The organism is Nocardia alni (genome assembly GCF_019038435.1).
Lineage (GTDB): Bacteria > Actinomycetota > Actinomycetes > Mycobacteriales > Mycobacteriaceae > Nocardia > Nocardia alni.
On record NZ_JAGPOX010000017.1, the window covers coordinates 1 to 57671 of the forward strand.

Here is a 57671-nt window from a genome sequence, read left to right on the forward strand (position 1 = left end):
GCCCCCACACACTCACCCCGATCCGCCCCCGCGCATCCGCCCGCGCCAACCGCGCCCGCACCTGATCCCGATCCACGATCAAACACCCGAACGCCGCCAGCACGAACAACGCCTGAAAAATATCCAGCATCCCGATCCGCGAGGCCACGAACGTGGTCCCATCACAAATCAACAACAACCCCGCGACCCCACCCAACATCGTCGAACGAGTCATCCGCCGGGTAATCCGAACCACCAGCAACACCAGGAGACAGCCGAATACGGCCGCGGAGATCCGCCAGCCGATCGGCGTATACCCGAAGATCGCCTCGCCCAGCGCGATCATCTGCTTGCCCACCGGCGGGTGCACCACCAACCCGTAGGCGGCGTTGTCCTCGATGCCGCCGCCGGTGACCATCTGCCAGGCCTGCGGCGTGTAATGCTTCTCGTCGAAGACCGGCGTCCCCGCATCGGTCGGATAGTTCAGCATGGTGAACCGGGTGATCGCGGCGAGCGCGGTGAGGATCGCGGTGACCGCCCATCCGCGCCCGCGATCGGTGGGGCCGAAGTCGGAGGTGGGACGCAAGGGCGCCGGACTGGATAGGCCCGCGCCGATCGCCGCCCGTACGTCGGTCAATTGGGTCACGCCGATGCCTCGCTGGTACTCGACCTCGGCGCGTCCCAAGGGTGCTGCGTCCGTTGGCTCGCCTGCAAGCTCGCTCTCGCCGTCTGCTCGCCGTCGCTCGGCCTTGCCGCGTCCGAAGGGTGCTGTGCCTGCCGGTTCGCTCGCGAGTTCGCTCTCGCCGTCTGCTCGCCGTCGCTCGGCCTTGCCGCGTCCGAAGGGTGCTGTGCCTGCTGGTTCGCCCGCAAACTCACTCTGGTCGACGCCTCGCTGGCGCTCGACCTCGGCGTGCCCCAAGGGTGCTGTGCCTGCTGGTTCGCCCGCAAACTCACTCTGGTCGACGCCTCGCTGGCGCTCGACCTCGGCGCGCCCCAAGGATGTTGTGCCCGTTGGTTCGCTCGCAAACTTGCTCTGGCCGACCTCTTGCCGGTGTCCGGTCTGGGCGCCCCCCAAGGACGCCGCATCCGTTGGTTCGCTCGCAAGCTGCCCGCCGAGACCCTCGGTCTCGACGTGCCCCCAGGGCGCTGTGTCACGGGTTTGCTCGCAAGCTGGCTCACGCCGCCCGAGTCTAGGTGGTTCCGTTCTTGCTGGCTCTGCCGCAGACCGGCGGGCATCGCGTCACGACGGTCGCCCGCGGGGGCTTATTTCTCCTCGGTGGACTGATCGCTCGTCGACCGGGACGTGCTGTCGCTCTTGTCTTGGTTGCTCGGTTGATCGCATTTCGAGGCGCCGCCGTGCTGATGGCAGTTCGTACCCTTGGCATGGGGGTCGCGGGTGCCGGACGACCGATCGTGATCGCGGTCGTTTCTGCCGGGCTGATCAGCGATCCGCTGGGCGATCGTGCCGACCAACTGGGCCATGCTCTTGAACGCCTCGTCGGCGTCGTCGTAGAGGTCGTCGTTGCTGGTGGCGGTCTGGGCGAGGACCGTGCCGGTGGCCTGCCGCTGGCCGCCCATGGTGTCGCCGAGCGTGCCTGCGCCTGCCGTCGCGGGCGGGACGAACAATGCCGATACCAGCGCCGTACCGCCGACGAGCCCGGCCAGTGGTCCTGAAATGTGCACATGGCCTCCAGATGTTCGGTAGTCGGGCATTGACGCAAGAAAGAACTCTCCAGTCGGATTTTTCCTCGAGGATCACCCGGGCCCGGGGACCTTCGACTCGACACGCCTCGGAAAAACCCCACGACCTAGGGTGGTCGGCGTGGATACGGTGGCGCGGACGGGTCGGTTGGTGCTGGCGGCAACGCCGATGGGGGAGGTGGGCGACGCTTCGCAGCGGTTGCGCGAGGCGCTCGGATCCGCCGAGGTGGTCGCCGCGGAGGACACCCGCCGCACCCGGGCGCTGGCCAAGGCGCTCGGGGTGGAGATCAGCGGGCGGGTGGTGAGCTTCTACGACCATGTCGAGACGGCCCGGATCCCGATGCTGCTGGAGGAGATCGCGGGCGGGCATACGGTGCTGCTGGTCACCGACGCGGGGATGCCGTCGGTGAGCGATCCCGGATATCGCATGGTCGCCGCGTGCGTCGAGCGGGAGTTGCCGGTGACGTGCCTGCCCGGCCCGTCCGCGGTGACCACGGCGCTGGCCCTGTCCGGCCTGCCGATGGAACGGTTCTGCTTCGACGGTTTCGCCCCGCGCAAGGGCGGCCAGCGCAAGCAGTGGTTCGCCACTCTCGTGGCCGAACCCCGCGCGATCGTCTTCTTCGAGGCCCCGCACCGCCTGGCCGACTGTCTCGCCGACGCCGTCGAGGTGCTCGGCCCTGCCCGGCGCGCCGCGGTGTGCCGCGAGCTGACCAAGACCTACGAGCAGGTCGTGCGCGGCACTCTGGGCGAACTCGCCGAGTGGGCCGTCGAGGGCGCCCGCGGCGAGATCACCGTAGTCCTCGAGGGTGCACAACCGGTCTCGGCCGAACCCGCCGACCTGGTCGACCGAGTAGAAGACCTGGTAACCAAGGGTTTACGTCTCAAGGACGCCTGCGCGGAGGTCGCGTCTTCGACCGGAGTATCCCGGCGCGAGCTGTACGACGCCGTCCTTGCCGCCCGCACCGACTGACATTTCCGCAGACCTGCCCGGCCTGGAGCTACATTCTTCGCGTCGAACCGTCCGCTTTCCGACCGATCGTGTCGAAAAATGTAGCGGTAGGCCGGTTGTCCTGCGCGTGGTGGCGTGCAATCGGCTCATAGACGCAGTGTGGTCGCGGCCGTGCACTTGACCGGATCATGGGCGCGGTATCGGGTTGGCGTGGAAGAACCGGCCTCCCGCTACATTTTTCGGGCGTGATCGTCCGAAACCGGAGTCTCGAGGCCGAAAAATGTAGCGGTAGGCCGGGATCCACGCTCAGTTCTTGGGCTCGATGTACTTCGGGAACACCACGGTCGGTTCGGGCAGGGCCAGGCCCGGCTCGATCGGGGTGGGGATATCGGCGAAGGTGCGGTCGGTCTGACCCAGCAGGTCCAGGATCCGGCCCGAGGAGCCGGGGATGATCGGCTGGACCAGGATCGAGACGATGCGCAGCACCTCCAGCGTGACGTACAGCACCGTCGCCTCGCGGGCCAGGTCCTCCGGAGTTCCCGACTTGGCCAGCGCCCACGGCTGCTGGGCGGAGAAGTACTTGTTCGTCTCGCCCAGGGTCAGCCAGATCGCTTCCAGCGCAAGGTGAATCTGCTGCTGGCCGAATTCGGCGCGGCACTTCTCCAGCAGACCGTTCGCGCGGCTCAGCAGTTCGCGATCGGCATCGGTGAACTCACCGGGCGTCGGCACGGTCGAATTGCAGTCGCGGGCAACCATTTTCAGGCTGCGCTGGACGAGGTTGCCGTATTCGTTGGCCAGGTCGGCGTTGATCCGCCCGACGATCGCCTCATGACTGTACGAGCCGTCCTGCCCGTAGGAGATCTCGCGCAGCAGGAAGAAGCGAACCGCGTCCAACCCGTAGGTGTCGACCAAGGCGAGCGGGTCGACCACATTGCCGACCGACTTGGACATCTTCTCGCCCTTGTTGTACAGAAACCCGTGCACGAACACGCGCTTCGGCAGATCCAGTCCGGCGGACAGCAGGAACGCGGGCCAGTACACGGTGTGGAACCGCGTGATGTCCTTGCCGATGATGTGCAGATCGGCGGGCCAGAACTTGCGGAACGACGCGGACTCGGTGTCCGGGAATCCGGCGCCGGTCAGGTAGTTGGTCAGCGCGTCCACCCACACGTACATCACATGCGCCGGATCGCCCGGCACCGGCACACCCCAGTCGAAGGTGGTGCGCGAGATGGACAGATCCTTCAGCCCGGCCTTGACGTAGCTGACGATCTCGTTGCGCCGGGTGGAGGGCGCGATGAATTCCGGATGCTGCTCGTAGTGCGCGAGCAGCTTGTCCTGGTAGTTGGACAGCCGGAAGAAGTAGTTCGACTCCTCGGTCCACTCCACGGGCGTGCGGGTCTCGGTGGACACGCGGACGCCGTCCTCGCCGACCGTCGTCTCCTCGTCGGTGTAGAACGCCTCGTCCCGCACCGAATACCAGCCGGAGTAGGTGTCGAGGTAGATGTCGCCCGCGGCCCGCATCCGCTCCCAGATCGCGATCGAGGACGCCTGATGGTCCTCGTCGGTGGTGCGGATGAAGCGGTCGAACGATACGTCGAGGGCCTTGTCCAGGCGCTCGAACACATCGGAGTTGCGCGAGGCGTACTCCTGTACCGGGACGCCCGCGGCGCGCGCGGCCTGCTGCACCTTCTGACCGTGTTCATCGGTTCCGGTCATGAAGTACACCTCGACATCGTCGAGGCGCTCGAACCGTGCCAGCGCGTCAGCGGAGATGTACTCGTAGGCATGCCCGATGTGCGGCGCACCGTTCGGGTAGGCGATGGCCGTGGTGATGTAGAAGGCGGGGCGTTCGCGTTCACTCATGGTGGTTCTACTGTAATCAGTGTCCCCTGACCGCTCGCGCGAATATCCCCTCGTGCAAGGTGGTACCGCGAGAAGGCCCATGCGAGCCGGCTCCGCGAGTTCCGCCGGCTCACCGTCCCCCGAAGGTATCGATGCCCGCCAAACGTCCCGCCCCCGAACTGCCGGAGCCGCTGTCCCCGCTCGTCGACGCGCACACCCATCTGGACGCGTGCGGCGCGTCCGATGCGGAATCGGTTGCGGCGATAGTGGATCGGGCCGCCGCGGTGGGCGTCGGGCGGGTGGTGACGGTCGCCGACGATCTGGACGCCGCCCGGTTCGCGGTGCGTGCCGCGCACTGGGACGAGCGCGTGTACGCAGCCGTCGCGCTGCATCCGACCCGGGCCAACGTCCTGGACGACGCGACCAAGACCGAATTGGAGAAGCTCGCCGCCGATCCCCGCGTGGTCGCGGTCGGCGAGACCGGCCTGGACTACTACTGGCCCGGCAAACTCGACGGCTGCGCCGGGATCGAGGATCAGGTCGAGGGCTTCCGCTGGCATATCGACCTGGCCAAGCGCCTGGGCAAACCGCTGATGATCCACAACCGGGAGGCGGATCACGACCTGCTGACGGTGCTGCTGGACGAGGGCGCACCCGATACCGTGATCTTCCACTGCTTCTCCTCCGACGCCGCGATGGCGCAGGCCTGTGTGGAGGAGGGGTATGTGCTGTCCTTCTCCGGCACCGTCAGCTTCAAGAACGCACACGAGTTGCGCGAGGCCGCGACGCTCGTGCCCGATCACCAGATCCTGGTCGAGACCGACGCCCCCTTCCTGACCCCGCACCCCTTCCGCGGAGCGCCGAACGAGCCGTACTGCCTGCCGTACACCGTGCGTGCGCTGGCGCAGGCGCGTGGGCAGGACCCGGTTCGACTCGCTGAACTCACCACTGCTAATGCTCAGCGCCTGTATCGGCTCTGATTCTCGCCGTGTCGCACATCCGTGCCGCGAGTGGTGATTTTGCAGGATTGTACTCCGGTAAACATACCAAAAATAGTGGCGTACATCACACCGGGCCCGTTCGAGATGCGATCTCGCTCTCATACTCACTACGATGACGGCGGTCGTTATGAAGTTGCGTCGCTGATACTGCTTCGTGATGTGGAAAATGCCTGCTCCAACTGCGGTGGTTGCCGGGCCCTGACCCCCTCGTTATCGTACTGTGACAATGCCGGAGTCTTCGATGTCCGCATTCGCGCGGATCAATTCGTCGCGATCGTCGATGTTGTACACGGCGATCGCCGCGTTGCTGATCACGTTGATCGCGGGTGCCGGGCTGGCCATCATCGACCGCAAGATCATCACTGTCGTCGTCGACGGCCAGCCGACCACGGTGTCGACCATGGCCGTGCATGTGCGTGGCGCCTTGAAATCCGCCGGCTACTCGGTCACCGACCGCGACGCGGTCTCACCCGGGGGCGATAAGGACGTGGTGAACGGGGCCACCATCACCCTGCATCGGGCCCGTCCGATCTCGCTGGTCATGGACGGCACGCCGCAGCAGGTGTGGACCACCGCCGACAATGTCGCCGACGCGTTGGCGCAGCTGAAGATCCCCGGCGATGTCTTCGTCTCGCCGTCCCGGCCGACGCCGCTGCCGCTGGCGGGCGCCTCTCTCGATATCACCAGCCCGCACGTCGTCCTGCTGGCCGACAACGGCCACAGGGCGCAATACGTGCGCCTGGCCGCGCCGACCGTCGGGCAGCTGCTCCAGGTGCAGGGTGTGCCGCTGGCCAATCAGGATTCGGTGGTGCCGTCCGCCGACACCCCGCTGACCGACGGCATGACCATCACTGTCACGCGCAGGCGGGTGGTGAACCGGACCGAGCGGGTGCCGCTGGATCCGCCGCCGAACGTCATCAAGGACGCGACCATGAATATGGATCGCAGCGTCCTGGTGAATCCGGGTAAGTCCGGTGTGCAGGACGTGACGTACGCGGTGTCGATCGTCAACGGCGTCGTGGCGGACAAGAAGCCGATCTCCAGCACCGTCATCGTGCCCGGTCAGGCCAGGACGGTGCGGCAGGGCGCCAAACCGGGTACCGAGGTGCCGCCGATCAAGAACGGACCGATCTGGGATCTGCTGGCCAAGTGTGAATCCGGCGGCAAGTGGTCGGACAATACGGGCAACGGGTTCTACGGTGGGGTTCAATTCGACCAGAACACCTGGGCGCGTCAGGGCGGGCTGCGATACGCCCCGCGTCCGGATCTGGCCACCCGCGAGGAACAGATTACGATCGCGACGGTGACCCAGGAGCGCCAGGGCTGGCATGCGTGGCCGGCCTGCACCGCGCACCTGGGTATCGGTCAGTGATTCACATCAGCGCGCCGCCGTCGACCCGGATCTCGGTGCCGGTCATATAGCGGCCCTCCTTGGAGGCGACCATCGCGACCACGCCCGCGATATCCTTCGGGTCGCCCAGCGCGCCGCCGTTGATCCAGCCGGTCAGCCGCGCCATCAGGCTCCAGTCCGCGTCGGGGGGCAGGTTCAGGCCCGAGGTGATGCCGGTGTTGATGCCGCCGGGCACGATATTCACCGCGCGCAGGCCCTGTTTCACGTATTCCAGCGCCAGCGAGTGGGTCAGCGCGTTCACCCCGCCCTTGGAGGCCGAGTACGCGGCCATATAGGGATTCGAGCCGAAGGCGGCGGTCGAGGAGAAGTTCACGATCACCGGATGGTCGTTCGCGATCAGCGTCGGGAGCGCCGCGCGGCACATCAGGAAGGTGCCGGACAGGTTCACCCCGATGACCTGGTTCCACTCCTCGAACGCCATCTCGTGGGTGTGCGCGCAGCGCATGATGCCCGCGGCGTTCACCAGGACGTTCAGGCTGCCGAGGAACTCCAGGGCCGCAGCCCAGCCCTCGCTCACCGAGTCCGGATCCGAGACGTCGATGCGCACGGTGTGCAGGCGTTCGCGGTCGGCTTCCGCCGCGGCCTCGACGGTCTGCTTCAGCCCCGTTTCGGCGACATCCGCCGCGACCAGGGTGGCGCCCTCGGCGAGCAGGCGCAGGGCCACGCCCTGTCCGATACCTGAGCCGGCGCCCGTCACGAGCACCCGTCGTCCCTCGAACCTGCGCTCCATTGCCAACCTCTCGACTGTGCGGGTGAGATCCGGTGAGTCGTCTCTCACCCCGAAACTAGAACGTGTATCAGTGTGCGTCAATGTCGGGGACGTACCGCGGTATTCGGCGAGACTCGTCTGTGCTGTGCTGTGCTGTGCTGTGCTGTGCTGTGCTGTGCTGTGCTGTGCTGTGCGGTGCGGTGCGGTGCGGTGCGGTGCGGTGCGGTGCGGTGCGGTGCGGTGCGGTGGCCTCATCCGGTTCTCTCGTGAAAAATCGCTACGGTTCGGTCCGATAATCGGCCGATGAGACGGTGAGGTGTTCGCATGCGATTGCTGGGCCAGTGGGGGCGGGTGATCATCGCCGGAGCGGTCGCGGCGGGGGCGGTGCTGGCGGTGTCCGTGGCGCCCGCCGCCGCCGATCCGCCCGGCACCGCGATCGACGTCGTTCCGCAACCCGCCGGATGGCACGGCGTGGCGGGTAGCTCGATCATCGACTATTGGACGAGCGAATCGAACGGCACGCCGCAGCGGGCCAGCGGTGCGCTGTTCGTCCCGCCAGGTCCCGCGCCCGCCGGCGGCTGGCCGATCATGGCCTACGACCACGGCACCTCCGGGCTGGGACCCAATTGCGGCGGCGTGTCCGATCCGGCCACGCGAGTTCTGACGTGGGGGGCCGAGGATCAGGTGCTGCGGTATTTCGTGTCCCGGGGATTCGCCGTCGTCGCACCCGATTACCTCGGGCTCGGCCGGTTCGACACCGGGCCACATCCCTATCTGGAGCTGAAGTCCGAGGCCACCGCGACGATCGACCTGGTCCGGGCGGCGCGCGCGACCCACCCCGCCCTGTCGCGGACGTGGGCGGTCATGGGCGAGTCGCAGGGCGGGCAGGCGGCACTGGGAACCGCCCACCTACAGCGCACCTACGCCCCCGACCTGGACTTCCGAGGCGTCATCACGCTGGATCCCGCGTCCGACCTCGAGGATGTGCTGCCCGCGGCCGGTCCGTGGGTGCCGAATATTCCGGGAAGCGGCGGGAACGACGCCACCGGCTACATTGCGATGATCCTGGTCGGACTGCGAGAGACGCATCCGGAGGTGAACGTTGACAGCTATCTGAGCCCCCGGGGCCGCGAGCTGGTCGACGGCATCGGCGGACTGTGCTTGCGCGACATCGTGTCCCGGGCGCACGGGGCCTCGATCGGTGATCTGCTCTCGCGCCAGCTGACCACGCCCGCGTTCCACACCGCCCTCGCCTCGTATATGGCCGTGCCGACCAGCGGTTACAACGCCCCGATCCTGCTGCTGACCAACGCCACCGACACCCAGGTGCCGTCCCCCCTACACGCGGCCCTGGCCGCCCAGTTCGCGGCGAACGGTGTGGACTTCCGGACGGTCGTCGGCACCGGCCAGCACTGCGATATAAGCCCACAGATGTGGTCGGCCATCGCCGCGTTCGACACCCGCATCCTGTCCACTCCGACGAAGCCCTAGCGAATCAGCAGAACACCCCCTCGCCGCCCGCATCTCGGCTAGACCGACGAGGCCGTAGTTTTCGACCTTGCCGGTCGGTCCTGGGGCGTCTTACGGTGGTCGGCATGACCCGAATCGACATCGAGGATCTGCCTGCGGCCACCGTCGATGTACTGCGGCGCAGAGCACAGGCCGGGGGCAGATCGACCGTCGCGCAGATACGTTCGGAGTTGATCGAACTCGCCCGCCGACCCGTGGCGATCGATGCGGTGGTGGACTTCCTGGAATCCGAGCGCCCGGTGAATCTGGAGGTCGACACCGATGCCGTGGCCCTGATCCGGGTCTACGGCCTGCCGATGGAGGCAGTGAGCGTGCTCGTCCGCCGGGCCGGAGCGTCCGGCGTGCCGATCGCGGACTACGTACGGACAGAACTGATCACACTGGCTCGCCGCGGGTCGGAGCGAGACGCACTGCTGGAGTTCGAGGAGGCGACCCGGCAGAACCCGAACCTCGACCTGAACATGGACGCTATCGCCGCCTCAGTCCGATACGCCCGCGCCATCTGATCGACAGGCGATGGCTGCCGAGGACGATCGATGACCATGGCTGCGGGAACAGACGGCCCGTACTCGTCGCGGGCCGATTCGGGACGTGTTTGTGGGTAGGTCGGTCGCCGACTGTGTTGGTGGGCGCTGGCCATTCGCGCTCCTGGGCGGATTGCTGGGGTTCGAATAGCCTGCGGGTGGCTGGATCGGTGGATTCGGACGGTCAGGGCGGTGGATTCGGACGGCATTGCCTCGATAGCCCTTTCGCATCAACGAATTCGGACGGCACGTCCAGCGCCGCTGACGATGTCGCATCGGTGCGGGTCGCAACCAGATCGACAGGTCGAGCGCGGCTATTACCTTGCTCGATGCCGTCGGAATTCGCCGTCCTAGCCACTGCGGGGCAGGCCCGCGTCGGTTTGATACGGCCGTGCAGTATGAGTGGCGGAAGACGCGTGGTGGTTGGGTAGGTCGGTTGTCGACTGTGTTGGTGGGCATTGATCACCTGTGCTCGGGGCGGGCTGCCGGCATTCGAGGGGACTGCGGGCGGCGGCCGTGTCGAGCTGTTGTGCCTGTGTTGTGCGGTCGGTCCCGGTCTCGTCCGTTTGGTCGGTCCGGTCGGGGTGTTCGGCTTGCGCCGACGCTGAGCTGGGTGGTTTCGGTGTATGTCGAGGTGCGGCGGGGTTTTCTGAGAACCGGTGCGGTGGTCGGCGTGGGGTGCTGGGGTTGATAGGTTTGCGGGCATGCCCGAATCCGTCGTTGCTGCCCGTGGTCAGGCCGAATTGCTCGGGCCGGCCGAGGTGCGTGTGCTGGCGGAGCGGTTCGGGGTGCGCCCTACCAAGCAGTTGGGGCAGAACTTCGTGCACGATGCGAATACCGTGCGGCGGATCGTGGCGGCGGCTGGAGTCGGGCGCGAGGATGTGGTGCTCGAGGTCGGGCCGGGGCTGGGGTCGCTGACGCTGGCGCTGCTGGACGTGGTGGATCGGGTCGTTGCGGTCGAGCTGGATCCTGTTCTGGCGCGGCATCTTCCCGAAACGGTGGCCGATCGTGCGCCCGAGCTGGCGCAGCGGCTGGCAGTTGTGCCCGGTGATGCGTTGCGGGTGCGCGCGGACGAACTGCCCGCCGCGCCGACCGCGCTGGTCGCGAACCTGCCCTATAACGTCGCGGTGCCGGTGCTGCTGCATCTGATGGCCGAATTGCCCAGTATCACAACGGCCCTGGTGATGGTGCAGGCCGAGGTCGCGGACCGGCTGTCGGCCGAACCCGGGTCGCGGATCTACGGCGTGCCGAGCGTCAAGGCCGGATTCTTCGGCACCGTCCGCCGGGCGGGATCCGTCGGACGGCAGGTGTTCTGGCCGGTTCCCCAGGTCGAGTCCGGGCTGGTGCGGATCGACCGCTACGCCGAGGCGCCCTGGTCGTTGGACGAGGTACACCGCCGCCGTGTGTTCGCGGTCGTCGACGCAGCCTTTGCCCAGCGTCGCAAGACATTACGCGCGGCTCTGGGAGGTTGGGCAGGTTCGCCAGCCGAGGCCGAGAAGCGCCTGGTCGCCGCGGGAATCGAGCCCACCGCGCGAGGGGAGACCCTCGACACCGCAGCGTTCGTCCGGCTCGCTGCCCAAAGCTGACGCGCATGCCATTCGTTCAGTGTCGCAAGATATTACGTGCGGCTCTGCGGGGTGGGCAGGTCGTCTGCTGAGGCCCAGAAGCACTTGGTCGCCGCGGGAATCGAGCTGACCGCGCGGGGGGAGACTCTCGACATCGCGGCGTTCGTCCGGCTTGCTGCGCAAGGGTTTACGCGCCTACTACGTGCGCGTTCGGGCAGCGCACGCGAGATGCCGAGCACCGGCCTCCTGCTACATTTTGCCCTCGAAATTGTCCGGAACCGGACTTCTGAGCCTACAAAATGTAGCAAGAGGCCGGGTTTCAGAAGACGGATATCCCATGGCGGCTTTCGATGATGACTGTTGATACGCCCAATTGGTCGAGCGGGCCATCGCTTTGGCATGCTGACGTCCGCCGATTTTCGTAGTTCAGGCGGAAGGCATGTGAGATGCAGAGAACCGGCCTCCCGCTGCATTTTTCCGGTGGAATCGTCGGAAACCAGAGTTTTGGGTCCACAAAATGCAGCGAAAGGCCGGGCTTTGGGTCTTTTCCAGCTGGACAGGAAAACCTACGGTGACGGCATACCGAGCTGCTGAGGCGAGGTCGCATGCTGTCGACCGGAGTCTTTGGCTGTGGATTTATTGTGAGGCTGGGGAATTCAGTCGTGGAAGCGGCGTAGGCGCAGGCTGTTGCTGACCACGAAGACGCTGGACAGGGCCATTGCTGCGCCTGCGAGCATGGGATTGAGCAGGCCGGCGGCGGCCAATGGGATGGCCGCGACGTTGTAGCCGAAGGCCCAGAACAGGTTGCCCTTGATGGTGCGCAGGGTGGTGCGTGAGAGGCGGATGGCGCTGGCGACGGTGCGCAGGTCGCCGCGTACCAGGGTGATGTCACCGGCCTCGATCGCCACGTCGGTGCCGGTGCCCATCGCCAGGCCCAGGTCGGCCTGGGCCAGGGCGGCCGCGTCGTTGACGCCGTCGCCGACCATCGCGACCACCTTCCCCTCGTCTTGCAGCCGCTTGACGACGTCGAGCTTGTCACTGGGCAGCACCTCGGCGATCACCTCATCGATGCCGACCCGGTCGGCGACCGACCGCGCGGCGGCGGCGTTGTCGCCGGTCAGCAGCACAGGGGTCAGGCCGAGGGCGCGCATCTGAACGACGGCGTCGGCGCTGGTCGGTTTGATCGCGTCGGCGATCACCAGCACACCTCGGGCCACGCCGTCCCAGGCGACCACGATCGCCGTACGTCCGGCGGCTTCGGCGTCGGATTTGGCCCGCGCCAACGTATCCGGCAGCACGATCGACCAATCCTCCAGCAGGGCAGTGCGTCCGATGACGACCGCGCGCTCACCCACCAGACCCTGCACGCCCTTACCCCCGTGATTCACGAACTGCCGCACCGGATCCGGTGTCAGCCCGCGTGCGGCGGCCCCGGTGACCACGGCCCGTGCGAGGGGATGTTCCGAGCCGTGCTCCACCGACGCGGCCACCGCCAGCAACTCGCCGGGATCGGTTCCACCGTCCGGGACGACCTGCGCGAGGCTCATGGTCCCAGTGGTCACCGTGCCGGTCTTGTCCAGCACGACGGTGTCGATCCGGCGGGTCGACTCGAGTACCTGCGGCCCCTTGATCAGGATGCCCAGCTGCGCGCCGCGGCCGGTGCCGACCAGGAGCGCGGTGGGCGTGGCCAGGCCCAGCGCGCACGGACAGGCGATGATCAGCACCGCGACCGCCGCACCGAACGCGGTCGCCACCGACGCACCCGAGACCAGCCAGCCGATCAGCGTGACCGCGGTGATCGCGAGCACGATCGGCACGAACACTCCGGCGACCCGATCGGCCAGCCGCTGCACGGGAGCCTTGCCGTTCTGGGCCTGCTCGACGAGGGTGGCCATCTGCGCGAGCTGGGTGTCCGCGCCGACGCGAGTGGCACGCACGGTCAGCATGCCCCCGGCGTTGACCGTCGCGCCGACCACCGCATCGCCGGGCGCGACCTCCACCGGCATCGACTCTCCGGTCAGCAGGCTCATATCGATGGCCGAGCTGCCCTCGGCGACAACACCGTCGGTGGCGACCTTCTCGCCCGGACGCACCAGGAACAGTTCCCCGGAACGCAATTCGGCGATCGGCACCCGGACCTCGCGGTTGTCCCGTAGTACCGCGACGTCTTTCGCGCCCATCTCCAGCAGAGCCCGCAGTGCGGACCCGGCCCGCTCCTTGGAGCGGGTCTCGAAATACCGTCCGGCCAGGATGAATACGATCACCCCGGTCGCGACCTCGAAGTAGATGTTGGAGGCCGCGCTGGTGCGTTCGACCGCGAGGCTGAAACCGTGTTTCATGCCCGGCATTCCGGCATCGCCGAAGAACAGCGCGTAGACCGACCAGGCGAACGCGGCCAACGTGCCCAGGGAGATCAGCGTGTCCATGGTGGCCGCGCCGTGCCGCGCATTGGACCAAGCGGCGCGATGGAATCCCGCGCCGCCCCAGAACACCACGGGCGCGGCCAACGTCAGCGAAAGCCATTGCCAATTGCGGAATTGCAGCGCCGGGATCATCGCCATCGCGACGACGGGCAGCGCCATCGCGAGCGTCAGCAGCAATCGGTTGCGCAGCGCAGTGGCGGGCGAGAGAGCCGAATCCTGGTGTATCGCAGGAGGTTCAGCGGGCGCGTGCACCTCGGCGGTGTATCCGGTATCCACCACGCGCTCGATGAGCTGCTGCGGGGTCACCGAGTCGGGGTAGCTGACCTTCGCCTTCTCCGTGGCGTAGTTCACGGACGCGGTGACGCCCTCGAGCCGGTTGAGCCGCTTCTCGATCCGGGCAGCGCAGGAGGCGCAAGTCATCCCGCCGATCGCCAGTTCGATCGACTGCTCGGACACCGGCGCGCTCATAACCTCTCTACCCTTTCTCGACTGCATTTCGACCTCCAGCGGGTTTTCGGCGCGGAGGCCTACCATTCCCGCCGCCACCGCAAGCTCCGCCGACTCACCTTCCCCGGATGGTTCGATCCACCCGGCAAGCTCCGCCGACGGTGTTCTCACAGGGTTCGTCAGCCGGGCACTGCTCCTTTGTCACCTACACAGCGGCACTCAACCGATCAGCCGCACCGACAACTCCACTGCTATCGGATCCACCCGGTGGGTTCCAACACACGGAGAGCTCCGCGGGGCATGTGACCGGTGATCAGCTGGCGAGTTCGTAACCCGCCTCGTCGACGGCGGCGGCGATCGCGGCGTCCGAGACGGGAGCCTCGGCGGAGACCTCTACGCGTCCGGTGGGCAGGTCCACCTGAACCCCGGTGACACCTGTGATCTTGCCGATCTCCTTCTGTACTGCGGATACGCAGTGACCGCAGGTCATCCCGGTGACGGTGTAGGTGCTGGTCGCCATGATCGGCTCCTTCGTACGTTATACGGTGAGGGGGTACCCTCGGACGCTTCCGAAGGTACCCCCCATGGGTACCCGGTGCAAGTGGGCTCCATCACGGCGCCGGGGCGCGCGAGCAACCGTCGCGGCGACATATGTGCGCAACGCCCATTACGCTTGGGGCTCGTGCTTTCAGTTGTCCCCAGCCCCGTGGTCGTCCGGGCACCCTCGAAGGTGAACCTGCACCTCGGTGTGGACGACCTGCGCGCCGACGGGTATCACGAACTCACCACCGTGTTCCAGGCGCTGTCGCTCAGCGACGATGTCGAACTCACCCCGGCCGCATCGCTGTCGGTGCGGGTCACCGGCGAGGGCGCCACCGAGGTGCCGACCGACCGGACGAATCTGGTGTGGAAGGCCGCGGTGCTGCTGGCCCACCGGGCCGGGCGCGCACCGCTGGTGGAGATCGCGATCCGCAAGGGTATCCCGGTGGCAGGCGGAATGGCCGGGGGCAGTGCGGATGCCGCGGCCGCCCTGGTCGGTTTGAACGAACTCTGGAATGTGGGCCTGACGCGCGACGAATTGTCCGTGCTCGCCGCCGAATTGGGCAGCGATGTGCCCTTCGCGCTCTACGGCGGTACGGCGCTGGGACGCGGACGCGGGGAGAAATTACTCCCGGTGTTGTCGCGCAGCACCTTTCACTGGGTGCTCGCATTGTCCCGGGACGGCCTGTCCACGCCCTCGGTATTCCACGAGCTCGACCGGCTGCGGGTGCACGGCGATCCGCCGCGCCTGGGTGGACCGCAGGAACTCTTGCAGGCGTTGGCCTCCGGCGATCCGGCGCAACTGGCCCCGCTGCTCGGCAACGATCTGCAGGCCCCCGCGCTGTCGCTGCGCCCGGACCTGCGCCGCACTCTGCGGGCAGGCACCACCGCCGGGGCACTGGCCGGATTGGTCTCCGGCTCCGGACCCACCTGTGCGTTCCTGTGCGCGAGCGAGGAGAACGCCATCGCGGTGGCCGCCGAACTGTCGGGCGCGGGCGTGTGCCGCAGCGTCCGCACGGCCAGCGGCCCGGTCCCCGGGGCCCGCGTCATCGGCGAGAAATGACCGCGTAAAACGGCTGGTGTACTGGCGATTCGGCGTATCCGACACGGTAGTGTAGGGTAGTAATTACGACGCGGGATGGAGCAGCTCGGTAGCTCGCTGGGCTCATAACCCAGAGGTCGCAGGTTCAAATCCTGTTCCCGCTACTGGTGAGAAACGCCTTCGGAACTATGGTTCCGGGGGCGTTTTTCTATTCGAAGGGCGTTGACATCATCGCACGGTGTAATGCGTCACGCCAGTGCGGTAGCGGCTGCAGTCCGTGATCGATCCATGATGCGTCCGACAGCACGGCATTTCGCGGGCGGTCCGCGGCGGATCGGAAGTCCGTTGTCCGGCACGGACGCAGAAGATCGATATCGAAGCCGGCTTCTTCGACGATCGCACGGGCGAATTCGAATTTCGACGCCGCGCCCGACGAGGTCGCATGCGTCAGCAAGGGCGGATCGGGATGTGTGACGAGTTCGGACAATGCGGACACGAGGTCGTCGGTATAGGTCGGGGAGGCGATCTGATCGGAAACGACCGCAACGGATTCGCCGCGCGCGCATTTCGAGACGAGCGCGGCCGGGAATCCCTTGGCCGCCCCCGAATGCAGCCACATCGTGCGGACGATGAGCGCATCGGGGAATTCCTCGCGTACGGCGTGTTCGCCGGCCAGTTTGGATCTGCCGTACGCGTTGATCGGCGCGCTGGGCGACGAGGTCTCGTATGGTCCGGGGGCGGCGCCGTCGAAGACGTAGGCGGTGGAGATGTGTACCAATCGCGCTCGTTTCCTGGCACAGGTTCGGGCCAGCAGTCCGGCGCCGAAGGCGTTGATCGCGTATGCCCGATCGATATCGGTCTCGGCGGCATCGACGGCGCCGTATGCCGCGCAGTTGATCACCACGTCGCCGGTGACGATGGTTTCCTTCAGCGCACCGGCATCGGTGATGTCGAGTTCTTTCGAGCCGAGTCCGACGACCGTCCGGGTGGCATTGCGGAAAGGGCTGTCGGGACTTGTTATCCGGGCACCGAGCAGGCCGTTCGCGCCGGTGACGAGGACCCTGATCACCGTGTCTCCCCGAGCGAGGAGACCGGGGATCGCTGGTAGCCCGCGACGAACTCCCGGATGGAAGCGACCATGTAATCGATCATCTCGTCGGTGATCCCGGGATATACGCCGACCCAGAAGGTGCGGTCGGCCACCTGATCACTGACGGTCAGATCTCCGGAAATGCGATGCGAAATGCCGGAGTAGGCCGGATGGCGCAGGAGGTTCCCGGCGAACAGACCGCGGGTCGCGATCCGGCGGCTCTCCAGGAAATTGACGATGCCGACACGATCGAAGGGGGCGTCCGATGTGACGGTCATCGCGAACCCGAACCAGCTCGGGTTGCTGTAGGGCGTCGGTTCCGGCAGGCGCAGGTGGTCGATTCCGTCGAGTTGCTCGCGCAGCCTGGCCCAGTTGTGTCGTCTGGCAGCGCAGAAATCATCCAGTTTCGCCAGTTGGGACAGGCCCAGAGCCGCTTGCAGATCCGTCGCCTTCAGGTTGTACCCGATGTGCGAATAGATGTATTTGTGGTCGTATCCGTAGGGCAGGCCGCCCAGTTCGAAGCCGAATCGCCTTCCGCACCTGTTGCTTTCGCCCGGCTCACACCAGCAGTCGCGTCCCCAGTCCCGCAGGGACTTCACCACCCGGGCCAGGACCAGATTGTCGGTCAGCACGCAGCCGCCCTCGCCCGTGGTCACGTGGTGGGCCGGATAGAAACTGACGGTCGACAGGTCGCCGAATGTGCCGGTCGGCCGCGACCGATATGTCGATCCGACCGCGTCACAGTTGTCCTCGATCAGGAACATGTCGTGTTTGCTGCACAATTCGGCGATTTCCGCGATCGGAAAGGGGTTGCCGAGCGTATGAGCCAGCGCCACCGCCCGGGTTCGCGGACCGATGGCCGCTTCGATCGCCTCCGGTGTCACGTTGTACGTGCGCTCATCGATGTCCACGAACACCGGTTCGAGGCCGTTCTGCACGATCGGGTTGACCGTTGTCGGAAATCCCGCCGCGGCGGTGATCACCTCGTCTCCCGGGCGCAGCCGCGCATCGCCCAATTCCGGTGCGGTCAGCGCGGTGATCGCCAGCAGGTTCGCCGACGATCCGGAATTGGTCAGCCGCGCCTTGCGCGTGCCGATCCTCCTGGCGAACGAGGTCTCGAATTTGTGTGCCAGGGCGCCCGCGGCGATCCGCATGTCCACCGCGGCCGCGGCGAGTGCTGTCTTGTCATCGGCGTCCAGACATGCGCCCGATGATTGGATTTCGGTGACACCGGGCACGAAAGGAGGCTGCGCCTGCTGCTCGTGGAACTCTCGAATGGTCCTGAGCAGATCGTCTCTGTCGATCATTCGACGTCAGCTCCCCCGATGAGGCGCCGCAGGTCGCCGGCGAATGCGGTCTGCCGGGGCAGCGCCCGCATATGTCGCTGGAGTTCTCTGGTGGCCTGTCGGTAGGAGGTGTCGGCCAGTATCTGTTCGCATGCGGTCTGCACGTCCGGCTGGGTGACCGTGTCCGGATCGATTCGAATGCCGGTCCCGAGCTTTTCGCACCGCAGGGCGTTCCCGGGGTGGTCGGCGAAGAAGGGCAGCAATACCTGCGGCACTCCGCACGTGATCGTGTCGCGAATCGAATTCAAGCCGCCGTGGGTGATGAACAGGTCCACCTTCTCCAGCACCAGTGACTGGGGAACACGCGACATCGTGTGTATATGCGGCGGCAACGAGCGGAATATGTCCTGATACTGCGTCGGCAGCGCGGCCAGAACCGAGCACTCCAGCTGGCTCAGCGCGGCGAATATCTCCCCGTAGATTTCGGTCGAGCGCAGCATGAATCGCGTGGAACGCGGCCCGATCGAACCCATCGAGAGGTAGACGATCGGCCTGTCCTCGGGCAGTTGGGTGAAAATGCTGGGCAACCGCTCGTCATGGCGTGCGGGAAGTTCGTGCCCGTAGCGAACGAGCGGTGCGTCGAAGTCCGCGTGATTGAACTCTGCCGGGGTCAGCGAAACCGTGAGATGACGCAGGATTCCGGGTGTCGGCGGCTCCGGTCCGAGCCCGAGCCGCGACCGCAGCGCGGTCAGCCCGGGGCGGACGACCTCCTGGTGGAGGCGTTGCACGACCGCTTCCAGCGGGCCGATGTCGACGACGACGTGCGGTATTCCGAGCGCCTCCGCGGCCAGATATCCGCCGAATTCGGTGCATTCGTGCACTATCACGTCCGGCCGCCAGCGCTCGGACAGCTCCAGCACCTTGTCGGCGACGTATCCGGCGACGCGCGCGGAGGTGAATTCCGTCATGAGTGCCCGGTCGAAGGCCGCCGCACCCCCTTCGAGCAGGGCGCCGAAGACGACGGTGTCGAACTCGGGGTCGAGCCACGAGGGGCCGATATCCACGGTCCGCACGCCGTACTTGTCGTGCAGCCACGTGGCCCACTTGTCCGGCACCACGACCCGTACATCGTGGCCGAGTCCGCTCAGCGCCTCGACGAGCGTGACCAGCCCGCGGAAATGTGATTCGATCGGATTGATGGTGACCAGCACCCGCATGCGGTCGTCAGCGTCAATGGTCATCGAGGTACCGCCCATCATGAGTCCTGAAATGCCAGGTACAAGCGCCGCCCTCGGGGTGGCCGTAGGAGCATTTTGGCAGGATAAGCCGGAGCCTGAAGCCCTTTGGTGAATCAAGGAGAGGGGCTCTTGTGTGAATGATGTCCAAATCCATTGCAGGGCAAGATCATCGAGAGCAGCGCCGCCAATATTCCGCTACCGCAGCATATTCGGGACATTTTCCTCTACCCGCCGACAGTCGGCTCCGAGTTCGCTCGAATCCGCCCTGCCCGGAGTCTATGTGATACGCGGTCCGATCCGCTGGATGCCGCTACCGAGTACGAGTCCGGGATCGCCGGCGGCCTTACGGCAAACTGCCACTGCGACAGTCGTTCCGCGACAGGAAAGCGGCGTGATCTCGCTCACGATCCGAGCGTGCTCGCGGTATCGCCGCGAATCGATGGCATCGGCTTGGGGCGGAAACACCTTGTCCAGCAGGACGCTGTCGATCACGCGCAGTGTCGAGAGCGCCACGCCCACAGGCCGGTCGCCGGCTTCGCCGTGACGGGCGGGTAGGCGGCTGCCGAAACCGTGTGGTAGGCGGGCGTGGTCGACGGCAGGTGGCCACATAGCTGGAATCAAGATCGCCGCACATATGCAAAGCCCAGCTTATCAGTCTAGGCTGAGGTTTTTAGAGGCGGAACGTATGGCACGTCGCATACCCGTCTCAGGGGCGGATTCGGGGGCCGGTCCGGGCGTGAGAGCATGGGTGGCTTGTGCGAACGGCGCGATTCGCCGTGTGTACGGGCCGGAGTTGTGGAGAGGCGGAGGAGCCCAGTGGCTAACCTGATCAACCTGGAGCAGGTCGGCAAGAGTTTCGGAATCACGCCCCTGCTGGACGACGTGTCCCTCGGCGTGCAGGAGGGGGAGCGGATCGGGGTCGTCGGCCTCAACGGCGGCGGTAAGACGACGCTACTGGAGGTGCTGACCGGGATCGAGGCGCCCGACAGCGGGCGGGTGAGCAGGGTGAACGGGCTGCGGATCGCGGTGGTCACGCAGCGCGGGGTGCTTCCCGACGGTGCGACGGTCGGCGATGTGGTGCTGGCGGGGTTGGCCGACGATCAGCTGACCGACGGCGTCGCCGAACACGAGTGGGCGGCCAATTCGCGCATCCGCACTGTCATCGAGGGGATCGGCATCGCCGGGCTCGGCATGGACACCCAGGTCAACGGGCTGTCCGGCGGTGAGCGCCGCCGAGTCGCGCTGGCCGCCGCCCTGGTTCGTGAGCTGGATCTGCTGGTGCTGGACGAGCCGACCAACCACCTGGACGTCGAGGGCGTGCAGTGGCTGGCCGCGCATCTGCTGGCTCGCCGCAGCGCGCTGGTGGTGGTCACCCACGATCGCTGGTTCCTGGACACCGTCGCCACCCGCACCTGGGAGGTCGTGGGCGGCAAGGTGGAAAGCTACGAGGGCGGCTACAACGACTGGATCTTCGCCCGCGCCGAACGCGCGCGCCAGGCCGACGCCACCGAGGCTCGCCGCCGCAATCTCGCGCGCAAGGAACTGGCCTGGCTGCGTCGCGGCCCGCAGGCTCGCACCTCCAAGCCGCGCTATCGGATCGACGCCGCCGAGGCGCTGATCGCCGATGTGCCGGCCCCGCGCGATACCGTCGAACTGGCCGCGTTCGCGCGAAAGCGCCTGGGGCGCGTGGTGGTCGAACTCGAGGACGTCACACTCTCGACCCCGGACGGCCGGGAATTGGTGCGCGATCTGACCTGGCGTCTGGCCCCCGGCGAGCGGGTCGGTCTGGTCGGGGTGAACGGGTCAGGCAAGACCACGCTGCTGCGCGCGCTGGCCGGTGATTCGGATCTCGCGGCGGGCAAGCGGATCCAGGGCCAGACCATTCGGATCGGTTGGCTGCGGCAGGAACTCGACGACTTGCCCACGAATATGCGTGTGCTGGAGGCTATCTCCGATATTGCCGAGCGAATCACGCTGGGCGACAGGGAGGTCAGCGCCGGGCAGATGGCCGAGCGGCTCGGATTCTCGCCCGCCAAGCAGCGCACCCCTGTACGCGACCTGTCCGGTGGCGAACGCCGCCGGTTGCAGCTCACCCGCATCCTGATGGCCGAGCCGAACGTCCTGCTGCTCGACGAGCCCACCAACGACCTGGACATCGACACCCTGCAACAGCTCGAGGACCTGCTCGACGGCTGGGCGGGCACCCTGGTGGTGATCAGCCACGACCGCTATCTGATCGAGCGCATCTGCGACTCCACCTGGGCGCTGTTCGGCGACGGCAAACTCACCAACCTCCCCGGCGGTATCGAGGAATACCTGCGCCGTCGCGCGGCCCTCACGACCCAGACCGCCGCAGGACCGGCGAATTCCCCTGCCCCCGCGACGGATTCGGCCGCCTACCGCGCATCCCGCAAGGAATTCTCCCGCCTCGAACGATCTCTGGAGAAACTCACCGAACGCGAGGAGAAACTGCACACGGCGCTGGCCGAGGCCGCGACCGACCCGGACCGTCTGGTCACCCTCGGCACGGAACTCAAACAGGTGCAAGCTGAGAAGAATTCGACCGAGGAGCGCTGGCTGGAACTCGCCGAGGAGGTCGGCTAGTACGGGAGTGGTTCCGATACCGCGTCATCCACGGTGTAGTTGGAGAGCGGACTCGACCCCGAAACGTTTCAGCAGACGCTGCGTCTTCGGCGGGAAGTAGCTGTTCGCCACGTCCATGGGAAGTACTTCGGGCTTGTCGACCGCGTAGGAACTACCACCGATGACGAGCGTAGCCGAACCCTGGGCAAGGACGTTTCGCAGCCAGTCGGTGCGTTCACCGTAGGGCAATGCGATCACGAAGCTGCTGTCACGCTCGACGACCGTGACAGGTGTCTGATAAGCCTGACCCGACCGGCGCCCGACATGATGGATCACCGAGGTGCCGGACCCCTGTTTCCCGGCCGACCGCAGTGCCAGCGACCGTGGAAGTTTGGTGAACCGGCGCATCGCATTCTGGAACGAACCTTTCATGCACCCAGGGTGTACCGCCGACTGGGAATCAGGAAGAGCCGAAGTGCTCCCCAACGACCCCGACCCTTCGCGATCGTCGGACGGACGATCCGGGTTCTCGGAGCCCTTCGAGGGACTACCCGATCCGGGCGAGGCGAGCGGCCGACGGGCGGTGGCATGTCTCGTGGCTACAACCAGTGGGTGGCCAGGGCAGTGCCGAAGATCAGCAGGTGTGCGTAGCCGGCGATCAGACCCAGCACGCCGCCGTGCACGAACAGCAACCATTCGTCCTGTTTGATCGCCGCGCGGAGCATGTCGACGAAGCTCGGCGGGGGCAGGGCCGCCATCTGCTTGGCGATGTAGCGGCTGACCTGGGCGCTCTGCTGGGCGTTGAAGGCCGGGTCGGCGAAGGCGGCCGGGGCCAGGCTCTTGGCGCGGTCGGCGAAGCTGTCCTGGAGTATCTCGTAGTCGCGGTCGCCGATCACGAACTTCACCGGTCCGCGTGCGGGGCCGAGAGCGCGATCGGTGGCCGGTCGCAGGGTTTCCTCCAGCACCTGCATGGTGCGATCCGAGCGTGGGCCGTTCAGCAGTTCGTCGCCGACATTGGCGACCGTCATGATCTGGGTGGCCACCAATTCCGCGTAGCCCTCGGTGATTTCGAGCTGCCGTTTGACCAGCAGACCCTGGCGCCACGGGCACCACCATTTCGGGTAGGCCGGGGAGAAGATCATGTTCAGGCCGATCCAGTTCACCACCCAGCCGATCACCACCCCGCCGATCGGCAGCACCGCCAGCGCCGACCAGTGCGTCAGATGCAGGATGCCGACCAGCACCACACCCATCGGCGCGCCGAAGTAGAAACCGAAGTTCTGCATGAACCGCAATTCCTTGGCGCCCAATACCTGGAACACCGTATTCAAAAGCTGTGGGCGGGTTCGGAAATAACGGATCACCATCTGCTTGACGTCCAGCAGCTGTTCGATATTGCTACCAAGTTCGGTGGTCAGGTGATGCAGTACCTCCGGCAGTTGCTGGCGCACCCGCTCGTGCACCATGTCCCGCAGGCCCGCGGGCAGGTTGTACCAGAGCTGGGGGTGCTCGCGGATCGCGATCTCCTCGACGATGTCGTGGATCTGCTCCTCGGCGATGCTCGTGAGATGTTCGGCGAGCGCGTCGGGTTCGAGCTCGCGATAGAAGTCGCTGACGCTACCCAGCTTGGACAGCCCCTTGTCCACGGCGATGGACGCCATCTTGTCCGCGCGGGAGGGCACGATGCCCTGCCAGCCCATCTGCCCGTCGTAACGCAGCAGCGGCAGCACCTGAATTCTCGTGGGCAGGAATGGAAACAGCGTCGCCAGGCCCGGTACCCGGACGCCGTGGAAGGTCAGCGGCTTGAACAGCATCAATATGCCGGTCCAGTTGGTGATGTAGCCGATGATGCCGGTGAACAGCGGGATGGTGATCAGTTCCAGCAGTATGGATGGTGCGATATGAAAGTAGCTGACCAGCACGACATCCTCCTGCCGAACCCCATCACCGATGGCAGTCCCTCGCCGGTCCACCAACGTTCTCTGTCGGCACGCTGGACCCTAACGCGAAATTGTGAGATAGGTCCACTTCGGCGCGCGGTTTGATCCGGGGTGTCCGGAGGTGGGAGACTTCGGTCACACGGGCGCGTCCGTGAGGCCGCGTCGGACACGGCGTACGGAAGAATGGCCGTCGCGACGGCCCGCGAGTCGCGCTGGACATCGAGCGAGTCGATATCGCCGAGTATTCGCCCCGGGTCGGTGGAGCAGACCGGCCGAATCCGCGCGTGCGAGGACACAGGAGATCAGGACGTGGCAGACGACAGGACCGGACGGGACGTGGTCCGTCCCGGGCCCCGTTCCGTGGAACGCAGCTCGGATGCGGAGGAGCGCCAGATCAGCAACGAGGCGCGGTTGATCCGCGGTGTCTTCCGCGTCGCCGGACTGGCCGCCGGGACGGCGGTGCGCACGGGGGAATGGGCCGTCGGCACCACGTTCGAGGTCACCAAGCAGATCACCCAGGCGGTCGCGGACGGTGAGTCCTCCACCGAGATCGTCGAGCGCACCGGGGCGGCGCTGCAGTCCATCGCGCGCAGCGTGCTCGGCGTCACCGAGGGGTCGGTGCGCGAGATCGTCAGCTATGTGCCCAGCTCGAACGGTCATGCGACGCAGGCGATCACCGGCAGCTATATGCATTCGTCCACGATCGAGGACCTACGCCGGCGCGGTGACGCGCTGCTGGCGCGCTCGGCGGATGTGTATTTCACCGAGGAGGTGCATCCGGCGTACGACCGGATCCTGGACCAGCTGGCCCCCGACGAGGCTCGCATCCTGCGGTTCATGGCGCAGAACGGCCCGCAGCCCTCGGTGGATGTGCGCACCAACCGCCCGCTGGGCATCGGCTCGGAGCTGGTGACCGGGGATCTCACCTCGGTGCCCGAACAGGCCGGGGTGCGCTATCCGGATCGCTCGCGGCACTACCTGATCAACCTGAGCCGGCTCGGGCTCACCTTCACCTCCGACGATCCGGTCCTGCTGAGCCGCTACATGGTGCTCGAGGTGCAGCCGCTCGTGGAAACCGCGCTCAAATCCGCCGGACGGGTGCCCAAGATCGTGCGAAAGAGCTTGCGGCTCACCGAATTCGGCGACGACTTCTGCGCCACCTGCTTCACCCTGCCCGCGGGAGACACCGGTTCCCCGCGATCCGGGCGGTAGTCCGGCGCTGATAGCGATTCGGTACAGATCTCACAAATCACGGAGAAGCGGCCTTCTGGATGGGATTGTGGAGTTATGGACTCCGACGCCGTCTCCGCGATCAGCCGGCTGAAGTTCCGCTACCTGCGGGCACTCGATACCAAATCCTGGGATGACTTCGCCGATACGATGGTCCCGGACGCCACCGCCACGTACAGCGAGTACCTCCAGTTCGAATCGCGCGACGCGTACCTGGCGTTCATGCGCAACACCCTCGGCCCGCACGTCATCACCGAACACCGCTGCGATCACCCGGAGATCGACATCGACGGTGACACCGCCACCGGCACCTGGTACCTGGCCGACACCGTCCTGATCCCCGCCCACAACATGCTCCTGCGCGGCGCGGCCTTCTACACCGACCGCTACGTCCTGTGCTCCGACGGTCATTGGCGCATAGCCCACACCGGCTACGAACGCACCTATGAGGTAGTGCTGTCCCTGTCCGACCTGCCGAGCCTGCGCCTGACCTCCAGCCGCTGGGGATTGATCGCCCGCGAACCCGGCATGAGCCCGGACACCGACGGCCAACCCCCGGACGCCGCCGAAACTATGGGCTAGTTAGTCGGACAGGAACGCCAGCAGCCACGGGAGCGTGGCGTGCATGGTGCTGAGGTCGCCGCCGCTGGCGAGCAGCTCGCCGAGGTATTCGCCGTGTCCGGTCGGCACGATCAGCAACTCGGCGTCCGGGGTGAGCCGTGCCATGGTCACGAAGTGCTCCACGCGTATCACGTCGCGGTCGCCGCCGATGTACAGCGTCGGTGTGTTCATCGCGGTAAGTTCCGCGTCGGACCAGTCGGTGAAATTGCGCATCTGACCGGTGTCCAAGTCGAACAGCTGCTGCTGGTGTGCCGGATCGGGATTCAGGGCGCGGTCCGCGGCCAGGTAGACCTCGGGCATGCTCGCGATGTCCGCGGTGCGCATGCCCTCCCAGAATCCGTCGACCATGCCCTCCCGCCGGTAGAACGCCGAGGCCACGACCTGCCTGCGCACCAGATGCGAGTGCCGCATCGCCACGCGCATCGCGACATTGCCGCCGTTGCTGAATCCGAGAAGGTCGACCTGCTCGATGCCGAGCGCGCCCAGCAGGGCCGCGACATCGTCGGCGGAGTTTTCGAAGGTGTACGGACGGTCGGCATTCGGAGTACGGCCGTGGCCCTGCAACTCCACGGCCAGCACCTGCCGGGTGGCGGCCAGATGCGGCAGGATCGCGGCCCAGTTGGTCCCGATCGTCGAGCCGCCGCCGTGCACGAGCACCAGCGGAACGGTGCCGGGCATCGGGACGCCGTGCATCTCGTAGTACAGCTCGATCGTGGTGCTCATCGCGGATTACTCCCTCGTGCTCGGTGTGTGTGCACGAATGGGTCGGAGCCGGTCGCGTGATCTTGCGGTGCGCTTCGGGCGGATCGCAAGAATCTGTGATCTGATCCGACGTCCGGCGAGTTCGTGGTGACCCGGGGTCGATCGCCCGGGCGTACCCACCGCTTCGAGACCATTGGCGATCACCTGCTGGAAATGTCAGGCTCCCGAGACGAGGCGATAACGGTCTACCGAACCGCAGACCAGCTCCCCGTCGGCATAGTAATGCTACTTACTCCGCAAGGCCGAGACGCTCGCTGCCCGGGTGAGTGTGCATCCATCTAACGCCTGAGAATCGATGACCGCCCACTCCGAGCTGGGTATGGTCGAGCACATGAGCGGAAGCGGGGGTCCGTCCGGGGCCGATCAGAACCTGTCGGTGGTTCCGGATGAGGTGCAGGCGGTGGGGAAGTACGCCTACGACATTGCTACCACGGTGAAACAGGCGCTGGACTCCGCCGCGCGTGAGGTGGATCGGTTGCTCGCTTCGGACTGGACCGGTGACTGTGCTGACGAGTTCGCTACAGGCTGGCATGAAACCCGCGATGGTGGAACAGGGCTTCTGCACGAGCTGACCGCCCTGGCGGAAAAGCTGGGTGTCACTGCCGAGACTTATCGGTCGGCGGACGCGGCGACCGCGTCCCGGGTGTCGAGTTTGAATCTGCCATGAGTTCTCGATTCTCCGTCGAGCTCGAGCAGTTGGACCGGATCGTGGCGCGGCTGAACGATCTGGCCGGATTCGTACACGATCATCTCGATGAACTCGACCGTCGAGTCCAGACGCTCTCCAGCGACGGCTGGGATGGCGTCGCGGCGAGTGCGTATCGCGACGCGCACGCTCGATGGCTGGCCAGTGCCCGCGAATTCGCCGATGGCATCGCCACGGCCGGTGATGCGGCGAAGAAGGCGCACGGCCGCTATACCGGTGCGGTGGATGTGAATCGCCGCATCCTGCGGAGCGGTCAGGGATGATCGTCGATTGGCAGACCTATTACGACGCGGGCAGGAAATGCCACGATCTGGCCGACGAGTTGCGGGCGGCCGATAAGCCGGTGCATGCGGCGGTCAAGGGTGACTGCGCGGGTATGGCCGGTGATGCCCCCGGTTGCGAGCAGTGGGGTCAGGCGTACGACAAGGCCGCGCAGCAGACGATGCAAGCGTGTTCGAGTCTGGCCAATGCCCTGACCAACTACGGTGCCGCACTGCAGGCGATGGGCTACAACTACGGTCTCGCCAACAACAGCAAACCGGCCCCCGATCCCCCGAACGTGAGCCAGGTCGGCGAGTATCAGGTCACGATCCCCTCGTCGGTGGCGGACAACGGGATCGGGTTCACCGACCACGGCGGGGTCAAGGAGTTCTTCGACAAACTCGTCGCCAAGGTCCTGTCCGCGTTCGGGAAACTCCCCAACGGCGACGCGACCAAACTCGACAAGGCCCACACCACCTGGAACACCTTCGCCACCCACCCCACCATCACCGCCGCCTCCGGCCGAATCACCGCGATCTCCGCCCTGTTCGACGGCATGGACGACGCCACGAACCGCCAACTGCTCCAAGACCATTTCGCCACCCTGAAAACCGGCGCCGACACCGTCTCCACCGCCGCCACAAACATGGCCGCCCCGGTCGGCGCCTACCACGACGCCACCGTCGCCCTCGGCGCCCAAACCGCCGGCCAGATCAACACCCTCGAACTGACCATCGGCCTCACCGCCATCGCAGGCGGACTCCTGGCCCTGTTCAGCCTCGGCACCTCCGCCGTAGTCGCCGAGGCCGCCATCGACGCCGACGTTCTGGCAACCGCCGACGCCATCCAAACGTCCTACCGCGCAAGCCAAATGACCAGAGTCATCGGCCTGACCAGCCTCGCCGCCGGCGCAGTAGGCGCCATCGACGCCTTCCACGCCCTCCCCACCACCGACCTCGACAAAGCCATCAAAAGCCTCGAGGCGCTCATCTTGATGAAGGTGGTCGTCGCTGCGGATGGCGCACTGGAGGTGGCGGTCTCAACGAAGCCTCCGGCAAATGCTTACGATCCCAATGGCGCGAAGGCTCCCGGCAGGCCGGACGATGCGGAAGGGTTCACGCCACCAAAAGGTGGTGACCGTTGGGTGCCCGCACCGAATGGGCGCGGGTTCGGCTGGGAGGATGCAGGCGGGAATGTCTGGGTCCCCACCGGTCCAGGGGCTTTGGCACATGGCGGACCTCACTGGGATGTACAGGAGAAGTCTGGTGGATACACAAACGTTTACCCGGGAGGAGCGACACGATGAGTACAGTTGACGGGGGGACGGTGCTGGAGGCTCGCAAGGTCCGCTATTACTCGTACAACGATGAAGCTGCATTTTTTGGATGGCTGGACAAGATCTCTTGCGTTACATCCTATGCGGGACGTGGCGACACCCTGTACATCGAGATAGACGCTGCCGCAGTCGGTGACGATGACTTTATCGACTTGTTCGCGCTCTTCCGGCGGTACGGGGTTGATCGTGAGCAGCTCCGCCCGCTGGACCAGGGCCATTTCGCTTCCTGGTTCTGAACCTCCGTGCTATTCACCGTATCGGCGGGCGACCGAAGATTCGCGATCTCCATGGGTGCAGGTGATGTCCGGCGATGAATCACGTATATGTTGTTCAGCATTGTCACGATATCTATGATGGATCCGAGGACCTGAAGTTCATTGGAGTGTATTCGTCGATGAAATAAGCTGAAGATGCGGTTGATCGAATTCGTCGGAAGCCGGGCTTCTTCATGTCGCCCGACGGATTCACTATCGATCGCTATGAAGTAGACCGGGATCACTGGGGTGAGGGATTCGTGTAGTGCTGTGGTAGCAAAAGGCGGAGGATGCGGCGAGAGATCATAGAGCACGAGGATCGGTGGATTCTGCTGCCACTGAGACACCTGAGTGTCCTTCAGGTGGCGTGGCGGCTGGAAGAGGTTGAGCTGGTTATCGATCGAGATTTCAGGCTGATCTTTGGGTATGATGCTGAACTGTCGACTCGGTCGAGTGTGGAGCGTTACTCTGGTCGCCGTGCAATTGTGGATCGAGATCGAAGCCAGTCCCAGGGCTTGCTGCGATCGGAGATACTTTCGCCGGTATTCTTCAAATCCGGGGGAGTTCGAATCGCATTTCGGACCGGATCGATACTTTCTCTTCCGGATCGGCCGATGAAGACGCCGACCGTCCTGTATTCAGGTCTTTCTATTCTCTGGACTCAGGGGGGAATATCGACCGAAATCGAGTACCCCGTTCGAAGGGTCGATCCTTGGACCGGCGAACTCGTCACTACCCGTGAGTGGCCGCCTCCGCCCGATCTCGATCTCGACTACGAGTCCGACGATATAAACGACTGACCACTGTCGGGCGGGCTCGGCGGAGAGGCGGGTCAGTCGGCGGCGGCGACAAGGGGTTCGAGGGTCAGATCTTTCAATTCTTTTTGGATGTACTGCAGGCGCCACTTGTCGCTGAACAAGGCAAGGATCGCCCCGTCGGTGCGGGTGAAGATTTCTACGCCGCGTTGGCGGTCCAGTTCGGGGGCGGAGGCGGCGTCGGTGCGGCGGGCCAACTGGTAGGGGAGGAAGTCCAGGTGGGTTTCTACGTTGAATTCGCCTTGCATGCGGGCCGTTACCACTTCGAACTGCATGGGGCCGACTGCGGCCAGGACGGGGGAGGCGTCGCCGCGGGCGTCGTTGCGCAGGACCTGGACCACGCCTTCGGAGTCCAGTTGGTCCATGGCCTTACGGAATTGCTTGTACTTTCCGGCGGTCTGCGCGCGGAGGGTGGCGAAATGTTCGGGGGCGAAGGAGGGGATCGGGGGGAATTCGACCTTCTTGTCCACGAACAGGGTGTGTCCGGGGGCGAGGGCGGTGGCGTTGACCAGGCCGACAACATCGCCGGGGTAGGCGGTGTCGACCGTGGAGCGTTCGCGGCCGAAGACGGTCAGGGCGTATTTGGTCGCGAAGGGCCGGCCGGTCTGCGCGTGCGTGACGACCATGCCGCGCTCGAACTCGCCCGAGACGATGCGCATGAACGCCAGCCGGTCGCGGTGCGCGGTGTCCATCCCGGCCTGCACCTTGAACACCACGGCGCTGAACGGGTCGGCGGTCTCGCGGTGCGTGCCGTTCACGTCGTCCCGGGGGCCGGGCGGGGGAGCCAGGGAGACAAGGGTTTCCAGCAGCTGGCGCACGCCGAAGTTCAGCATCGCGGAGGCGTAGATGACCGGCGAGGTCTGTCCGGCCAGGAACATCTCCTCGTCGTGATCCTGTCCGGCGACCGAGAGCAGTTCGCTCTCCTCCGCAGCGGTGGCCCACACCTCGCCCTCGCGCTCGGCGGCGTGCTCGACGTCGTAGGACTCCTCGGGCGCGATGGTCGCGCCGCCCGCGGTGCGGGTGAAGTGGATGTACTCGGTGGCGACGCCGTCGGGACCGCGCCGCAGCAGGCCGCGGAAGTCACCCGCGATGCCGACCGGCAGGAACAGCGGGGTCGGGGTCAGGCCGATCCGCTCGTTGATCTCGTCCAGCAGCTCCAGCGGTGCGCGGCCGGGCCGGTCCCACTTGTTGATCACGGTGATCACCGGAATGCCGCGATGACGGCACACCTGGAACAACTTCAGCGTCTGCGGCTCGAGACCCTTGGCCGCGTCGATGAGCATGACCGCCGCGTCGACGGCTGTCAGCACCCGGTAGGTGTCCTCGGAGAAGTCCGAGTGGCCGGGGGTGTCGACGAGATTGATCACGCAGTCGCCGTATTCGAACTGCAGCGCGGTCGAGCTCACCGAGATCCCGCGCGCCTTCTCCATCTCCATCCAGTCCGACACCGTGGACTTGCGCCCGGCCTTGCCGTGGATCGCGCCCGCCTCGGCGATGACCTTGGCGTGCAGGGCCAGAGCCTCGGTGAGGGTGGATTTACCGGCGTCCGGATGGGAGATCACCGCGAAGGTGCGCCGCCGGGCGATTTCCTGCGCCAACCGCCCGGACGTTGTCGTGGGGGACGGGGAATTCACGGGAGACGCTCCTGTTCGGGGGATGTAGGCAACCAATCAAGGCTACTCGACCGGGCACTTTGCGCCCCGGCCCGGGCTTGCCGGTGCGGTCCGGCCGCCCGTCATGGCACAAGACGCCAGGTGCAGACCCCGTGCAGGAGCGTTTCTGATGCGTGCTACTCTTTTCAGGTTGTCTCGGCGAGGGTGTGAGGCAAGGACCCCACACCGTGATCGACGCGGCTCGGCTTTTCCGGCCGGTCTCGTTGTCGTTCCGTCTTCGCCCGACGAGCAGACACTTTGCCAGGGCAGTCCCTGGCCAGCAAGATAACCAGCCCGGAGAGCCGTAGGAGAATCCACCAGTCATGTCCGACGCCGCCACCCTCGTAGCCACCGTTCGCACCGAGTTCGGCAAGGGCGCCGCCCGCCGCACCCGCCGCGACGGCAACGTTCCCGCCGTGCTGTACGGCCACGGCGAGGCCCCCAAGCATCTGGCCGTGAACGCCCAGGAGTTCGCCGCGATCCTGCGCGAGCACGGCACCAACACCGTCGTGAACCTGGAAATCGATGGCCAGAAGCAGTTCGCGCTGACCAAATCCATCGTCGTGCACCCCATCCGCCGCTACATCGAGCACGCCGACCTGCTGATCGTCAAGCGTGGCGAAAAGGTCGTCTCCGACGTTTCGATCGTGGTGACCGGCGCCGCTGCCCCTGGCACCCGGGTCGCCCAGGAGGCCAACACCCTGTCGGTCGAGGCCGACGCGTTGAGCATCCCCGAGCAGATCGAGGTGTCGATCGAGGGCGCCGAGGCCGGCACCCAGATCACCGCCGGTCAGGTCGCGCTGCCCAAGGGCGTCACCCTCGCCGCCGATGAGGAGACGCTGGTCGTCAACGTCACCGTCGCCACCGAGGCCGAGACCGAGGGCGAGGAAGAGACCGCCGCGGGCGAGGCCGAGGCCGCCGAGTAATTCGGTCGCGCAACGGTTCTGGAGATGGCCGATAGTTCTCCGGCGCTCGTGGTCGGGCTGGGCAACCCCGGTTCCGAGTACGAGCGCACCCGGCACAATGTGGGATTCATGGTCGCCGACGTGCTCGCGGAGCGCGTCGGCGGCCGTTTCACCGTGCACAAGAAGTCGGGCGCGGATCTGCTCGAGTCACGGCTGGACGGGCGAAAGGTGCTGCTGGCCAAGCCCCGCTCGTATATGAACGTCTCGGGCCGCCCGGTCGCCGCGCTGGCTCGCTTCTTCTCGGTCCCGCCGACCGAGGTGGTCGTGGTGCACGACGACCTCGATCTGCCCTTCGGTGCGATCCGCCTCAAGCGCGGTGGCGGAGAGGGCGGACACAACGGCTTGCGTTCGATCTCCAGCGCTTTGACCACCAAGGATTACCTGCGTGTGCGCCTGGGCATCGGCCGCCCGCCCGGCCGCCAGGACCCTGCCGACTACGTGCTCAAGCCGTTCGCCACCGTGGAGCGCAAAGAGCTTCCGGTGATCGTCGAACAGGCCGCCGACGCGGTCGAACTGCTGCTGCGCGTGGGTTTGGAACCCGCACAGAACCAATTGCACTAGCCTCCGGAAGAGCGTACTTCTGGAATTCCACCCGGTATGACTGGAATGATCTGGGCTGTGCAGGATTACACGAAAACCTTTGATCAGGTCCGTGGTGCGCTGCTGGGCGGGGCGATCGGCGACGCGTTGGGTTGGCCGATCGAATTCCTTCAGCTGGACATGATTCGGGCGGGGCATGGTCCCGATGGCATGACCGATTTTCTCCGGGGTCCCGATCCCGATGCGCCGCAGCAGATTACCGACGATACCCAGATGACGCTGTTCACCGCCGAAGGGCTGTTGCGGTTGTCGCCGGGTATCGATCCCGCGCCCGTGCTGGGGCGGGCGTATCTGCGATGGTTGCGAACTCAGCGTGAACACGCTCCCAGCCCGATGCCGGACGGGTGGCTCTCCAGCCATCAGTTCCTCTACGCCCGCCGCTCACCAGGACAGGCGTGCATGACCGGACTGGGATTGCAGGAGAAGCAGTACACCGAGCCCGCCCCGCTGGGCGTGCCCGGTCCGATCAACCCGGACTCCAAGGGCTGCGGGACGGTGATGCGGTCCGCGCCGTTCGGGTTGGCGCGCTTCGGGCCCGATCTCGCATTCCTGATGTCCGCGCGCTGCGCCCAACTGACACATGGACATCCGACGGGATATCTCGCGGCGGGTGCGTTCTCGGCCCTGATCGATCGGATCCTGGGCGGGGTGGACCTGCGAAACGCGGTGCACCAGACCCTCGCTCAGCTGACCGGCGGTCCCGGGGCCGAGGAGACGGTGCAGGCGATACAGCGGGCACTGAGGACGGCCGACGAGGGCGACCCGACGCCCGAGCGAGTCGAGCAGGTGGGCGCCGGGTGGATCGCGGAGGAGTGCCTCGCGATCGCGGTCTACTGCGCGCTGGCGGCCGAACGGACCGGGGATCTGCGTGCCGCGCTGCTACTTTCGGTGAACCATTCCGGTGACTCCGATTCCACGGGTGCGGTCGCGGGCAACCTGATCGGCGCGGTGCACGGGCTGTCTGCACTGCCGATGGCCTGGGCCGGCCGGGTCGAGGGGCGGGACGAACTGATTCAGGTGGCCGACGATCTGGTGATGAACTTTCACGTCGGCGACCGCGGGACGCTCGGGTCCCGCTATCCCCTCGACGCCACGGTATAGCGCCGGATCGATCCGTCGGCGCAGCCCGCACACCGTTGGGCGGGCCTCATCGCCGGTGCGGTCGCGAAGATCCGCACAGCGGACATAACGGCTGCGGGTCGGGCCGGGTTCATCTAGCCCCTCAGCGGGTGGCGATCACGGCGATCGCCTCGGTGAAGCGGTCGAGTTCGTCGGCGGTGACGAAACAGTGCGGCGAGGCCCGGACCACCGAATCCAGGCGGCGCGCGGACATGTCCAACAGGGTCGAGCTGCGATGGCTCACCGTGACGGTGATGTCCTGTGCCAGCAGTTCGTCGCGGATATCCACCGGAATCCGGCCCTCGATGGTGAACGAGACGATGCCGGTGTGCCGGTCGCCGAGGTCGCGGACGGCCACGTCGGGGATCTGCGCCAGGTTCTTGCGCAACCGCTCGGCGTTCGCCGAGATCGCTTCGTAGACGGTGTCGGGGCCCAGGTCCAGCAGATAGCGCACGGCCGCGCCCAGGCCCAACCGGGCGGCCACATCGCACTCCCAGAATTCGAAGCGGCTGGCGTCGGCCGCCAGGCGGTACTCGTGCGGGCCCGTCCACGCGGCGCTGTGCAGATCCAGCCGGGTGGGTTCCATGGTGGCGGCCAGCTCCGGCCGCACGTACAGGAATCCGGTGCCGCGGGGCGCGCGCAGCCATTTGCGTCCGGTCGCGGACAGGGCGTCGACGTCGAGTCCGGCGACATCCAGCCGCACCTGTCCGATCGACTGGCAGGCGTCCAGCAACACCAGCGCGCCGACCCGGTGCGCCACCCGCGTGGCCTCGGCGACCGGGTTCAGCAGGCCGCCGTTTGTCGGCGCGTGCACCAGCGATACCAGTTTCACCCGCTCGTCGATCATCGCGGCCAGCGCGTCCACATCGAGCTGGCCGGTGTCGTCGCTGGGGATCTGCTCGACCACCGCCCCCGTCGTCTGGGCGCGCTGCAGTGCGGCGATGGCGTTACTGGCGTAGTCGGCCCCGGAGATCAGGATCCGGTCACCGGGCGCCAGCGGCACGGCGTAGAAGAAGTCGCTCCACGACCGGGTCGCGCTGTCACTCAGGGCGATCGTCGAGGGTGCGGTGTTGATCAGGGCGCCGATCGCGGACTTCACCGAGTCCAGGTGGTCCAGGCGCTCGTTCGCGGCCCGATAGCCGCCGATCTCGGCCTCGCGGCGTAGATGCCCGGTCACCGCGTCCAGGACCGGACGCGGCGGCAGCGAGGATCCAGCGCTGTCCAGGAAGATCGGGGTGGGCCCGGTGATGTTGTCGTAGGCCGGGATGTCGGCGCGAAGTCGGGTCAGATCGAGCACTCCATCGACGATAGAAGATCGGCGCGGGAGACGTGGGAGTGAACTGCCGATGTGACGGGGTGGAGTGAGGGAATCGGTCACGCGGCACCGCCGGTCGCAGTGGAGTTGTGACCGAGCCGAGCGAGGGGATCGATGGCACGGCACTGTCGGTCGACGCGGCGCTGTGACCGGGCGGAGGGAGGGAACCGGTGACACAGCACTGTCGGTGGCAGCGGAGCGAAGTGAAGCTTGGGCCGGTTTATGCTGATCAGAGGGTGTTGTCGACCGGTCGTAACCTTTTTGTCAGATTTTTTGTCGGTGGCGCTCGCTACTCTGGATCGGTCGGCGGAAAACCGGTCTTCCGGTCCGGGCAGCGTGGTCCGGGTTACGGCAGTCTTCCGGCGACGCGGCTACGAGCGGCACACTGCCGGTCGCCACCCGGGCGGTCGGCGGAGGAGGTTGGCATGGCAGTCACAGCGGTGCGCTCTCTCACGAGCGCGGGGATCGAATTCAACTCACGGGCGGCGGCCGAGGCATATATCGGCGGTGTCTGTTTCAAACAGGGCCCGCCGAGACTTATCGGCGCCGAACTCGAGTGGCTCACCGCTTCCGGTGAACCGTCGGCGCCCGCCCGGCGACCAGAGCTCTCCCTGCTCGCGGATGCGCTCGGCTCCCATGCACCACCATCTATTTCGCCGCACTCTCCCGCCGTACCACTACCTGGCGGCAGCCGGGTCACCATCGAGCCCGGTGGGCAGGTCGAACTGTCCAGCGCCGCGTTCTCTTCCGCCGCCGAACTGTGCGAGCGCCTGCTGGCCGATGCCGAGCATCTCGAGCGACTACTCGAATCCCGTTCCATCCGAACCCTCTCCGCCGCGGCCGACGGCATACGCCCGGCGCACCGGCTCCTCCAACTGCCGCGCTATCAGGCGATGGAGCGCTCCTTCTCGGGGATCGGCCCGTTCGGCAAGCTCATGATGTGCAATACCGCGGCCACGCAGGTCAGCGTCGACGCGGGCGCGGATCACGCCGAGATCCTGGCGCGCTGGACCGCGCTCAACACCATGGGCCCCGCGCTGCTGGCGGCCTTCGCCTGCTCCCCGGAGTTGCACGGCGCGCCCGCGGGCGCGTGGGCCTCCCAGCGGATGCGGACCTGGTTCCGGCTCGACCACGCCCGCACCAGGCCACCGGTGCGGGAGTGGACCGATCCGATCACCGCGTACGCGCGCTGGGTGCTCGATGTGCCGCTGCTGTGCGTGCGTCAGGCCGAGGGCGCAGACTGGGCTGCCCCGCCCGGCGCCACCTTCGCCGACTGGCTCAGCGGCGCGCTGGACGACGAGTTGGGCCGCCGGCCCGACGCCGCCGACCTCGACTATCACCTGACCACGATGTTCCCGCCGGTACGGGCCTCGGGCCACCTCGAGGTGCGATATCTCGACGCGCAGCCCGGCGACGCGTGGACGGTGCCGATCCACACGATCGACGCCCTCATGTCGTCCCCGGAGGTCGTGGCCGAGGCCACCAGGCTGGCCGCCCCGGTCGGTGACCGCTGGCTCGAGGCGGCGCGCTGTGGCCTGTCCGATCCCGAAATCCGCGTCGCCGCAACGGACCTCATGGGTCTTGCTGCGGCACACGCGACGTCCCCGGAGGCCGCCGACCAGCTCGGCGCCGCCGAGCATCGATGTCGTAACGGCCGCGCACCGACAGGCGACGCCCTGCGTCGCGAGGAAACCGGACCCGGAAAATAATGCGGCGCAGCGGTTATCGCCACCCGGCGATAACGCCCACCCGTCCCGATCGTCGGCGTGGCCTCGCGCCGGCGTCCCGGCCTGTTCGCGGCCGACAGCATCTCAACGCCACACCCCGCTCGAGCAATCCGGGAGGCGAACCAGCCGAGGCTGGGGCTTCCCGTCGTCTCTGCGCGTGCGTGGCCGTCATCCCGGCGGTTCGTGGCCGGGATCAGCGCAACCGAATCGGAGTTCTCCCATGACCGTTCATCTACCAGGAACCGACAATGCCGAGGCCGAGCGATTACGCGAGCAGATCGCCCGCACGCTCACCCGGGCGCGCGAGCGCACCGCCACGCTCACCGACTGTCTCGACGAGGCCGAACTGGTGGCGCAGCATTCACGCCTGATGAGCCCGCTGGTGTGGGACCTGGCGCATATCGGCAATCAGGAGGAGCTGTGGCTGGTCCGCGACGTGGGCGGGCGCGACCCGGTGCGCGCCGATATCGACCAGCTCTACGACGCGTTCCAGCATCCGCGCGCCGATCGCCCCGCGCTGCCCCTGCTCGATCCGGCCGAGGCCCGCGCGTACGCCGGCACGGTGCGGCAGAAGGTCTGGGATGTGCTGGCAGGCGCGGATTTGCGGGCCGAGCCGCCGCTGACCGAGGGCGCGCACGCGCCGGCCACCGATGAACGTCGTACCCGTCTCGTGGGGAGCGGCTTCGCCTTCGGCATGATCGCCCAGCACGAGCAGCAGCACGACGAGACCATGCTGGCCACCCATCAGCTGCGCGCCGGCGCCTCGGTGCTGAACGCGCCGCCCACCCCGACCCCGGTCGCCCCGGTATCGGGTGAAATCCACATCCCTGCCGGCGAATTCGTCATGGGCACCTCGACCGACCCATGGGCGCTGGACAACGAGCGGCCCGCGCACCCGGTCCGCCTGCCCGGCTTCGTGATCGATGCCGCGCCGGTGACCAACGCGCAGTACCTCGAGTTCATCGCCGACGGGGGCTACCGGCGGCCGGAACTGTGGTCCGAGCGCGGCTGGGCGCATCGGGTCGAGGCGGATCTGATCGCGCCGCAGTTCTGGGAGCAGGACGGCGCCGGCAGTTGGTGGCGCAGGGTCTTCGGCACGATGATCCGGGTGCGTCCCCAGCAGCCGGTGGTGCACGTGTGCTGGTTCGAGGCGCAGGCGTACGCCACGTGGGCGGGCAAGCGCCTGCCGACCGAGGCCGAATGGGAGAAGGCCGCGCGCTTCGACCCGGCCACCGGCCGCTCGCGCCGCTTTCCCTGGGGCGACGCGGATCCCGACGAGACCACCGCGAATCTCGGTCAGCGGCACCTGGAACCGGCCGATGTCGGCGCGTATCCGGCGGGCGCCTCGCCGGCGGGCGTGCATCAGCTGATCGGTGATGTCTGGGAGTGGACCTCCTCGGACCTCCAGCCGTATCCGGGTTTCGAGGCGTTCCCGTACCGCGAATACTCCGAGGTGTTCTTCGGTGGCGACTACAAGATGTTGCGCGGCGGCAGTTTCGGCGCGGATCAGGTCGCCTGTCGCGGCACCTTCCGCAACTGGGATCACCCGATCCGGCGCCAGATCTTCTCCGGCTTCCGCCTCGCCCGGGACCTGCGTCCGGACGAGCGAGACGCGCGCTGATGTGCCGCCATATCGGCTACCTCGGTCCCGCCGTGGGGGTCGGTGAGATTCTCACGCGGGGCACGCATTCCCTGCGGACCCAGGCGTGGGCGCCGCGCGATATGCGCGGTGGCGGCACCATCAACGTCGACGGCTTCGGTGTCGCGTGGTGGACCGCGGACGGCGGCGTGAGCCGCTACCGCAATGCCGCACCGATCTGGACCGATCCGGCCGTGGATGAGGTGCTGCCGCAACTGAGTTCGACGGGCGTGCTCGGCGCGGTCCGGTCGGCGACGATCGGCATGCCGGTGGAGCGCAGCGCGAACGCACCGTTCACACACGGTCGCTGGGCGTTCAGCCACAACGGCACAATTCCCGGCTGGCAGGACGTATTGTCCGCCGTGGCCACCGAATTCGGCTCGCCTCCGCTGCTCGAGGCCGAGTCCCGCACCGATGCGGCCGCGCTTTGGGTGATCGTCCGCGGTCTGCTCGACAGCGCCACCGCGGGTTCCGATTCGGTCCGGTCGTCGCCGGATGCGATTCGGCCGGCCACCGGTACCGCTCGCAGCCCCTACGACAATGCTAGGCCAGGCCCGGCGCAGGCCGGACTCGCGACCACCGAACCCGGCAATGGCACCGCCGATCCCGCGCTGGCGTTGGCGCGGGTCGTCGGCGCAGCGCTGGAGCGCGCACCGAAATCTCGCCTGAACCTGCTGCTCGGCGACGGCGAAACCCTCTGGGCCACAACCGCCTACCACTCGCTGTCGGTGCTGGTCACCGACGAGACGGCGGTGGTGGCCTCCGAACCCTACGACGACGATCCGCGCTGGCGGGCCGTGGCGGACCGGCAGGTGCTCACGCTGCGGCCCGGTCACCTGTCGGTCGTCCCGCTCTATGCCGATGAAAGGGCACTGTCTTAACGCCTCCACTGCTGGAAGGCAGGGGATTTCACGCTCAGACCGCGACCGGAACAGTCACCCGAAGGAGGTGATCCGAACGTCTTACATCCTCAACACGTGTGTGGTCACGCTCCGCCACAAACCGGAATCACCCTCGCGGCGCTCCGGTCTCCATCAATTTAGCAGCTACCACCGACACCGAGAGGAGATGGCGTTTGCTCCCCCTCATGAGCGAGACGGGATCCGCGCCAAAACAATCATGACCGCACCGACGTTGGATATCCACCTCACCGATGACGATCTCACCGCCGCGCTGCGGTCCGATGCCCGGCGCGGGCTGACCTCGAGCCCGAAAACCCTGCCGCCCAAATGGTTCTACGACGCGCGCGGCAGCGAGCTGTTCGAGGCGATCACCGGATTGCCCGAGTACTACCCCACCCGAACCGAACGGGCCCTGCTGGAACGGGTCGTCGGTGAGATCGCCCGCATCGCGCGCACGGAGGTGCTGGTCGAACTGGGCGCAGGGTCGGCGGCCAAGACCCGGTTGCTGTTGTCCGCGATGAGCGCCGAGGGACCGCTGAAAACCTATGTACCGCAGGATGTCTCGGTCTCCGCGCTCCGAGGTGCGGCCGCGGAGATCGGCAGGGAGTTCCCGGGTCTGGCGGTGCACGGCGTGGTCAGCGACTTCACCGACACGCTGCACAACCTGCCGCGCGGTGGTCGCCGCACGATCGCCTTCCTCGGCGGCACCATCGGAAATCTGGTGCCCGCCGAGCGCGCCGAATTCCTGTCCGGCATCGCGGCGGTGCTGGAGCCCGGGGAGCAGTTGCTGCTGGGCGCGGGCCTGGTGATCGATCCGGAGATCCTGGTCCCGGCCTACGACGACGCGGCCGGGGTCACCGCCGAATTCAACCGGAATGTGCTGCACGTGTTGAACTCCCGGCTGGGCGCGGATTTCGACACCGACGCCTTCGCCCACGTGGCGCTGTGGGACGCACGGAACGAGTGGATCGAAATGCGGCTGGAGGCCACCCGAGATATGACCGTGGAGGTCCCCGACCTGGACCTGACCGTCGACTTCGCTCGCGGCGAGCAGATGCGCACCGAGATCTCGGCCAAATTCCACATCGAGGGCCTGTCCGCCGAACTCGCGTCGGCCGGTTTCCGGACCGAGCACGTCTGGACCGATCCGCAGGATCGTTTCGCCTTGGTACTGGCCGAACGTCGCTGATCAACGCCGTCTCGGCACGCTGCTTTCACTGGTCCGGCGTATTGCGTTCGCCGGTCCGGTGTTGCGGCGCGCGAGGCAGGTGAGGCCGGTTGCGGCCGTGCGGCCCGCCGTGACGGCCGCGATCCACTCGGCGGGCGAGCGCACGGTCTCCCGGGGCTTGCTGCGTGGTTGCGCGCGGGTCGGGCGGCCGGTTGGCGTTGAACTCGCGCAGGAGATCCTCACCCCCGCTGAGCGCTGACCTGTCCTCGCAGGCCGGTGAAGACTTGGGTAATCACCAGCTCGACCTGGGCGACCGCGCGGTCGATCGGCCCGACCGGCTGGAACAGATGGCTCAGCGTCAGCCGGACGAGAATCTCGACGAGCGATTCCAGGTTGCCGTCGGACATGGTCGCCAGCTCGTACCGGTCGCGCATCGCGACGGTGAGTGCGGCGATGGCCCGGCCGAGCACCGGTTCGGGCTCGGTGACCAGCGCGGGCAACAGCGTCATATCGCCGCTGTGGCGACCCGACAGGACCGCCTTCAGTAGCGTGTTGTCGGCCCCGGTGTGCAGGGTGTACTCCGCGGCCCGGGTCATGCCGGTGATCGGATCGGCGGGATGCTCGGCCAGGGTGTCGACGATGCCGCTGAGAAATGTGCCCAGCTCGCGTTCGATGAGCGCGTCGGCCAGGGCCTGCCGGGTGCCGATCTCCTTGTAGAGCACCGGCCGGCTGATTCCCACATCCTTCGCGATCCGGGACATGTTCACCGCCCCCCAGCCCTCGGTGCAGACCACCTCGCGGGCGGCGTTCAGGGCCCGTTCGCGCAGGAGCAGTCGCATCTCGGTCTGAAAATTCGGCGCTTCAGCCACGGAGCTCATCCTACATCAGAGGGCAATGTGACTCCGTCATTGACAAGTAACCGTCTGTTGTATTCACTGGATACACATTATCCAAATGTGTAAACGGAGTGGGTCATGACGACATCTCGGATCGGCGAATCGGGGCACTCGCCGGCCGCGCCCGGGCAGTGGCGCGATCGCAAGCGATACCTGTGGCTGCTGGGATTGGTGGCTCCGACCGCGTTGCTGGTGGCGGCCGCGCTGGTCTGGGCGTTCAATCAGCTCGGCTGGCAGGCGATCTCGCCGGTCTGGTGGTGGATCGGCCCGATCCTGGTCTACGTGCTGCTGCCGAGTCTGGACATGTTCTTCGGTCCCGACGGGCAGAATCCGCCGGACGAGGTGATGCAGCGGCTCGAGAACGACAGGTACTACCGCTACTGCACCTACGCCTACATCCCGTTCCAGCTGGTCAGCATGGTCTTCGCCGGCTATCTGTGGACGGCCTCGAATCTGTCGTGGCTGGGCATCGACGGCGGTCTGGGCGTGGTCTCCAAGATCGGCCTGGCGCTGAGCATCGGCACCATGGGCGGCGTGGGCATCAACACCGCCCACGAACTCGGGCACAAGAAGGATCAGCTCGAGCGCTGGCTCTCGAAGATCACGCTGGCCCAGACGGCCTACGGCCACTTCTATATCGAGCACAATCGAGGCCATCACGTGCGGGTCGCGACGCCCGAGGACCCCGCGAGCGCGCGCTTCGGCGAGAGTTTCTGGACCTTCCTGCCGCGCAGCGTATGGGGCAGTCTGCGCTCGTCGTGGGAGCTGGAGAAGGCCCGGCTGCACAGAATGGGCAAGGGGCCGTGGACGATCCGCAACGACATCCTCAACGCCTGGTTGATGACGGTGATCCTGTGGGGCGCGCTGATCGCGATCTTCGGACCGATGATCCTGCCGTACCTGATCGTGCAGGCCGTCTACGGCTTCGCGCTGCTGGAGACGGTGAACTATCTGGAGCACTACGGGCTGCTGCGGCAGCGGACGGCGAACGGGCGCTACGAGCGGTGCACTCCGATGCACAGCTGGAACTCCGATCACATCGTGACCAACATCTTTCTGTACCACCTGCAGCGGCACAGTGATCATCACGCCAATCCGACACGTCGCTATCAGACGTTGCGCAGTGTGGACGGTGCGCCGAACCTGCCCAGCGGGTACGCCAGCATGATCACCCTGGCCTATTTCCCGCCGCTGTGGCGCAGGGTGATGGACCACCGGGTGCTGGACCATTACGACGGCGACATCACCCGGGTGAACATCCAGCCCGCCGTGCGGGAGCGGGTCCTGGCGAAGTACGGGGTGCGGTGATGGCCGCCTACCGCTGCCCGGTCTGCGAATACGTCTACGACGAGACCACCGGAGCGCCGCGCGAGGGATTCCCGGCGGGGACCCCGTGGTCGGAGATACCCGACGACTGGTGCTGTCCCGACTGTGGAGTCAGAGAGAAGGTCGACTTCGAATGAGTACCGACTACAAGCTGTTCCGTTGCCTGCAATGCGGTTTCGAATACGACGAGGCGCTGGGCTGGCCCGAGGACGGCATCACGCCCGGCACCCGCTGGGACGACATTCCCGAGGATTGGTCGTGCCCCGATTGCGGTGCGGCGAAGACCGATTTCGAGATGGTCGAGGTCACTCGCGTATGAGCGGCCGGATCGTGATCGCGGGTGCGGGCGTGGCCGGAGCGACCGCGGCCCGAACCCTGCGCGCCGAGGGATACACCGGCCGGATCGTGCTCGTCGGCGCGGAGCATCACCCGCCGTACCGGCGTCCGATGGTGTCGAAGGATCTGCTCGCCGGGGCCCGCGGCCTCGACCGGTGCCTGCTCGAACCCGAAAGATACTGGGCGCAGCACGATATCGATCTGCGGGTGGCGACCACCGTCGCCGATATCGACACCGGCCGCGGCCGCGTGTGGCTGAGCGACGGTGAATCGCTCGGCTACGACAGCCTGCTGCTGGCCACCGGTGCGCGGGCGCGACGGATCGAACAACATCCGCCGGTACGGGTGCGCACCCTGCGCGACGTGGCCGATATCGGACCGCTGCGCGAGGCGATCGAGAGCGGTCCGCTGCTGATCATCGGCGCCGGGCTGGTGGGGCTCGAGGTCGCCGCGACCGCGCGGGGACTGGGCGGGCAGGTCCGTATTCTGCACGCGGGCGCCACACCGTTGGACCGCATTGTGCCGCAGGAGATCTCGAGGGTCGTGCGGGATCTGCACGCCGAACACGACGTGCGGATCGATGACCATGTGCGTCTGGCCGGGGTGGCACAGATCGATGGGGAGGGAGTCATCGCGACCGCGTCCGACGGCCGCACGTGGACGGCCTCGTCCGCGCTGGTGGCGATCGGTGCGGCGCCCGACACCGCGCTCGCCCGGACTGCCGGAATCGCCGTCGACAACGGCATTCTCGTCGATGAGCGGTACCGTACCTCGGCGCCGGGAGTATTCGCCGCCGGTGACGTGGCGAGCCGTTTCATCACGCGTCGCGGCGGCCACGAACGTTGCGAACACTGGAACAGTGCGCTGGCCCAGGGCGCGGCCGCCGCGAAATCCATGCTGGGCCAGCCGGTTAGCGAACCCGAGGTTCCGTGGGGATGGTCCAGCCAGTACGGTGTCAGCCTGCACTTCGCGGGGTGGATGCAGCCGCACGACGAACTGATAGTCCGGGGATCGATCGAATCGCGGAATTTCATCGCGCTGGCGCTGTCCGGCGGTGCGTTGTCCGGCGCGGTAGCCGTCGGCAGGCCCAGGGATATCAGGGCGGTCCGGCAACTGATCGCGAGCGGTGCGGTACGGGCGAGCGCGGACTGGGCCGACGAGTCGCTCGATCTCGCTCAGTTGGTCGGCATCGCCTTGTCCGCTCTGCGCTGAGCGCTCGAACTCGCACGGCCACAGCCAATTCCATGGCCGGCTGGCATTCACGGTGCCCCCGAGCCGGTTTCGATGGCTGTCGGCCGAAAGATGCCGGGCCGACGGGTCAATCCCGTCCTTGCAGACCGGTGGTGACGGCCGCGATCCACTCCATGACCGGACGCATGGCCTCCCAGGACTTGCGGATCTCGGTGGCCGCGCGGGCAGTGGGCAGCCAGTCGGGGGCGCCGAACTCGCGGCTGACCACCAGGGATTTGTGCCGGAGCAGCTCGATGCGGGGGTGGTCGGCGGAGTAGCCCTTGGGCTGGGTCTTCAGTTTGTCGCCGCCGACGGTATATCCGGCCGCGGCGACGTCGGCGAGAATCTTCTCCAGTTCGTGCCCGCGCACCTCGTCGTCGATCGTGGCGCGCAGGCGGGCCAGCTGGTCGGGGGAGGCGGAGTAGATCCCGGCCGCCACATACAGACCTGGCGCGCCGATCTGTACGTACCAGCCCGCACCCGGCGCCGCGTGCACGACGGCGCCCTGATGGTCCTTGTACGGGGTCTTGTCCTTGGCGAATCGCACGTCGCGGTAGGGGCGGAAGATCTTTGCCGGGCCGAAATCGGCCTCCAACTCGGCGATCAGCGCGGCCATCGGCGCGCGCACGGCGGAATCGTAGACATCCTTGTGCGCTGTCCAGAATGCCTTGGAATTGTCGGCCTCGAGATCCTCGTAGAAATCCAGTCCCGCCAAAGGGAAGCCCGCGAACCTACTCATGTCCTCAACCTAGCGCGGCGCTGTGACAAGGAAGCGCTCTAGTGCCGCGGTGCGAACTGGAAGATGACCACCAGCGCGATGGCCGTCGCGGCGGCCGAGGCCAATGCGGCCCATTTGCCCAGACCTTCGCCGCGCCTGTGGCCGATCACGCCCGATATCACGCCGATCGGGCCCAGCAACCAGACGCAGGAGACCACGGTGAGGATGGCACAGACGAAGCCCACCACGGAGAACACCGCGTGGCCCACCCGCGCCAGCCATGATTCGGCCGGGTTGCGCCTCGGATGGCGATGGCACGGAACAGGATCGGGGCCGAGGCGCTTCCAGCTGCCGGACACTTCGTCGACATGCTCACCGGGGTGGTCGGGCGGCTGCGCACCCGGATACTGCCAGCTGGCATCGGGATCATCGCCGAACTCCGATCCCACGACTATCCCTTCGCCCTCGATGCACTGCCGACGCGGCATCCACGCTGCCGGGTCGGGGCCTTTCGCTCCTGTGCTCAGTCCTCCGGCTCCGCGACCACTTCCATCGCCGCGACCTCGGCCGGGCGGCCGTCCTCGGCGCGCTGCTCGTCCCGGCGACGGCGCCGGGTCCACGACTGATCCAGGTCGGCCGTGATGCCCTGACGCCCGTCGTCGTCGTGATAGCCGATGACCAGGTTTCGCTGCGGGTCTTCGATGGCGCGCTCGTATTCGCGTACCTCGTCGGCCTGCTCGTCGTCACCGAGGTCGTAGTCGAGGTCCTGATCGTCCGCCTCGTCATCATCGCGCAACGCGAGGACCTCATCGATCAGCGGATCCGGATCCCGATCCGTGGCCATATGTCCAACACCACCTCTCCGCGAGCGCACAAGGGGTAACTACAGACCACGCTACCGTCAATGGCGTCCGGAGAGAACCACCACCGCGACCTGTGCGCAGCGGAGAGCGGATTCGGTTAGGCGATGCCGTTGAACAGGCCCGTCACCGAGCCGTTCTCGAACACCTCACGAATCGTGCGGGCCAGCAGCGGAGCGATCGAGAGCACCGTGAGCGACGGGAACTTCTTGTCCTCGGTGATCGGCAGCGTGTTGGTGACGATCACCTCCTTGGCGCCACAGCTGGACAGGCGTTCGGCGGCGGGATGCGACAGCACGCCGTGGGTGGCGGCGATGATCACGTCGCCCGCCCCGGCCTCGTGCAGCACGCGCACGGCCTCGGCGATGGTGCCGCCGGTGTCGATCATGTCGTCGATCAGGATGCAGGTGCGGCCCTCGACGTCACCGACCGGGCGGTGCGATTTGACCTGGTTGGGCACCAGCGGGTCGCGGGTCTTGTGGATGAACGCGACCGGCGCGCCGCCGAGCGAGTCGGCCCACTTCTCGGCGACCTTGACCCGGCCCGCGTCGGGGGATACGACGGTGACGTGGTCGGTGACGTAGTGGGTGCGCACGTACTCCGACAGCTGGATCAGCGCGTGCATATGATCCACCGGGCCGTCGAAGAAGCCCTGGATCTGGTCGGTGTGCAGGTCGACGGTGATGATGCGGTCCGCGCCCGCGGTCTTGAGCAGGTCGGCGACCAGGCGCGCGGAGATGGGCTCGCGGCCCCGGTGCTTCTTGTCCTGGCGGGCGTAGGGGTAGAAGGGCAGCACCGAGGTGATCCGCTTGGCCGACCCGCGTTTGAGCGCGTCGATCATGATCAGGTGCTCCATCAGCCACTCGTTCAGCGGGGCCGGGAAGCTTTGCAGCACAAAGGCATCCGAGCCGCGCACCGATTCCTCGAATCGGACGAAGATCTCGCCGTTGGCGAAATCACGGGCGGTTTGCGGAGTGATCGAGACGTCGAGTTCCTTGGCGACCTGCTCGGCCAACTCGGGGTGAGCGCGGCCGGAGAACAGCATCAGGTTCTTCTGGTTATCGGTCGAGAACGCGGTCACTCTGTATTGCCATCCTTTTGCTCGATTGCCTGACCCGACATGTCAGCGGCCGCGATTGCCTCGGCCGCAGCCTGTGCCGCAGCGGTCCCGGGTCGGTTCCGCTGCACCCAGCCCTCGATATTTCGCTGCGCCCCGCCCGATACCGCAAGAGCGCCCGGTGGAACGTTTCTACGCAGCACAGTACCCGCCCCGGAATAGACGCCGTCACCGACCGTGATAGGTGCGATGAACATGGTGTCGCTGCCCGTGCGGACATGTGATCCCACGGTCGTATGGTGCTTGTTTACCCCGTCGTAATTGACGAAAACGCTGGACGCGCCGATATTGCTGTACTCGCCGATCGTCGCGTCACCCACGTAGGTCAGGTGGGGCACCTTCGAATGTGCGCCGATGGAGGCATTTTTGGTCTCGACGAATGCTCCGATTTTGCCGGAATCGCCCAGGACGGTGCCCGGCCGCAGGTATGCGAATGGGCCGATGACAGCTCGGGGACCGACGGTCGCGCCCTCGCCGTGCGTGCGCACCACGCGTGCGCCCTCGCCGACGATCACATCGGTGAGCGTGCTGTCCGGGCCGATCTCGGCGTCCTCGCCGATCACCGTGGCGCCCAGGAGTTGGACGCCCGGCCGCAGCACCGCGTCGCGCTCGATCCGCACCCCGGCGTCGATCCAGGTGGTGGCCGGATCCATGATCGTGACCCCGGCGCGCATATGTCGCTCCACGATATATCGGTTCATCGTGCGGGCGGCCTCGGCCATCTGCACCCGGTCGTTGACCCCGGTGACCTTGGCCCAGTCCACCAGCCGCGCCCCATGTACCGGATGCCCGGCCTCGCGGGCCAGCTTCAGCACATCGGTCAGATACAGCTCGTGCTGGGCGTTCGCCGTGGTCAGGCGCTCGACCATCTGGCGAAGCACGGTGACGTCGAAGACGTAGACACCGGAGTTGACCTCGGTGATCGCGACCTGCTCCGGCGTGGCGTCGACGTGTTCGACGATCTCCTGCAGACGGCCGTGCGCGTCGCGCACGATGCGGCCGTAGCCGTTGGCGTCGTCGGGCACGAAGGTCAGGACGGTGACCGCGGAGCGTTCGGGATAGCTGCGATGATCCGCCAGCAGGCCGGACAGGGTGTGCCCGTCCAGCAGCGGCACGTCGGCGGAGGTCACCAGCAGATCGCCGGTGAAGTCCGCGGGCAGCGATTCCAGGGCGCACTGCACCGCGTGGCCGGTGCCCAGCTGTTGTTCCTGGACGGCCGCGACGATATCTCGATGCAGTTCCGCCGCAACGGTATTCACCGCCGCGCCGACCTGCTCACGATCGTGACCGATGACGGTGACCAGATAGGTGGGGTCGATCTCGTGCGCGGCGTGCAGCGCGTGCGCCAGCATGCTGCGGCCGGCCATGGAATGCAGCACCTTCGCGGTCTTCGACCGCATTCGGGTTCCTGCCCCGGCGGCGAGAACGACGACGGCGGTCTGCTGTGGCATGGATCTCCCTCGGCTGGCGTCGTCGGGTGTAGCAGGGGTTGTCGCGGACCAAGAATAGTCATCGCGCCCCTGAGCTCCGCCGCCAGGACTCGAACCTGGACTAACTGAACCAAAATCAGTGGTGCTGCCATTACACTACGGCGGATTGCCACACCGGCGGAGTTCGCGAACCCGCCGCTGCGCACGGCATGCGCGTAGATCCTCGCATGCTTGGCCGCCTCTGCGCCAGTTCGCCACGTAGCCGGGTGCGGCGAGGCGCGGTTCGCGCGCCGACTCCGGGCGCCGGCCGAGGTGGCCGCTGTCCCAACCGGTAGCCGGTGGGGCGCATGAGTCCGGCCCGAGGCGCGCAGAGGCGGGGGAGCGTGTGGCGAACAACAGTGGTCTGCAAGAGTTGTCGGTATAAGCCGGAGGGATGCGCTGGGAGGTGGAGGCTTGCGAGCGACCGATACACGCGGTTGGGCCGGGCTCGCTCGGGCCGGAGTCGAGTGCCGGAGGCGTGGGGCATGACCGATCGCAGTGATCGCGTGCCGCGCCCCCGGATGACCGGTACGCAGCGGCGCCAGCAACTCATCGAGATCGGCCGGGCGCTGTTCGCCGAGCGCGGCTACGACGCCACGTCGATCGAGGAGATCGCCCAGCGCGCCCAGGTGTCCAAACCCGTTGTGTACGAACATTTCGGTGGTAAAGAGGGCCTGTACGCGGTCGTGGTGGACCGGGAGATGTCCTCGTTGCTGGACATGATCAACTCCTCGCTCACCCAGAACCGCTCGCGCGTGCGGCTCGAGCAGGTGGCACTGGCGTTGCTGACGTATATCGAAGAGCGCACCGACGGCTTCCGCATCCTCATGCGCGATCAGCCCGCCGCCGCGGCCGAGGGCACCTATTCGAGCCTGCTGAACGAGGCGGTGAATCAGGTCGCGTACATCCTGGCCGGGGATTTCGAGCGGCGTGGATTGGATACCAGCCTGGCGACCCTCTATGCGCAGGCGTTGGTCGGCATGGTCGCGACGGCGGCGACGTGGTGGCTGGACGAGCGTGAGCCGTCCAAGGAAGTGGTCGCGGCCCATCTGGTCAATCTGTGCTGGAACGGTCTGACCGGCCTGGAATCCGACCCACGGCTGGCTTCCCAGTGGACTCGGGGGACGGGTGAACGGCCGAGCGGAACAGCCTCCTAGCGAGCACGTAGCGCGGCAAGGGGGGAAGAACTGGACAGTTAGCCCAAAAATAGCGATGGAGGCCGGTCTGAATGCTCGATTCCACTGGCGGGGGCCTGACGGATGGTACGGTTCATCCATCCTTCAAGTGCTGTTCGAGCTCTGATGTCGGTCAACTTCGGGATTTCGGTCTACTTCAGGATGGCTGGTTTGAGGACAGGCGGATCTGATGGCTAGGCAAGCGCGCGCGGAAATCACGCGCGATTCGGTCCTCGCGGGCGCGGCCGATGTCTTTCTGCGCCTGGGTTATGCGAATGCGAGCCTGAGCGAGATCATCTCGCAGTCGAACGTTACCAAGGGCGCCCTGTACTTCCACTTCGGCTCCAAGGAGGAGCTCGCCCGCGCGGTGGTCGATCAGGGCAACGAACGGTTGATCAGTGCCTGCCAGGGCTTCTTCGATCCGCGCGTGCCCGCGCTCGAGGCGGCCATCGGAATCACCTATGTCGTCGCCGATCTCACCATGAACGACCCGATGGTCGGCGCCATGCTGAAGCTGACCCACCAGATCGGCGACTACCGCGGCGCCAGCGGCGACAACATCGCCAAGAACTGGGGTGAGACGCACCGCCTGCTCGCCGAGCGTGCCATCGCCCAGGGCGACCTGAAGCCCGACCTCGACCCCGATACGATCGGCATGCTGCTGCAGGAGATGACGGCGGGCGTGCACATCACCGCCGTCGGCACGGAGTCGATCGACCAGATGGCGGTGCGCATGGAGCGCGTCTGGTATTTCCTGCTGCCGTCCATCGTGCCGGAGGAGAAGGTGGCCTACTTCCGTGAGTTCGCCGCGCGACGGTTGCGGCGGTACGTGCCCTAGGGGCCGATACCCGCGGCGGCCGGCTCCCGGAGAGTACCGGGGACGCGAACCTGTCGGAGGTGGTGGCTAGACTGCGTTTCGCCGCCCCTAAACCGCTGATCCGCGCCAGGAGTCTGTTCATGTCCACCCAACGTCCACCTCTTGCGGGACTGGCCGCGGCCGCTGGCGCCGATACCACGTTCGACCAGGTCGGGAGCCTGATCGGGAAAACGCCCGTGCAGTTGGTCGCGCCGTCGGCCGTGCGGCCGTTCGTGGCCTCGGCGATGGCGGTGCATCGGCCGCTTGTCGTGGTGACGGCGACGGGGCGGGAGGCCGACGATCTGACGGTGGAACTGACCGAGATCGTCGGAGACCAGGTCGCGCTGTTCCCGTCCTGGGAGACGCTGCCGCACGAGCGGCTGTCACCGAGTGCGGATACGGTGGGCCGCCGGTTGGGGGTGCTGCGGCGGCTGGCGCATCCCGACGATCCTTACAGCGCGCCACTGCGGATCGTGGTCACCACGGTTCGCTCGCTCATGCAGCCGATGGCCTCGGGGCTCAGCGATGTCGAGCCGGTGGTGCTGCGGGTCGGGGCCGAGTTCGACTTCGAGAAATTGATCGAGCGGCTGGTCGAGTTCGCCTACGAGCGGGTCGACATGGTCGGCAAGCGCGGCGAATTCGCGGTGCGCGGCGGCATTCTCGATGTTTTCCCGCCGACCGCGGATCATCCTGTGCGCGTGGAGTTCTGGGGTGAGGAGGTCAGCGAGCTGCGGCCGTTCTCCGTGGCCGATCAGCGCTCGCTGTCCGAGGTCTCCGTGGATGTCGTTGTGGCGCAACCATGTCGGGAGCTGATGCTCACCGAGGATCTGCGGCGGCGGGCCGCGCAGGTGGCCGCCGAGAACCCCGCCGACGCGGCCCTGGTCGAGATGCTGGACAACCTGGCGCAGGGCATCGCGGTCGAGGGCATGGAGGCGCTGCTGCCGGTGTTGCGGCCGCAGGGATTACAGCTGCTGACCGAGGTGCTGCCCGCAGGGACCCACGTGTTGCTGTGCGATCCGGAGAAGGTCCGCACCCGTGCCGCGGATTTGGTGCGGACCGGGCAGGAATTCTTGGAGGCGTCGTGGACCGCGGCCTCCTTCGGCGGCGCGGCCCCGCTCGGCGCGCACGGTCTGGACCTGGCGGCGTCGGCCTATCGCGGGCTGGACGTCGTCCACGCCAGCGCCGACGAGCATGAGCTGCCCTGGTGGACGCTCAGCCCGCTGTCCTCGGGGGATCCGGCCGAGGTGGTGCTGCCGGTGCTGTCCGCACCCGCCGCGCGCGGGTCGCAGGAGCTGGTGGCCACGGTCTTCGCCTCGCTGCGCGCGCATGTCGGCACGGGCGGCCTCGCGGTGATCGTCGTCGCGGGTCATGGTACGGCGCAACGCATTCTGGAACGCCTGGCCGACGCGGAGGTGCCCGCCGCGCCGCTGGATCCGGGGTCCGGACCGCAGCCCGGAGTGGTCGGGGTGCTGTGCGGGTCGCTGCACGACGGCGTCGTCTTCGACGATGCCAAACTGGTCGTGATCGCCGAATCGGACCTGACCGGCAACCGGGTCACCGCACCCGGCGAGGGCAAGAAGATGCCCGCCCGCCGCCGCAATCAGGTCGATCCCCTGGCGCTGAGTTCCGGCGATATGGTCGTGCACGATCAGCACGGCATCGGCCGGTTCGTGGAGATGATCGAGCGCACCGTGGGCGGGGCGCGCCGGGAGTACCTGGTCATCGAGTACGCGCCCGGTAAGCGGGGGCAGCCCGGCGACCGGCTGTTCGTGCCGATGGACTCACTGGATCAGCTGTCGCGCTATGTCGGCGGCGAGATGCCGAGCCTGTCCAAACTCGGCGGCTCGGACTGGGCCAATACGAAACGCAAGGCGCGCAAGGCGGTTCGCGAGATCGCGACCGAGCTCGTGCAGCTGTACGCCGCGCGTCAGGCCGCGCCGGGGCACGCCTTCGCCTCGGATACCCCATGGCAGCGGGAGATGGAGGACGCGTTCGCGTTCACCGAGACCCACGATCAGCTCACCGCCATCGCCGAGGTCAAGGCCGATATGGAGAAGGCCGTCCCGATGGACAGGGTGATCTGCGGCGACGTCGGATACGGCAAGACCGAGATCGCGGTGCGCGCGGCGTTCAAGGCGGTGCAGGACGGCAAGCAGGTCGCGGTGCTGGTGCCCACGACGCTGCTGGCGCAACAGCATCTGCAGACCTTCGCCGAGCGCATCGCCGGATTCCCGGTGACGATCAAGGGCCTGTCCCGCTTCACCGATGCGAGCGAATCCCGGGAGGTGCTGGACGGCATGGCATCCGGTGACGTCGATATCGTCGTCGGCACCCACCGGCTGCTGCAGACCGGCGTGCGCTGGAAGGATCTGGGCCTGGTCGTCATCGACGAGGAACAGCGGTTCGGTGTCGAACACAAGGAGCACATCAAGGCGCTGCGCACGCACGTGGACATGCTGACCATGTCCGCGACGCCGATTCCGCGCACCCTGGAGATGAGCCTGGCCGGGATCCGCGAGATGTCCACCATCCTGACCCCGCCCGAGGAGCGTCATCCGATCCTCACGTACGTGGGCGGCTACAACGACAAGCAGGTCGCGGCCGCCATCCGCCGCGAGTTGCTGCGCGACGGCCAGGTGTTCTACGTGCACAACCGGGTGTCCTCGATCGACCGGGCGGCCGCCAGGATTCGCGAACTGGTGCCCGAGGCGCGGGTGGCGATCGCGCACGGTCAGATGAACGAGGACACGCTCGAGCGCACCGTACAGGGCTTCTGGGAGCGCGAATTCGATGTGCTGATGTGCACCACGATCATCGAGACCGGCCTGGACATCTCGAATGCCAATACGCTGATCGTGGAACGCGCCGACGCGCTGGGCCTTTCGCAGCTGCATCAGCTGCGCGGCCGGGTCGGGCGCAGCCGCGAACGCGGGTACGCGTACTTCCTGTACCCGGGGGAGAAGCCGCTCACCGAGACCGCCTACGACCGGCTGGCCACCATCTCGCAGAACTCCGATCTCGGCGCTGGTATGGCGGTGGCGATGAAGGATCTCGAAATCCGCGGCGCCGGTAACGTGCTGGGCGCGGAGCAGTCCGGGCATGTGGCCGGGGTCGGTTTCGACCTCTACGTGCGGTTGGTCGGCGAGGCGGTGGAGGCGTATCGCGCCGCCGCCGACGGTAGGCCGATCGTCACCGACGAGGAGGTCAAAGAGGTGCGCATCGACCTGCCGGTGGACGCGCACATCCCGCCCGACTACATCGGCAGCGATCGGCTGCGCCTGGAGGCGTACCGCAAACTCGCCGCGGCCCAGGACGATTCGACTCTGGCGACGGTGGTGGAGGAACTCGTCGACCGGTACGGCGCGCTCCCGGTGGAGGTGGGGCGGCTGGTGTCGGTGGCCCGGCTGCGGCTGCTGTGCCGCGAATACGGGCTTACCGAGGTCGGCGTCTCCGGCACCACGTTGAAGCTGTCGCCGATGCAGCTGCCGGAGTCGAAACAGTTGCGGCTCAAGCGGTTGTACCCCGCCGTCACCTACCGGCCGACCACCGGGATCGTGCAGCTGCCGTTGCCGCGCGTGGAGGACAGCGTGGGCGCCGCGCGAGTGCGCGATGTGCGACTGCTGCAATTCATCGCGGATCTGCTGCTGGCGTTGGACGGAAAGCCGCAGGGCATGGTGGATCTGCGGGTGGCGACGGAGGTGTCGCCGGCGCGATGAGCGAGCCAACTTTGTGCACGGTCCGCCGCCCGCACGATGAAGCCGAGTGCCGGCGAGATCCGGGCGCGCGGATGGTCCGCCGTGGCCGGGAGATTCGATGCCAGGTGTTCGCCCCGACCGCCGCGGACCGGGGACGGCAGATTCGTGAAGGCTGACATGCCTGGTCGCAGAGACGATTACGTGACGACTGACGCAGACGCAGCGGATTCGGACTCCGCGCGGATGGCGCATGGGTTGGGCGAGGCCGTCGAAGTGATGGATCGCCTGTGGAGTTTTGGCGGCTGGGAGGTCACCCAGACCCACGATTCGCTGCGCCCCTACCTGCTCGAGGAAACCTACGAGCTGCTGGACGCCATCCAGGCCGGCGACGCCGCCACCATCCGCGAGGAGCTGGGCGACCTCCTGTTGCAAGTACTGTTCCACTCCAGAATCGCCGAGGCCGCAGGCGAATTCACCGTCGCCGACGTCGCCGCCACCCTGGTCGCCAAACTCGTCCACCGCAGCCCCCACCTGCGCGAGGACGACCCGATCGACCCCCAAGCCACCCTGGAGCAGAAGATCGCCGCTCAGGAAAAAGCCTGGGAGGAACGCAAAACCACCGAAAAGGCCCGCCGCTCCTGCCTCGACGGCATCGCCATGGCCCAGCCCGCCCTGGCTCTGGCCGAGAAGATCCTGACCCGAAGCCGGAAAGCAGGCCTCCCCGACACCTTGATCCCCACCGAACTGCGCGTGGTCCATCTGGGCGCCGAGGACAGCGCCGAGGAACGCCTCCGCAAGGCAACCCTGTCGTTCGCCGCGCGGATCCGCGCCACCGAGGATGCCGCCGAATCCGCCCGCGGAGTGCGCGCCCCCCTCTCGGCCCAGGACTGGCACGTCTACTGGGCTGCTTGACCCGGGTTACGACGCACACTTATTAAAGGTTGAGGAATAACCTTTAATAAGCGGGAAGTCTTATTAAAGGTTATGCGGTAACCTTTAATAAGGAGGAGCCTGTGGCGAAGCTTGTTCGGCTGCGATGGATCAGCGAGGTCAGCGGTGGTGGGCTGTCTCGGCGCGACAGCAGATCGGGTTATTACGAGGCATATTGCCCTGATCCCCTGGTCGGGCGACCGGTGACGTTGACAGGTCCGACAGCCGCCGATGTCTCGGAGGCCGAGGCGGCGATCGCTCGGTTGGACGGTGACGTGGTCGCCTTGGTCGATACCGAGGCGCTGTCGCGTCTGTTGCTCCGGGCCGAGGCTGTTGCGTCGTCGCGGATCGAGGGGCTCGAGATCGGCGCGCGGCGGTTGTTGCGCGCCGAGGCCGCCCAGGGGTCGGAGGGCGAGGCGACGGATGTGACAGCGCGTGAGGTGCTCGCGAATATCGAGGCCATGGCCCTGGCGGTCGCGGCTGTCGAGCCGGGGGAGGACATCACCGAGCAGATGGTGCTGGACATTCATCATCGTCTGCTCGTCGGCGGGCGACTCGGCGACGCCGGGCGCCTGCGCACCGAACAGAACTGGATCGGCGGCAGCTCCTTCAATCCATTCGGCGCGGCGTACGTACCGCCACCGCCGGAGTTGGTGCCGGAACTGGTCGCCGATCTACTGGCGTTCTGTAACAGTGACGAACTGCCCGCTGTCGCGCAGGCCGCCATTGCGCACGCCCAGTTCGAGACCATCCATCCATTCGTCGACGGAAACGGCCGTACCGGTCGAGCGCTGATCCACCTGATATTGCGGCGACGGGGTCTCGCGCGTCATGTCACGCCGCCGGTGTCACTGACCCTCGCGACGTGGACGCAGAGTTACCTCGACGGTCTCGTACGGTTTCGGCACCTGGGTTCGCCGGAATCGCCTGAGGCGGGTGAGGGCGTGGATCTATGGGTGGGTCGTTTCGCGGCGGCGTGCACCCGTGCGACGGCCGATGCCGCGCTGTTCGAACAGCGAGCGGCCCAGCTCGAGCGCGGCTGGCGAGAAAGGTTGTCGACTGTGCGAGCGGGCTCGACGGCAGATCTGTTGCTGCGCAGGCTGATCGGCGCTCCGATCCTGACCGTGAGTACGGCGGCGACCTTGCTCGACCGCAGCTACCCCGCCGTGAACGGTGCGATCGAGCGATTGGTGCAAGCCGGTATCCTCCGCCAAGTCACAGTGGGTCGCCGGGGCCGCGCCTTCGAATCTCCGGAAGTCATCGCGGCATTCACCGATCTGGAGCGGCAACTGGCCAGTCCTGAAGGGGGTACCCGTCAGTCACCGCCGGAACGTCCGGTGCCCCGACGGAAGTGAGTGTGGTTGGAGTGGCGTGGGTTTCGCGGTAGTGGCCGGGGGAGATGGTGAACTGTTTCTTGAAGGCGTGGGAGAAGGCGTAGGGGGTGGAGTAGCCGACTTGGGTGGCGATTGTGGTCAGGGGGGCGGTGGTGTCGCGTAGGAGGGTGGCGGCTCGGGTCAGGCGCCACCAGGACAGGTAGGTCATGGGGGGTTGGCCGACTATGGCGGTGAAGCGGCGGGCGAGAGTGGCTCGGGAGACGCCGGTTTCGGCGGCCAGGCGGTCGTTGGTCCAGGGGGCGGCAGGGGCGGTGTGGAGGGCGCGCAGGGCTGCGGCGGTGATGGGATCGGCCAAGGCGGCGGGCCAAATGCCGGTGTCGGTTTCGGTCATCCAGGCGCGGATCATGTAGATCAGCAGGAGGTCCAGGAGGCCGGGGACGGCTATGCAGGAACCGGGGGCGCGGCGATCCAGCTCGCGCGCGAGCAGGTCTATGGCGGAGCGGAGTTCGGGGTGGGCGCCGACGCGGTTCGGGAGATGGACGATCGTCGGTAATTCGGCGACGAGCGGGTGCTGTCCGCTGCGGTCGAGCCGGTATTTGCCGCAGAGGATCTCGAATTCGACTGTGTTCGAGGGGGTTTCGTCCGGAAATTCGGCGTGCCACTGGGCGAACGGGACCGCTGCGCGTACGGTCGCCGCATCGGCGGGGGAATCGGCCAGCACATGACCTGTGCCGTGCGGCAGCACTATCACGTCACCGGGGCCGAGTGTCACCGGATCGCCGCCGTCGGGCAGGACCCAGCAGTTGCCGCGCAGCATGACGTGGAAACCCGCGCCGTCGTACAGGTCCAGGCGA

General features: G+C 66.9%; 53 protein-coding genes and 2 tRNA genes (1 of these 55 running past the window's edge). 33 read left to right on the forward strand and 22 right to left on the reverse strand.

All coding sequences use genetic code 11. From position 1 onward, the window contains the following. Both JZ791_RS09225 and JZ791_RS09230 read right to left on the reverse strand, forming a co-directional pair. Positions 1-625 (reverse strand): phospholipid carrier-dependent glycosyltransferase (locus JZ791_RS09225; RefSeq protein WP_216893795.1); only part of this gene is annotated, 625 nt, incomplete at its 3' end. A 617-nt stretch (positions 626-1242) separates the two neighbouring features. After that, a complete protein-coding gene (locus JZ791_RS09230; protein ID WP_216893796.1) occupies positions 1243-1662 on the reverse strand; it encodes a hypothetical protein in 420 nt (139 codons plus the stop codon). Positions 1663-1801: 139 nt separating this feature from the next. Between JZ791_RS09230 and rsmI the strand changes: the two genes are divergently transcribed. Then, complete coding sequence (rsmI, locus tag JZ791_RS09235) at positions 1802-2650, forward strand: 16S rRNA (cytidine(1402)-2'-O)-methyltransferase (protein WP_308162860.1); 849 nt, start codon at positions 1802-1804, stop codon at positions 2648-2650. Positions 2651-2935: 285 nt separating this feature from the next. Here the strand turns inward: rsmI and metG are convergent, their stop codons facing one another. Then, the gene (gene metG, locus JZ791_RS09240; protein WP_216893797.1) at positions 2936-4495 is read right to left on the reverse strand and encodes a methionine--tRNA ligase; all 1560 of its coding nucleotides are present in this window, start codon (positions 4493-4495) and stop codon (positions 2936-2938) included. A gap of 131 nt (positions 4496-4626) precedes the next feature. Between metG and JZ791_RS09245 the strand changes: the two genes are divergently transcribed. Together JZ791_RS09245 and JZ791_RS09250 are read left to right on the forward strand one after the other, a co-directional pair. Next, complete coding sequence (locus JZ791_RS09245; RefSeq protein WP_216893798.1) at positions 4627-5454, forward strand: TatD family hydrolase; 828 nt, start codon at positions 4627-4629, stop codon at positions 5452-5454. 262 nt (positions 5455-5716) lie between these two features. Continuing rightward, positions 5717-6847 (forward strand): resuscitation-promoting factor, encoded by a 1131-nt coding sequence (locus JZ791_RS09250; protein WP_216893799.1) that lies wholly within the window; start codon positions 5717-5719, stop codon positions 6845-6847. A gap of 1 nt (position 6848) precedes the next feature. Here the strand turns inward: JZ791_RS09250 and JZ791_RS09255 are convergent, their stop codons facing one another. Next, complete coding sequence (locus JZ791_RS09255) at positions 6849-7616, reverse strand: SDR family NAD(P)-dependent oxidoreductase (protein ID WP_216893800.1); 768 nt, start codon at positions 7614-7616, stop codon at positions 6849-6851. A 303-nt stretch (positions 7617-7919) separates the two neighbouring features. Between JZ791_RS09255 and JZ791_RS09260 the strand changes: the two genes are divergently transcribed. The 3 genes from JZ791_RS09260 to rsmA all read left to right on the forward strand — a co-directional run bounded on the left by JZ791_RS09260 (position 7920) and on the right by rsmA (position 11235). After that, the gene (locus JZ791_RS09260; RefSeq protein WP_216893801.1) at positions 7920-9086 is read left to right on the forward strand and encodes a lipase family protein; all 1167 of its coding nucleotides are present in this window, start codon (positions 7920-7922) and stop codon (positions 9084-9086) included. A gap of 104 nt (positions 9087-9190) precedes the next feature. Further along, positions 9191-9631, forward strand: a complete 441-nt coding sequence (locus JZ791_RS09265; protein ID WP_216893802.1) for a hypothetical protein — start codon at positions 9191-9193, stop codon at positions 9629-9631. A 722-nt stretch (positions 9632-10353) separates the two neighbouring features. After that, entirely contained in the window at positions 10354-11235 is an 882-nt protein-coding gene (gene rsmA / locus JZ791_RS09270) for a 16S rRNA (adenine(1518)-N(6)/adenine(1519)-N(6))-dimethyltransferase RsmA (protein ID WP_216893803.1), read from the forward strand. Positions 11236-11870: 635 nt separating this feature from the next. Here rsmA and JZ791_RS09280 read toward each other — a convergent pair. Beyond that, on the reverse strand, positions 11871-14105 hold the full coding sequence (locus JZ791_RS09280) for a heavy metal translocating P-type ATPase (protein WP_216893804.1): 2235 nt from the start codon (positions 14103-14105) through the stop codon (positions 11871-11873). Positions 14106-14397: 292 nt separating this feature from the next. Then, entirely contained in the window at positions 14398-14604 is a 207-nt protein-coding gene (locus tag JZ791_RS09285; RefSeq protein WP_216893805.1) for a heavy-metal-associated domain-containing protein, read from the reverse strand. 162 nt (positions 14605-14766) lie between these two features. Here JZ791_RS09285 and JZ791_RS09290 point away from each other — a divergent pair, with 162 nt between their 5' ends. Both JZ791_RS09290 and JZ791_RS09295 read left to right on the forward strand, forming a co-directional pair. Continuing rightward, positions 14767-15687, forward strand: coding sequence for a 4-(cytidine 5'-diphospho)-2-C-methyl-D-erythritol kinase (locus JZ791_RS09290; protein ID WP_216893806.1), 921 nt, complete (start codon positions 14767-14769; stop codon positions 15685-15687). Between the two features lie 69 nt (positions 15688-15756). Further along, a tRNA-Met gene (locus tag JZ791_RS09295) sits at positions 15757-15830 on the forward strand. A gap of 44 nt (positions 15831-15874) precedes the next feature. Here the strand turns inward: JZ791_RS09295 and rfbD are convergent. Genes rfbD through JZ791_RS09310 form a run of 3 tightly spaced genes read right to left on the reverse strand, consistent with a single transcriptional unit; the run spans position 15875 to position 19283 of the window. Continuing rightward, a complete protein-coding gene (gene rfbD / locus JZ791_RS09300) occupies positions 15875-16735 on the reverse strand; it encodes a dTDP-4-dehydrorhamnose reductase (RefSeq protein WP_216893807.1) in 861 nt (286 codons plus the stop codon). Then, positions 16732-18063: a lipopolysaccharide biosynthesis protein RfbH gene (gene rfbH / locus JZ791_RS09305; protein WP_216893808.1), complete on the reverse strand. Its 1332-nt coding sequence runs from the start codon at positions 18061-18063 to the stop codon at positions 16732-16734. Before rfbH ends, rfbD begins: the two co-directional genes overlap by 4 nt. Further along, positions 18060-19283: a glycosyltransferase gene (locus JZ791_RS09310; protein WP_216893809.1), complete on the reverse strand. Its 1224-nt coding sequence runs from the start codon at positions 19281-19283 to the stop codon at positions 18060-18062. The genes rfbH and JZ791_RS09310 overlap by 4 nt, the downstream gene beginning before the upstream one ends. Before the next feature lie 813 nt (positions 19284-20096). Here JZ791_RS09310 and JZ791_RS09315 point away from each other — a divergent pair. Continuing rightward, positions 20097-21884, forward strand: a complete 1788-nt coding sequence (locus JZ791_RS09315; RefSeq protein WP_216893810.1) for an ABC-F family ATP-binding cassette domain-containing protein — start codon at positions 20097-20099, stop codon at positions 21882-21884. 24 nt (positions 21885-21908) lie between these two features. On the opposite strand, the gene JZ791_RS09320 is transcribed toward JZ791_RS09315, so the two are convergent. Both JZ791_RS09320 and JZ791_RS09325 read right to left on the reverse strand, forming a co-directional pair. After that, complete coding sequence (locus tag JZ791_RS09320) at positions 21909-22295, reverse strand: nitroreductase family deazaflavin-dependent oxidoreductase (RefSeq protein WP_216893811.1); 387 nt, start codon at positions 22293-22295, stop codon at positions 21909-21911. A gap of 167 nt (positions 22296-22462) precedes the next feature. Further along, positions 22463-23785, reverse strand: a complete 1323-nt coding sequence (locus JZ791_RS09325; protein ID WP_216893812.1) for a DUF445 domain-containing protein — start codon at positions 23783-23785, stop codon at positions 22463-22465. 327 nt (positions 23786-24112) lie between these two features. Between JZ791_RS09325 and JZ791_RS09330 the strand changes: the two genes are divergently transcribed. Together JZ791_RS09330 and JZ791_RS09335 are read left to right on the forward strand one after the other, a co-directional pair. After that, the gene (locus tag JZ791_RS09330) at positions 24113-25015 is read left to right on the forward strand and encodes an Abi-alpha family protein (RefSeq protein WP_308162861.1); all 903 of its coding nucleotides are present in this window, start codon (positions 24113-24115) and stop codon (positions 25013-25015) included. Positions 25016-25090: 75 nt separating this feature from the next. Continuing rightward, entirely contained in the window at positions 25091-25615 is a 525-nt protein-coding gene (locus JZ791_RS09335; RefSeq protein WP_216893814.1) for a nuclear transport factor 2 family protein, read from the forward strand. On the opposite strand, the gene JZ791_RS09340 is transcribed toward JZ791_RS09335, so the two are convergent. Further along, entirely contained in the window at positions 25616-26377 is a 762-nt protein-coding gene (locus tag JZ791_RS09340) for an alpha/beta fold hydrolase (RefSeq protein WP_216893815.1), read from the reverse strand. Positions 26378-26747: 370 nt separating this feature from the next. On the opposite strand from JZ791_RS09340, the gene JZ791_RS09345 reads away from it, so the two are divergent. The 6 genes from JZ791_RS09345 to JZ791_RS09365 all read left to right on the forward strand — a co-directional run bounded on the left by JZ791_RS09345 (position 26748) and on the right by JZ791_RS09365 (position 29773). Further along, positions 26748-27083, forward strand: coding sequence for a WXG100 family type VII secretion target (locus tag JZ791_RS09345; RefSeq protein ID WP_216893816.1), 336 nt, complete (start codon positions 26748-26750; stop codon positions 27081-27083). Continuing rightward, positions 27080-27385 carry a WXG100 family type VII secretion target gene (locus JZ791_RS09350; protein WP_216893817.1) on the forward strand — a complete coding sequence of 102 codons (306 nt, stop codon included), beginning with the start codon at positions 27080-27082 and terminating at the stop codon, positions 27383-27385. The genes JZ791_RS09345 and JZ791_RS09350 overlap by 4 nt, the downstream gene beginning before the upstream one ends. Next, entirely contained in the window at positions 27382-28689 is a 1308-nt protein-coding gene (locus tag JZ791_RS46275; RefSeq protein ID WP_216893818.1) for a polymorphic toxin type 37 domain-containing protein, read from the forward strand. Before JZ791_RS09350 ends, JZ791_RS46275 begins: the two co-directional genes overlap by 4 nt. Continuing rightward, complete coding sequence (locus JZ791_RS09360; protein ID WP_216893819.1) at positions 28686-28955, forward strand: hypothetical protein; 270 nt, start codon at positions 28686-28688, stop codon at positions 28953-28955. The genes JZ791_RS46275 and JZ791_RS09360 overlap by 4 nt, the downstream gene beginning before the upstream one ends. A gap of 74 nt (positions 28956-29029) precedes the next feature. Further along, entirely contained in the window at positions 29030-29122 is a 93-nt protein-coding gene (locus JZ791_RS47315) for a DUF7336 domain-containing protein (protein WP_498049398.1), read from the forward strand. Positions 29123-29335: 213 nt separating this feature from the next. Next, the gene (locus JZ791_RS09365; protein ID WP_216893820.1) at positions 29336-29773 is read left to right on the forward strand and encodes a hypothetical protein; all 438 of its coding nucleotides are present in this window, start codon (positions 29336-29338) and stop codon (positions 29771-29773) included. Positions 29774-29805: 32 nt separating this feature from the next. On the opposite strand, the gene JZ791_RS09370 is transcribed toward JZ791_RS09365, so the two are convergent. Further along, positions 29806-31422 carry a peptide chain release factor 3 gene (locus JZ791_RS09370; protein ID WP_216893821.1) on the reverse strand — a complete coding sequence of 539 codons (1617 nt, stop codon included), beginning with the start codon at positions 31420-31422 and terminating at the stop codon, positions 29806-29808. A gap of 341 nt (positions 31423-31763) precedes the next feature. Between JZ791_RS09370 and JZ791_RS09375 the strand changes: the two genes are divergently transcribed. From JZ791_RS09375 to JZ791_RS09385, 3 genes are read left to right on the forward strand one after another with little or no spacing between them, the layout of a single operon-like run. Beyond that, positions 31764-32366, forward strand: coding sequence for a 50S ribosomal protein L25/general stress protein Ctc (locus JZ791_RS09375; protein WP_216893822.1), 603 nt, complete (start codon positions 31764-31766; stop codon positions 32364-32366). 24 nt (positions 32367-32390) lie between these two features. Then, complete coding sequence (gene pth, locus JZ791_RS09380) at positions 32391-32966, forward strand: aminoacyl-tRNA hydrolase (RefSeq protein WP_216893823.1); 576 nt, start codon at positions 32391-32393, stop codon at positions 32964-32966. 57 nt (positions 32967-33023) lie between these two features. Further along, positions 33024-34106, forward strand: a complete 1083-nt coding sequence (locus JZ791_RS09385) for an ADP-ribosylglycohydrolase family protein (protein WP_308162862.1) — start codon at positions 33024-33026, stop codon at positions 34104-34106. A gap of 121 nt (positions 34107-34227) precedes the next feature. Here JZ791_RS09385 and JZ791_RS09390 read toward each other — a convergent pair whose 3' ends face one another. Beyond that, positions 34228-35421, reverse strand: coding sequence for an aminotransferase class V-fold PLP-dependent enzyme (locus JZ791_RS09390; protein WP_216893824.1), 1194 nt, complete (start codon positions 35419-35421; stop codon positions 34228-34230). A gap of 443 nt (positions 35422-35864) precedes the next feature. Between JZ791_RS09390 and egtA the strand changes: the two genes are divergently transcribed. From egtA to egtD, 4 genes are all read left to right on the forward strand, one after another. After that, positions 35865-37148 (forward strand): ergothioneine biosynthesis glutamate--cysteine ligase EgtA, encoded by a 1284-nt coding sequence (gene egtA / locus JZ791_RS09395; RefSeq protein ID WP_216893825.1) that lies wholly within the window; start codon positions 35865-35867, stop codon positions 37146-37148. A 238-nt stretch (positions 37149-37386) separates the two neighbouring features. Beyond that, positions 37387-38787 (forward strand): ergothioneine biosynthesis protein EgtB, encoded by a 1401-nt coding sequence (gene egtB, locus JZ791_RS09400; RefSeq protein ID WP_216893826.1) that lies wholly within the window; start codon positions 37387-37389, stop codon positions 38785-38787. Next, positions 38787-39686, forward strand: coding sequence for a class II glutamine amidotransferase domain-containing protein (locus JZ791_RS09405; protein ID WP_216893827.1), 900 nt, complete (start codon positions 38787-38789; stop codon positions 39684-39686). Before egtB ends, JZ791_RS09405 begins: the two co-directional genes overlap by 1 nt. Positions 39687-39924: 238 nt before the next feature. Then, positions 39925-40896, forward strand: coding sequence for an L-histidine N(alpha)-methyltransferase (gene egtD, locus JZ791_RS09410; protein ID WP_216893828.1), 972 nt, complete (start codon positions 39925-39927; stop codon positions 40894-40896). A 218-nt stretch (positions 40897-41114) separates the two neighbouring features. Here the strand turns inward: egtD and JZ791_RS09415 are convergent, their stop codons facing one another. Next, complete coding sequence (locus tag JZ791_RS09415; RefSeq protein WP_308162863.1) at positions 41115-41744, reverse strand: TetR/AcrR family transcriptional regulator; 630 nt, start codon at positions 41742-41744, stop codon at positions 41115-41117. A 105-nt stretch (positions 41745-41849) separates the two neighbouring features. On the opposite strand from JZ791_RS09415, the gene JZ791_RS09420 reads away from it, so the two are divergent. The 4 genes from JZ791_RS09420 to JZ791_RS09435 are packed head-to-tail and all read left to right on the forward strand — an operon-like array spanning position 41850 to position 44645. Continuing rightward, positions 41850-43079: an alkane 1-monooxygenase gene (locus JZ791_RS09420; RefSeq protein WP_216893829.1), complete on the forward strand. Its 1230-nt coding sequence runs from the start codon at positions 41850-41852 to the stop codon at positions 43077-43079. Next, positions 43079-43234 carry a rubredoxin gene (locus JZ791_RS09425; RefSeq protein WP_216893830.1) on the forward strand — a complete coding sequence of 52 codons (156 nt, stop codon included), beginning with the start codon at positions 43079-43081 and terminating at the stop codon, positions 43232-43234. The genes JZ791_RS09420 and JZ791_RS09425 overlap by 1 nt, the downstream gene beginning before the upstream one ends. Beyond that, the gene (locus JZ791_RS09430; RefSeq protein WP_216893831.1) at positions 43231-43416 is read left to right on the forward strand and encodes a rubredoxin; all 186 of its coding nucleotides are present in this window, start codon (positions 43231-43233) and stop codon (positions 43414-43416) included. Before JZ791_RS09425 ends, JZ791_RS09430 begins: the two co-directional genes overlap by 4 nt. Then, a complete protein-coding gene (locus tag JZ791_RS09435) occupies positions 43413-44645 on the forward strand; it encodes an NAD(P)/FAD-dependent oxidoreductase (protein WP_216893832.1) in 1233 nt (410 codons plus the stop codon). The genes JZ791_RS09430 and JZ791_RS09435 overlap by 4 nt, the downstream gene beginning before the upstream one ends. A gap of 106 nt (positions 44646-44751) precedes the next feature. On the opposite strand, the gene JZ791_RS09440 is transcribed toward JZ791_RS09435, so the two are convergent. The 6 genes from JZ791_RS09440 to JZ791_RS09465 form a co-directional block, all read right to left on the reverse strand. Next, on the reverse strand, positions 44752-45402 hold the full coding sequence (locus JZ791_RS09440) for a DUF2461 domain-containing protein (protein ID WP_216893833.1): 651 nt from the start codon (positions 45400-45402) through the stop codon (positions 44752-44754). Positions 45403-45440: 38 nt separating this feature from the next. Then, complete coding sequence (locus JZ791_RS09445) at positions 45441-45830, reverse strand: hypothetical protein (RefSeq protein ID WP_216893834.1); 390 nt, start codon at positions 45828-45830, stop codon at positions 45441-45443. 74 nt (positions 45831-45904) lie between these two features. Then, on the reverse strand, positions 45905-46225 hold the full coding sequence (locus JZ791_RS09450; RefSeq protein ID WP_216893835.1) for a hypothetical protein: 321 nt from the start codon (positions 46223-46225) through the stop codon (positions 45905-45907). 116 nt (positions 46226-46341) lie between these two features. Then, positions 46342-47322 carry a ribose-phosphate diphosphokinase gene (locus tag JZ791_RS09455; protein WP_216893836.1) on the reverse strand — a complete coding sequence of 327 codons (981 nt, stop codon included), beginning with the start codon at positions 47320-47322 and terminating at the stop codon, positions 46342-46344. Beyond that, positions 47319-48809 (reverse strand): bifunctional UDP-N-acetylglucosamine diphosphorylase/glucosamine-1-phosphate N-acetyltransferase GlmU, encoded by a 1491-nt coding sequence (gene glmU / locus JZ791_RS09460; RefSeq protein WP_216893837.1) that lies wholly within the window; start codon positions 48807-48809, stop codon positions 47319-47321. The genes JZ791_RS09455 and glmU overlap by 4 nt, the downstream gene beginning before the upstream one ends. A 74-nt stretch (positions 48810-48883) precedes the next feature. After that, positions 48884-48954: transfer RNA gene (locus JZ791_RS09465), tRNA-Gln, on the reverse strand. Positions 48955-49348: 394 nt separating this feature from the next. Between JZ791_RS09465 and JZ791_RS09470 the strand changes: the two genes are divergently transcribed. From JZ791_RS09470 to JZ791_RS09490, 5 genes are all read left to right on the forward strand, one after another. Next, positions 49349-49984 carry a TetR/AcrR family transcriptional regulator gene (locus tag JZ791_RS09470; RefSeq protein WP_216893874.1) on the forward strand — a complete coding sequence of 212 codons (636 nt, stop codon included), beginning with the start codon at positions 49349-49351 and terminating at the stop codon, positions 49982-49984. A gap of 208 nt (positions 49985-50192) precedes the next feature. Beyond that, positions 50193-50840: a TetR family transcriptional regulator gene (locus tag JZ791_RS09475; RefSeq protein WP_216893838.1), complete on the forward strand. Its 648-nt coding sequence runs from the start codon at positions 50193-50195 to the stop codon at positions 50838-50840. A 119-nt stretch (positions 50841-50959) separates the two neighbouring features. Beyond that, positions 50960-54574 carry a transcription-repair coupling factor gene (gene mfd / locus JZ791_RS09480; protein WP_216893839.1) on the forward strand — a complete coding sequence of 1205 codons (3615 nt, stop codon included), beginning with the start codon at positions 50960-50962 and terminating at the stop codon, positions 54572-54574. A 222-nt stretch (positions 54575-54796) separates the two neighbouring features. Next, entirely contained in the window at positions 54797-55465 is a 669-nt protein-coding gene (locus JZ791_RS09485; protein ID WP_254205454.1) for a nucleoside triphosphate pyrophosphohydrolase, read from the forward strand. A gap of 101 nt (positions 55466-55566) precedes the next feature. Continuing rightward, positions 55567-56838: a Fic family protein gene (locus JZ791_RS09490; RefSeq protein WP_216893841.1), complete on the forward strand. Its 1272-nt coding sequence runs from the start codon at positions 55567-55569 to the stop codon at positions 56836-56838. Here JZ791_RS09490 and JZ791_RS09495 read toward each other — a convergent pair. After that, positions 56753-57671, reverse strand: partial view of an AraC family transcriptional regulator gene (locus JZ791_RS09495; RefSeq protein ID WP_216893842.1) — the 3' portion only. Its footprint extends 89 nt past the window's final position; only the last 919 of its 1008 coding nucleotides appear in the window; its start codon lies beyond the right edge, outside the window; its stop codon occupies positions 56753-56755. The genes JZ791_RS09490 and JZ791_RS09495 overlap by 86 nt on opposite strands.

Bases quoted from the DNA above. Each gene is read 5' to 3' on its own strand.
- metG (WP_216893797.1), bottom strand. From the start codon at position 4,495: ATGAGTGAACGCGAACGCCCCGCCTTCTACATCACCACGGCCATCGCC.
- JZ791_RS09245 (WP_216893798.1), top strand. From the start codon at position 4,627: ATGCCCGCCAAACGTCCCGCCCCCGAACTGCCGGAGCCGCTGTCCCCG.
- JZ791_RS09250 (WP_216893799.1), top strand. From the start codon at position 5,717: ATGTCCGCATTCGCGCGGATCAATTCGTCGCGATCGTCGATGTTGTAC.
- JZ791_RS09255 (WP_216893800.1), bottom strand. From the start codon at position 7,616: ATGGAGCGCAGGTTCGAGGGACGACGGGTGCTCGTGACGGGCGCCGGC.
- JZ791_RS09260 (WP_216893801.1), top strand. From the start codon at position 7,920: ATGCGATTGCTGGGCCAGTGGGGGCGGGTGATCATCGCCGGAGCGGTC.
- JZ791_RS09265 (WP_216893802.1), top strand. From the start codon at position 9,191: ATGACCCGAATCGACATCGAGGATCTGCCTGCGGCCACCGTCGATGTA.
- rsmA (WP_216893803.1), top strand. From the start codon at position 10,354: ATGCCCGAATCCGTCGTTGCTGCCCGTGGTCAGGCCGAATTGCTCGGG.
- JZ791_RS09280 (WP_216893804.1), bottom strand. From the start codon at position 14,105: ATGAGCGCGCCGGTGTCCGAGCAGTCGATCGAACTGGCGATCGGCGGG.
- JZ791_RS09285 (WP_216893805.1), bottom strand. From the start codon at position 14,604: ATGGCGACCAGCACCTACACCGTCACCGGGATGACCTGCGGTCACTGC.
- rfbH (WP_216893808.1), bottom strand. From the start codon at position 18,063: ATGATCGACAGAGACGATCTGCTCAGGACCATTCGAGAGTTCCACGAG.
- JZ791_RS09310 (WP_216893809.1), bottom strand. From the start codon at position 19,283: ATGACCATTGACGCTGACGACCGCATGCGGGTGCTGGTCACCATCAAT.
- JZ791_RS09320 (WP_216893811.1), bottom strand. From the start codon at position 22,295: ATGAAAGGTTCGTTCCAGAATGCGATGCGCCGGTTCACCAAACTTCCA.
- JZ791_RS09335 (WP_216893814.1), top strand. From the start codon at position 25,091: ATGGACTCCGACGCCGTCTCCGCGATCAGCCGGCTGAAGTTCCGCTAC.
- JZ791_RS09340 (WP_216893815.1), bottom strand. From the start codon at position 26,377: ATGAGCACCACGATCGAGCTGTACTACGAGATGCACGGCGTCCCGATG.
- JZ791_RS09345 (WP_216893816.1), top strand. From the start codon at position 26,748: ATGAGCGGAAGCGGGGGTCCGTCCGGGGCCGATCAGAACCTGTCGGTG.
- JZ791_RS09350 (WP_216893817.1), top strand. From the start codon at position 27,080: ATGAGTTCTCGATTCTCCGTCGAGCTCGAGCAGTTGGACCGGATCGTG.
- JZ791_RS46275 (WP_216893818.1), top strand. From the start codon at position 27,382: ATGATCGTCGATTGGCAGACCTATTACGACGCGGGCAGGAAATGCCAC.
- JZ791_RS09360 (WP_216893819.1), top strand. From the start codon at position 28,686: ATGAGTACAGTTGACGGGGGGACGGTGCTGGAGGCTCGCAAGGTCCGC.
- JZ791_RS47315 (WP_498049398.1), top strand. From the start codon at position 29,030: ATGAATCACGTATATGTTGTTCAGCATTGTCACGATATCTATGATGGA.
- JZ791_RS09375 (WP_216893822.1), top strand. From the start codon at position 31,764: ATGTCCGACGCCGCCACCCTCGTAGCCACCGTTCGCACCGAGTTCGGC.
- pth (WP_216893823.1), top strand. From the start codon at position 32,391: ATGGCCGATAGTTCTCCGGCGCTCGTGGTCGGGCTGGGCAACCCCGGT.
- egtA (WP_216893825.1), top strand. From the start codon at position 35,865: ATGGCAGTCACAGCGGTGCGCTCTCTCACGAGCGCGGGGATCGAATTC.
- egtB (WP_216893826.1), top strand. From the start codon at position 37,387: ATGACCGTTCATCTACCAGGAACCGACAATGCCGAGGCCGAGCGATTA.
- JZ791_RS09405 (WP_216893827.1), top strand. From the start codon at position 38,787: ATGTGCCGCCATATCGGCTACCTCGGTCCCGCCGTGGGGGTCGGTGAG.
- egtD (WP_216893828.1), top strand. From the start codon at position 39,925: ATGACCGCACCGACGTTGGATATCCACCTCACCGATGACGATCTCACC.
- JZ791_RS09420 (WP_216893829.1), top strand. From the start codon at position 41,850: ATGACGACATCTCGGATCGGCGAATCGGGGCACTCGCCGGCCGCGCCC.
- JZ791_RS09425 (WP_216893830.1), top strand. From the start codon at position 43,079: ATGGCCGCCTACCGCTGCCCGGTCTGCGAATACGTCTACGACGAGACC.
- JZ791_RS09430 (WP_216893831.1), top strand. From the start codon at position 43,231: ATGAGTACCGACTACAAGCTGTTCCGTTGCCTGCAATGCGGTTTCGAA.
- JZ791_RS09435 (WP_216893832.1), top strand. From the start codon at position 43,413: ATGAGCGGCCGGATCGTGATCGCGGGTGCGGGCGTGGCCGGAGCGACC.
- JZ791_RS09440 (WP_216893833.1), bottom strand. From the start codon at position 45,402: ATGAGTAGGTTCGCGGGCTTCCCTTTGGCGGGACTGGATTTCTACGAG.
- JZ791_RS09450 (WP_216893835.1), bottom strand. From the start codon at position 46,225: ATGGCCACGGATCGGGATCCGGATCCGCTGATCGATGAGGTCCTCGCG.
- glmU (WP_216893837.1), bottom strand. From the start codon at position 48,809: ATGCCACAGCAGACCGCCGTCGTCGTTCTCGCCGCCGGGGCAGGAACC.
- JZ791_RS09470 (WP_216893874.1), top strand. From the start codon at position 49,349: ATGACCGGTACGCAGCGGCGCCAGCAACTCATCGAGATCGGCCGGGCG.
- JZ791_RS09475 (WP_216893838.1), top strand. From the start codon at position 50,193: ATGGCTAGGCAAGCGCGCGCGGAAATCACGCGCGATTCGGTCCTCGCG.
- mfd (WP_216893839.1), top strand. From the start codon at position 50,960: ATGTCCACCCAACGTCCACCTCTTGCGGGACTGGCCGCGGCCGCTGGC.
- JZ791_RS09485 (WP_254205454.1), top strand. From the start codon at position 54,797: ATGGCGCATGGGTTGGGCGAGGCCGTCGAAGTGATGGATCGCCTGTGG.